The sequence below is a fragment of the Streptomyces sp. NPDC001530 genome (genome assembly GCF_042894545.1).
Classification (GTDB): Bacteria; Actinomycetota; Actinomycetes; order Streptomycetales; family Streptomycetaceae; genus Streptomyces.
The window spans coordinates 153,460-206,706 of the sequence record NZ_JBIAVS010000010.1 but is presented as its reverse complement, the minus strand read 5'-3'; the positions used below and the strand labels follow the sequence as shown (position 1 = coordinate 206,706).

Genomic DNA, 53,247 nt, shown 5'->3' with positions numbered 1-53,247 from the left:
GCGTCGATACCGTCGATGAGCCCGGAGACGATGTCTTTCAGCTCGTCGTGCATGTCGTAGATGCGCCGAGGGGAGTGCGGCGGGCCGAAGGGCCGGTTCGTCATACGCCGCAGCCGGTCGTGCTCCGGAGGGTCGAGCCGCAGGAAGCTCGGCGGCAGCGCCGTCTCCTCCTGTTGCTCGGCGGCCAGCGGATCGGCCGCCGACGACTTGAGATTGCGGGCGTCGGAGGTGACCCGCGGATCGTGCAGAAGGCTCTGGATGTCGTGGTACTTGCTGATGACGTACGGCCCGTCGGCCTCGTGGTAAACCGGCGTCTTGCGGAGCTCCTCGTACAGCGGATACGGATTGGCACGGTTGGCGTGGTCGAGAATCTGTCGCAGGATGGCTTGCGTCATGGGGCGTCCTCGTGAGCGTGGGATCAGTGCCTGGCGGGGGTGAACGTCATCCGCCGGTCGGCCGGCGAATATCCGCTGAGGGTGACGGTCGGGCCATGCGTGGGCACTGACGGGTCGGGGAAGTCCGCGTCCATCGGGTGCTGTCCGTCGGGGCGGCGGTCCACGGTGGGATAGGGCGGGGGGAACGGCGCCGTGGTCTCGATCTGCTGCTGGTAGAACTGCAGCCACTTCGACTGGTCGAAGGTGACGGCGCCGATGACGCGCCCCTGATACCCGTACACGCCGGTGAATCTGTGCTCGCCGAGGGCGCCCTGGGCGATGAGGATCTCCGTCCCCATCGACGGCACCCCGACGGACTTGATGTTCACACCGAACTGGGAGGACCAGAACGCGGGCACCCAGATGTGCGGGCGGCGGTCCGCGCTCTCACTCATCATGTTGTGCGCCGCGATCTCGGCCTGGGCGACGGCGTTGCCCCAGTGCTCCAGGGACAGGAACTGGTATCCGAACAGCGGATGCGGGGAGCGCGCGACGTCGCCGGCCACGAAGATGTCGTCGGTCACGATGCCCCGGATGTCGAAGGCCCGGCAGCCGGCGTCACAGGCGATGCCACGGGGTCCCGCGCCGAGTCCGGATCCGGAGAGCCATTCGGTGTTGCGCGTGGCACCGAGGGAGACGACCACCACGTCGGCCTCGACGGTGTTCCCGTCGGAGAGATGGGCCGCGCGGACGTGATGGGCGGAGTCGCCCTCCAGACTGGTCACCATGACGCCGCAGCGCAGGTCGACGCCGTGCTCGCGGTGCAGCTCGGCCGCGACCTCGCCGATGACTCCGCCGAGTGCTCCGACCAGGGGGGCGGCGCCCCGTTCGGCCACGGTGACCGCGATCCCGCGTTCCCTGCAGGCGGAGGCGATCTCCGAGCCGGTGAACCCGGCGCCGATCACCAGCACGCGGCGGGGCCCCTGCGCGAGCGAGCGCTCCAGCGCGTCAGCGTCGTCGCGGGTCCGCAGGACGAACACGCCGTCGAGCTCCGCCTCGTCCTCACGCGGCCACGGTCTCGCCCGTACGCCGGTGGCGATGAGCAGCCGGTCGTACTCCACCTCGTCGCCGTCGGCCAGCCGTACCCGCCTGGCCGCCATGTCGAGGCCGGTGGCCGGGACCCCGAGGCGCCACTGCGCGTCGATCGCCCGGCGCCGGGGAAGGAGGGTGCGGTCCACCGTCGTTTTGCCCAGCAGGACCTGCTTGGACAGCGGGGGGCGGTCGTAGGGTTCGTACGGCTCGTCGCCGATCATCGTGAGTGAGCCGGTGAACCCCTCCTCGCGCAAGGTCTCCGCGCCCCGCAGCCCCGCCAGTGAGGCGCCGACGACGACGATGCGTCCTTCGCGCTTGAGCCAGTCCAGGGATCCGTCACCGCTCACCGCGCGCCTCCCGGTTGGGGCCGGGGGCCGGGGGCCACGGCCACGGCGTCCGCGTCCACCAGGATGGCCTGGACGGGGCACGCGGCGACGGCTCGCTCCACTTCCTCGCGCCGTTCGTCCTCGGCCTGCGGGTCGTAGAGCAGAGCCTCCTCACCGTGCATCGCGAAAACGTCGGGAGCGAGGAACGCGCATTGCGCGTATCCCTGGCAGCGGTTGAGATCGACGACAAGTCTCACCGAGGATCAGCCTTTCCGTAGCCCCTTCTTGCCCCCTCTTGCTCAGCATGCACGCGAGGGCGCGAAGCCGCTCGCCGGGGACTGGCGCGGAGGATGTGCACGCTGACGACCAGCGCCCAGGCCGGGAAGACCAGCTCGGACCAGGGCACTCCGGACCCCACGACGAGCAGGACGAGGCCCGCGAGGTACCCGAAGACGGCAAGCGGCCGTGGGAAGACGCCCAGGCGGTGCCCGATGGTCGAGGTCGTGAGGACGAACACGGCCGCCATACGGAGCGCGTACGTCGTCATCAACGTGTACGCGAAGTGGCGGCCGAAGCCCGAGGGCTGAGTCTCGCTCAGCACGGTGCCCGCCGCGGCGCCGGCCCCGAACAGGGTGGCGACGAAGACCAGGCCACTGCCCAGGAACACGGTGGCGATGAATCTGTCCTCGGCGTCGCCGACCATTGCGCGCAGGGAACCCATGAACCACAGGAAGAAGATCCCCGCGAACGGGAGCATCTCCACGGCCACCCGCACGGCCCACCGCTCGTCCGGATCGACCGCCGCGTCGGCGGGGTTCCCCGAGGGCACCGCGATCCGTACCAGCACGATGGCCGCCGCCGTCAGTACCGCGAACACCGCCCCTGCCAGACCGGCGGCCCGCGGCGTCCGCAGCCTCTCGTCGTTCGGCTCCATCGACGCTCGCCTTCTCTTCCGAGTCCCCTCTCGGTCCAGCAAGCAGGCAGGGGCGCGCCCACGCCATCGGGGACACCCGCGAGAGTGACGGCGGGGCGGGCCCCGGCATCACCCCCGCCGCTGAGTCCGCCGCGCTACGAGGCGTCCGCGATCTCCGCCAGGATGTCGCCGTGGCACAGCTCGGGCGCGCACCAGCACGCCAGCGTCTTGCCGCGCAGGGCGGGCACCTGGGCGAGGAGCTCGGGGCGTTCGAGGAGATACGCCCGGTACTTCTCCATGACCTCGGCGCGGGTGCCGTCGCGCTTCTTGGTGGGGGTGTCGGGCGCGAACGGGTTGTACAGCGAGTGCTGGGGGAGGTCCCAATGGCCGATGGTCCAGCGGCGGCCGATGTAGACGAGGTCCGCGGGGGCGTGTTCGAGCCGGGGACCGAAGTCGTGGATGCGGCCCTTGAGGTTGATCACCCTGGTGGGCATGGGGCTCCCTTCGGTGCCGTATGTCTCGTGTCTCGGTCCCCCGGTGTCCATCCCCCGGTGTTTACCCCACGGGCCCCTCGTACGGCAGCAGCTCCGGCCGCTTGGCCGGGCGACCGTCACCCGATGAGCGTCCCGTCAGGCGCCGTCCGATCCACGGCAGCAGGTGCTGCTGGGCGAACCGGACGTCGGCGGTGCGGCGGGCGACCCAGCCGGGCGGCGCCGTGGGCGGCATCGGCGTCCGCCACTCCGTGTCCTCCGGCTCGTGCCCGAGCGTCTGCCACACCGCCTCGGCGACGCGACGGTGCCCCTCCGCCGTCAGGTGCAGCCGGTCCACGTCCCACAGGCGGGGGTCGGCGAGCGAGGGCGCCCCGTACAGATCGACCACGAGCGCGCCGTGCCGCTTCGCGAGGTCGTCGACGACGGCGAAGAGCTCCTCCATGCGGGGCCGGAAGCGTTCGAGCACCGGGCCGTTGCGGCCCGGGCTGCGCATCAGGACGAGCCGCTCGCACGCCGGGGCCAGCCGCTCCACGGCCTCCTCCAGGAGACCGCGGACGCGTCCCATGTCGACCTTGGGCCGCAAGGTGTCGTTGAGCCCACCGACCAGCGTGATCACGTCGGGCCGCATCGCGGCCGCCACGTCCACCTGCTCGTCGACGATCTGCCCGATCAGCTTGCCGCGCACCGCGAGGTTGGCGTACCGGAACCCGGGCGTCCGCGCCGCCATCCGGGCCGCGAGGAGATCGGCCCAGCCGCGGTACGAGCCGTCGGGCAACAGGTCCGACATGCCCTCGGTGAAGGAGTCGCCGACCGCGACAAGACTGGTGTAGGTGGCGTTCGTCTGCATGGCGGAAGAGATGGTAACCCGCGGACATACTCAGCGGTCGGTCGGGTCACCGGTCGGTCCGGCTATCGGTCAGCCGGTCGGCGACGGGTCCGGCTACCGGGCAGCGGTCGGTCGGGCCACGGGGCTCCCCGCGGCCACGACACAGCCCCGTCACGCCGGCTGCCCGAACAACTCCCGCAGCACGTCCTCCATCGTCACCAGCCCCGCGAGCCGCCCGTCGCTGCCCATGACCGCCGCGAGATGCGTACGACTGCGCCGCATCGCCGTGAGGACGTCGTCCAGTGGAGTGCTCTCCCGGACCCGGGCGATGGTCCGCATGTCCTGCACCTGGAACGGCACGTCGCGTGGCATCGCGTCCAGCGCGTCCTTGACGTGCAGATAGCCGACGATCCGGCGGCCCTCGTCGACGACGGGGAAGCGGGAGAAGCCGGACTCGGCGGACAGCCCTTCCAGTTCCTCCGGAGTGACGCCCACGCGCGCGTAGACGATGCGTTCCAGGGGGAGGACGACGTCCCGCACGGGCCGTCGGCCCAGCTCCAGCGCGTCGTGCAGCCGCTCCCGCGCGCGGTCGTCGATGAGCCCGGCGGCGGTGGAATCCTTGACCAGCCGGGCCAGCTCGTCGTCCGTGAAGGTCGCGGCGACCTCGCCCTTCGCATCGACCCTGAGCAGCTTGAGCAGCCCGTTGGCGAACGCGTTGACGGTGAAGATCACCGGGCGCAGCGTGCGTGAGAGCGCGACCAGCGGCGGGCCGAGCAGCAGCGCGCTGGGCACCGGCTCCGCGAGCGCGATGTTCTTCGGCACCATCTCGCCGAGCAGCATGTGCAGATACGTCGCCAGGGCGAGCGCGATGACGAACGAGACCGCGTGGCCCGCGCTCTGCGAGACGCCCACCGCGTGGAACACCGGCTCCAGCAGGTGCGCGATCGCGGGCTCGGCCACGATGCCGAGGACCAGCGTGCACAGGGTGATGCCCAACTGCGCGGCCGCCAGCAGCGCGGACACGTGCTCCAGGCCCCACAGCACACTGCGCGCCCGCCGGTCGCCCTGCTCGGCGTGCGGCTCGATCTGGCTGCGGCGCACCGAGATCAGCGCGAACTCGGCGCCCACGAAGAAGGCGTTCACCACCAGCGTCGCGAGGCCGATCAGGAGTTGTACGACGGTCATCGCTCCCCCTCCTCATCGTCGCGCGGCGCGTGCAGCAGCACCCGGGCGGCCCGCCGCCCCGAGGCGTCCACCACCTCGAGCCTCCACCCGGCGACCTGGACGGTGTCCTCGACGGCGGGAATGCGGCCGAGCGCGGTCGCGATGAAACCGGCCAGCGTCTCGTACGGACCGTCGGGGATCCGCAGTCCGACGCGTGCCAAGTGGTCGGTGCGGGCGGATCCGTCGGCCGAGTAGAGCGCCCGGCCCGCGTCGTCGGTGCCTGCCGGAGCCAGGTCGGGCGTCTCGTGCGGGTCGTGCTCGTCCCGCACCTCGCCGACGACCTCCTCGACGATGTCCTCCAGGGTGGCGACCCCGGCCGTACCGCCGTACTCGTCGATGACCACGGCCATGGTGCGCTTGCCGGCCAGCCGGTCCATCAACCGGTCGACCGTCAGGGACTCCGGGACGAGCAGCGGCTCGCGCATGATCTGGGGGACGGGGGTCTGCATGCGGCGTTCGGCGGGCACGGTCAGTACGTCCTTGATGTGCGCGATGCCGACGACCGAGTCGAGGTTGCCGCGGTAGACGGGGAAGCGGGAGAGGCCGGTCGCCCGTGTCGCGTTCGCCACGTCCTCGCAGGTCGTCTGGGCGTCCAGCGCGATGACCTGCACGCGCGGGGTCATCACGTTCTCCGCGGTCAGGTCGGCCAGGTTCAGTGTGCGCACGAACAGCTCGGCGGTGTCCGCCTCCAGGGCGCCCTCCTTGGCGGAGTGCCGGGCGAGGGCCACCAGTTCCTGGGGGCCGCGCGCGGAGGCCAGCTCCTCGGCGGGTTCGAGGCCGAAGCGTCGTACGACCCGGTTGGCCGTGTTGTTCAGGTGCGTGATGAACGGGCGGAACGCGGCGCTGAACCAGCGCTGCGGCGTCGCCACCCGCTTGGCGATGGCGAGCGGCGAGGAGATCGCCCAGTTCTTGGGCACGAGCTCGCCGACGACCATCAGGAAGATCGTCGACAGCGCCGTACCGATGACCAGGGCCACCGACTTCGACGCGGAGGGAGAGACGCCGATCGACTCCAGCGGACCCGCGATCAGCTCGGCGATCGACGACTCGGAGAGCATGCCGACGACCAGGTTGGTGACGGTGATGCCGAGCTGGGCGCCGGACAGCTGGAAGGTCAGATTCCGTACGGCCTTGAGGGCGCCGGACGCACCGCGCTCACCGCGCTCGACGGCACGCTCCAGCTCGCTGCGCTCGACCGTGGTCAGGGAGAACTCCGCCGCGACGAAGGCGCCACAGGCCAGCGAGAGCAGAACCGCCACCAGGAGGAGGAGCACTTCGGTCATCGGGTCACCTCCGTCCCATGGTCCGCCTGGGGCGGGGTGATCGCGCGATGTCGGGTACTGGGAGGCTCGCCCATGGGCGGACGCTCACACCTTTCATTGGAAGATCGAGTGACCCTCCAATGGTAAAGGATCGGCAAAAGGCTCTCGTCGGGCTCGTGAGCGGCCGTCGTCTCTAGTCGGAGAGCGGCTTCACCCAGCGGCGCCACTGCTCCTCGGGTGCGTACCCCGCGGCCCGCCAGGCATGCTGGGCGGTCTCGTTCCGCTGGAGCACCATGGCGTCTCCGCGCCGCCCGCCGAGCCGTACGAACCGCTCCTCGGCGGCGGCGAGCAGCGCCGAGCCGATCCCCAGCCGCCGCCGCTCGGGATGCACCGCGAGGCGGTACAGATGGCAGCGCCAGCCGTCGAAGCCGGCGATGACCGTGCCGACCAGCTCTCCGTCATTCCCCCGAGCTCTCGACTCCGCTTGAGCGGGGGAGACCCCCAACGCGAGGATCAGCGCCTCGGGATCGCGGCTGACCAGCCGCTCCACGCCGTCCCGGTCGTCACTGATGCTCGTGCCCTCGGCGGCCACCTTCCAGAAGGCCAGCACGGTGTCGAGGTCGTCGGGCGTCGCGGTTCGTATGCGCAGCTCGGTCATGCTCTGATCCCATCACGGCGGGTCGCCCGCGCCACGGGAATTCCACGATCCGGACGTCACTCGCCGCGCAGCGCCTCGACGACGGGAGCGAACGCCTCCATGTTCGGCTCCAGCACGGTCAGATACGAGAATCCGTACCGCTCCCGCTGGGCCCGCACCCGCTCGATGATCTGCTCCAACGTCCCCACCAGCACGATCGGCAGCTCCAGGACCTGTTGCGCGGTCAGGTGAGGAATGCGGGACAGCCAGGGCTCAATCGCGACATCGCGGTCGTCGGTGACGGTGACGATCTGGATGAGCAGATTGAGCTCGGCGGGCTCCTTGCGCCCGGCGGCGGACTCCCGGTACAGGGCGACGCGTTCGTCGAGTTCCTCGGCTGTGAGCGGCACCAGCGTGCCGCCTTCCGCGGTGCGCGCGCCGGTGAAGGCCGCGATGTCCGCGTGCTCGGCGGTGAGCCGCAGCATCCGGTCGCCGTTGGCGCCGATCAGCAGCGGCACCCGAGGCTTCTGCGCCGGCTGCGGCTGGTGCTCGTCCGAGCTGAGCAGCCGGTCCAACTCCTCGACCGTGCGCAGGAGATGGTCGACACGCTCACGCGGCGAACCCCAGGGCAGGCCCGCGGTCTCGTGCTCCGCCGGTACGTAGCCGGTGCCGAGGCCGAGTTCGAGGCGCCCGCCCGTCAGCGCGTCCGTGGTGGCCACCTCGCGGGCCAGCAGTGCTGGGTTCCAGAAGCCCGCGTTGAGCACGAACGTGCCGAGGCGGGGCCGCTCGGTCGCCTCGGCGGCGGCGACCAGGGAGGGGAAGGGGGCGGGCATGCCGAGGTGGTCGGCCACCGTGATGACGTCGTAGCCGAGTTCCTCGGCCCGGCGGCACTTCGCACGCCACTCGTCGACGGGCGCGGGGGTGAGCATGTTGACGCCGAAACGGAAGGGACGTAAGGGCTGCGGCATGAACTCTCCTCAGTAACTCTCTTCAGTCACATGCGACCTGTGCTCAAGGGGCGTCAAGGGGCGGACCGGACGCAGACCGGCGCGGACCGGACGCGGACCAAACGCGAGTACTTCACTCGTGCGCGATCGCGGCCAGCACGTTCATACGCGACGCGCGCAACGCCGGCAGCAGTGCCGCCACGATGCCCACGATCGCCGAACCGACCACGACCGCGATGATCGTCGTCCAGGGGATGGCGAGCGCCTTCATGCCCTGCAGCGCGAGCACTTGCTGCACACAGATACCCCAGACGATGCCGAGCGCCAGGCCGAGGACCGCTCCGAACACGGCGATCACCACCGACTCCAGGCGGATCATCCGGCGCAGCTGGCGCCGGGCGAGCCCGATGGCGCGCAGCAGTCCGATCTCGCGGGTGCGCTCCACGACCGACAGGGCAAGGGTGTTGACGACTCCGAGCACCGCGATGACGATCGCGAGGCCGAGCAGCGCGTACACGAGGTAGAGCAGCACGGCGATCTGATCGTGGATCAGCTTCTTGTAGTCGGCCTGGTCGAGGACCTTGGCCTGCGGGTACGGGTCAAGGGTCTTCTCCAGCCGTGAGCGCAGCTGGTCTGCGCTGGTACCCGAGGCCGCGTTCACGTACAGGGCGGAGTCCTGTCCACCGGGCACGTACTTCTCGATCGTGCCGAAGCCGAAGTAGAGCCCGCCCTGCATTCCGAAGCCCTCGGCGGCGTCCTGGTCGGTGAGCGCCGCCACCGTCAGCTCGGTCTTCCGTTTGGCGGGGAATTCGACCGGGATCACGCTGCCGACGCGCACGTCGTGCTTCCTCGCGAACTTCACGTCCATGGCGATGTGCCCGTCGCCGAGCGCCGCCGCCGTGTCCCCTTGCGCGTAGGTGACGTGGGCGACGTCGTCGAGCCGCGGATCGTAGGCCGCCGCGGTCGTCTCGATCCGCTTGCCGTCCGGGAGCCGTACCGCGACGGGTGTGAACCGCTGCCGGACCACGAGTCCGGCGACCTCCGTGCCGCGCACCTTGTCGGTGAGGTCCTGCGGGAACGGCACGAAGTTGTTGTTCTGGATCACGAAGTCGGCGCCCAGCGTCTTGTCGATCTGGTGGTCGAAGGACTTGGTCATCGAGGCGCTGGCCACGGACATCCCGCCGACCAGGGCGAGGCCCACCATCAGCGCGGCCGCGGTGGCGCCCGTGCGTCGCGGGTTGCGCAGCGCGTTGCGCTGGCTCATCCGGCCGACGGAGCCGAAGAGCGCGGGGAACGCCCCGCCCAGGACCCGGATCACCGGCCGCACCAGCAGCGGACCCGCGATCACCGTCGCGATGAGCGTCAGGACGACTCCAAGTCCCAGCAGGGAGGCGGCCGTCGAGGTCTTCGACGACGCGGCACACCCCGCGAGCGCGCCGGCACCGGCCACGCCGACGACCGCGCCCACCACGGCGCGCACCCGCAACGGCCGTCCCACACCGGCGACTTCGGCGTCGGCGAGGGCCGCCATGGGGGAGACGCCGGCCGCGCGCCTGGCCGGGAGATACGCGGCCACGAAGGTGACGCCGACTCCGACGACGTACGCCGAGACGGGTGTCGCCCAGCCGATCACCATCTCGGTGGACTTGAGGTTCATGCCGAACGCGGTCATGAGCTTGATCAGGCCCAGCGCGAGCCCGATGCCGGCGGCGAGTCCGAGGGTCGAGCCGACCAGGCCGAGCAGCAGCGCCTCGGTGAGCACGGACCGGCGCACCTGGCGGCGGTCGGCGCCGAGCGCACGCAACAGGCCCAGTTCTCGGGTGCGTTGGGCGATGAGCATCGAGAAGGTGTTGACGATCAGGAAGACACCCACGAGCACGGCGATTCCGGCGAAGCCGAGCATCACGTACTTGATCACGTCGAGGAATCCACCGAGCTGTTCGGCGGAGGACTTGGCCTGCTCCTTGGCGGTCTTCAAGTCGTAGGTTTTCGTGCCGAGTTCGGCGGCGATCCGCTGCTTGAGCAGGTCGTCGCTGACCCCGTGCGCCGCGTCCACCGAGATGCTCGTGGCGGCATTGGGGCTGCCGAGCAGTTTGGTCTGCGCCGTCGGGGTGTCGAGGAAGATCAGCGCGGCGCCGGGGTTGGTGGTGGTGAAAGTGGCGATGCCGACGATCCGCACCTTGAACGGGCCGGGCTGCGCCTGCACCGTCAGGGTGTCGCCGATGCGGACGTGCTTCTTCTTGGCGGTGTCCGCGTCCAGCAGCGCCTCGCTGTCCCCCTGCGGCTCGTGGCCGGAGGTCAGCTTCACCGGACTGCGCTTGGTGACCTCCCAGTTGGTGACGATGGTGGGGGCGCCCGTCGTCGGCCCGACCGACTCGTGCTTGCTGTCCACGACCGTGGCGTTCTCCACCGCCGCATCCACATGGGTGGCGGCGACGCCGTCGACCTTCGTCAGCCGGTCCGCGAGCGAGGCGGGCACGGTCTGGGTGGCCCCGGTCGGGATCTGCGAGGTGAGGTCGTTCTTCGGCTCCACGGTCACATCGGCCGAGGTGGAGGCGAAGAGCCGGTCGAAGGTCCGGGTCACCGTGTCCGAGAAGATGAGGCTGCCCGCGACGAACGCCACCGACAGCACGACGGCCAGCGCCGAGAGCAGCAGCCGCCCCTTGTGCGCGAGAAAGCTCCGCAGAGTCGCCTTGAGCACGCCCGCCTCAGTCCTTGTCGAGGGTTACGTCGCCGGAGTCGCCGTCGGGAGTCGCGGCGCCGGGAACGGCATCAAGGCGTACGTCACCGGAGGCACCCGCGGAGGGCACGCCGTCGGGCCCGCCGCCCCCACCGTCGAAGGTCACCCGGATCGTGTCAAATCGCTTCATGCGTTCCAGTACGGCCTCTGCCGTGGGCCGCTCCATCTCGTCCACGATCCGCCCGTCCCCGAGGAAGAGCACCAGGTCGGAGTGGGCGGCCGCGCCAGGGTCGTGCGTGACCATCACGACGGTCTGGCCGAGTTCGTCGACCGCCTCGCGCAGAAAGCCGAGGACTTCGAGCCCGGCGCGGGAGTCGAGGTTGCCGGTCGGCTCGTCCGCGAAGATCAGCTCGGGGCGCGAGGCGAGCGCCCGGGCGCAGGCGACGCGCTGCTGCTGGCCGCCGGACAGCTGGGCGGGGCGGTGCCCCAGCCGGTCACGCAGACCGAGCGTGTCGATGACCTGGTCCAGCCACTTCCGGTCGGGTTTGTGGCCCGCGATGTCCATGGGCAGCGTGATGTTCTCGGCCGCGTTCAGCGTCGGGATCAGGTTGAACGACTGGAACATGAAGCCGATGCGGTCCCGTCGCAGCCGGGTCAGCTCGCGGTCCTTCAGCCCCGTGATCTCGGTGTCGCCCAGCCACACCTGTCCGGCGGAAACGGTGTCGAGCCCCGCCAGGCAGTGCATGAGGGTGGACTTACCGGAACCCGACGGGCCCATGACGGCGGTGAAGCGGCCGCGCGCGATGTCCACGTCGACCGAGTCGAGGGCGAGCACCGTCGTCTCGCCCGAGCCGTACGCCTTCGTCAGGCCGCGGGCGCGGGCGGCGATCCCGTCCGCCTCCGCGCGTCCGGTGGCGCGCTCCGCAGCAGGTGTGGACAAGTCCGCCTCCTAGGTGATGGACGTCCCGACTCCGTCGTCCCGGCCGAGCCTAATGTGATCCGAGGCACACTCGGTATCCCCCAGAGGTCCCGCGCGTCCTCCGCCCCAGGTTGTGCCCCTGATACCCGTGTAAGGGGCACTCTCCGCCGGCGCTCTCCACCCTCGGCTCCACCCTCGGCTCCACCCTCGGCTCCACCCTCGGCTCCACCCGAGGCCCTCTTGCCGGTGCTAGCAATCCGGCGCTAGCTTCAAAGCATGGCGAAGACTCAGTTGAACGTACGGGTGGACGAGGGCACGGCCCGCGCCGCCCGAGAGCGGGCCCTGGAGCGCGGGATGAGCGTGAACCGCTACATCGAAGAGCTGGTCAGACAGGACACCGGGGAAGTGGGCCACACCTTCGTGGAGGCCGCCGCCGATTTCATGAAGCAGTACGAGTCCGTCTTCGCCGAGGAATTCGGCGCGGACCGAGAAGGCACGCGCGAAGGTCGTCGTTGATCCCTTGAGCAGTCTCAGAGTCGACCTTGCCTGGCTCCTCATGATCGCCGAACAGAAGACGCCCGGAGACCCCCAGGTCACCGACTGGGGAGCCCTCGTCGCCGCCGTCAGTCGGCACGAGGCGGAGATATTCGGCATTCCCGTCTACGACAGCCCGCACACCCGCGCCGCCGCGCTGCTCCAGCTCCTGCTGCACATCCCGGCGCTCGAACGCTCCAACGCGATGTTCGCCTCGGCCGTCGCGTACGCCTATCTCGTCGCCAGCGGCCTCAAGGTCGTCACCTCACCCGAGCAGGTGCGCGAACTGGCCCGCCTGGTGAAGGGAGGCGACGCGACCGTGCACGAGATCGCGCAGCAGCTGCGCCAATGGAGCCTATGAGGCTTCTGGTTCCGCGAGCCCGGGGCGCCACGCGGTGCCCAGTACGCAGTACGAGGTGGGCAGCCGCGGCCCCTTTTCGGGCATCAACATCCGCCGGTACGGGCCGAGTTCGAACCCGGCGTCACGCAGCGCGGCGATCGGGTCGCGGGCCAGATGGCAGCCGCCGTTGAGGCGCGGCCACACCGTGCGGTCCAGGCCGCGCTGGGCGTACGTCATCGCGCGCCCGCCGCCCTTGCCGTGCTCGAAGAACCGCAGGGTGCCGCCAGGCCGTAGCACGCGCTTCAGTTCGGCGAGGGCGCGCGGCACATCGCGGACGCTGCACAGCACCAGCGAGACCACGGCCGCGTCGAACGCCTCGCTCTTGACGGGCAGGGCCTCCGCCGTACCCGGCACCACGTCGACGGGGACTTCGGCGCGCACGGCCGCCTCCACGGCCAACTGCCGCAGCAGCCGCTCGGGTTCGATGGCGACGACCTCCGAGACGGCGCTCGGATAGTGCGCGAAGTTCAGACCGTTGCCCGCGCCGATCTCGATGACCCGCCCGGACAGCCCGGCGAGCAGCCGCTCGCGTACTCCGCCCATGCCCAACCGCGTCTCGGCGGTCACGCTGATCCGGGCGTAGTAGCGGGCGAACAGCGGATGGTGCACGGGGTCCCGTGTCACCTTGCTGGAGCCGGCCGACCTGAGCGGCATGAGCGGCATGACGGACCTCCCGGGAGGACGTGCCTTACCGTGATTGTCCCCCCAGGACGCCCGCTACACGCGCAGCGCGCGGGCGTCAGGCGATGAAGTCGCGCACCCGTTCGCAGACGCCGTGGTCGTTGTTCATGTTGGTGCGCGAGACGCAGCCGACCTCCACATGGGCGGCGCCGTCCAGGAGGGTGGAGGCGGCATCATGCGCGGTGCCGACGACCTTGTGGGTTTGGTGACTGCGGGTGTTCGTGGCTGGTCGGGCCCACGCGGCGGAGCCGCATAGTGTCACAGCCCCGCGCCCCTTACGGGGCGCAGGTCCGGCGCTTCCTACGGGGCGTGGGCAAAAGCGAAGGCGCTCACGTTCCAGTTTCCGCCCAGTCGGGGTGCCAGCCAACTCGGCGCTCCCGCACGGAAGTCGGCAGGCGCGCAGGCACCCGCGCCTGACGGCAGCGCGCCGAGCAGAGGGGCATCAGCCACCTTCGGCAGGTCCGCGAGGTTGCAACGGGACGCCAGGTCCGCCTCGCTGGGCCAGCTGCCGATGACCAGCCCCGTCAAGCGCAGCCCCCGATGCCGCAGTTCACGAGCCGTCAGCTCCGTTGTGTTGAGCGTGCCCAGCCCGGCCGAAGCGACCACCAGTACCGGTGCGTCAAGGAGCCGCGCCACGTCCGCCAGCGTGCCGCCCTCGTCGTCGAAGCGTACGAGGAGGCCGCCCGCGCCCTCGACCAGCACGAGGTCGTGCTCGGTGGCCAGCTTGGCCGCAGCGTCCGCGACCTCGTGCGGCCGGACCGGCGCGAGCCCGGCGCGTCGCGCGGCCGTCGCGGGTGCCAACGGCTCGGGATAGCGGGCGAGTTCGAGCGTGGTGACGGTGCCCGCGAGCCGGGCCACCTCGTCGGCGTCGCCGCGCTCGTCCGGACGTACACCTGTCTGCGCGGGCTTGAGCACGGCCACGGACCGCCCGGCCGCGACGGCCGCGGCGGCCACGGCCGCGGTGGTGACCGTCTTGCCGACCTCCGTGCCCGTCCCCGTGATCACCAGTACCGGCATGTCATCCTTCCCGTGCCGCCGCGCACACCGCGCGCGCGATGCGTGCCACGTCCGCGTCGCCCGTGACGTACGGCGGCATCGTGTAGACGAGGTCGCGGAACGGCCGCAGCCACACGCCCTCGCGCACGGCGGCCGCCGTCGCCGCCTTCATGTCCACCTCGTGGTCGAGCTGGACGACGCCGATCGCGCCGAGCACGCGTACGTCCCGGACGCCCGGCAGCTCCGAAGCCGCGGCCAGCCCGTCCCGCAGCCCCGTCTCGATGCGCTTGACCTCGGTCTGCCAGTCCTGCCCGAGCAGCAGGTCGATCGAGGCGCACGCCACGGCGGCCGCCAGCGGATTGCCCATGAAGGTCGGCCCGTGCGCGAGCACCGGGACCTCGCCGCGCGAGATGCCGTCGGCCACCCGCGGGGTGCACAGTGTCGCCGCCATCGTCATATAGCCGCCGGTCAGCGCCTTGCCCACGCACATCACGTCCGGCGTGACGCCCGCGTGCTCCGCCGCGAACAGCGCGCCCGTACGGCCGAAGCCGGTCGCGATCTCGTCGAAGACGAGCAGCACGTCGTGCGCGTCGCACGCCTCGCGCAGCACCCGCAGATACGCGGGGGAGTGGAACCGCATCCCGCCCGCGCCCTGCACCACCGGCTCCACGATCACCGCGGCCAACTCGTCGGCGTGCCGCTCGATCAGCTGGCGCAGGTGATCGGCGTACGACTCCTCGTACGCGACCGGCGGCGCGTCGGCGAACACCTGGCGCTGGAGCACGCCCTGCCACAGCTCGTGCATCCCGCCCTCGGGGTCGCACACCGACATCGGCTGCCAGGTGTCCCCGTGATAGCCGCCGCGCCAGGTCAGCAGCCGCTGCTTGCCGGGGCGGCCGAGCGAGCGCCAGTGCTGCAGACACATCTTGACAGCGACCTCGACCGCGACCGAACCGGAGTCGGCGAGGAAGACGTGCTCCAGGCCCTCGGGCGAGATGTCGACAAGGAGCTTCGCGAGCCGTACGGCGGGCTCGTGGGTGAGCCCGCCGAACATGACGTGGCTCATGCGCTCCAGCTGGTCGCGGGCCGCGTCGTTGAGCACCGGGTGGTTGTAGCCGTGGATGGCCGACCACCAGGACGACATGCCGTCGATGACGTCGTCGTGGGTTCCATCGGCCGTGCGCAGGTTCAGACGGACGCCGCTCGCCGACTCCACGACCAGCGGTTCCTGGCGGCCGGGCATCGGCCCGTACGGATGCCAGACGTGACGCCGGTCGAGGTCCAGCAGCTCCTCGACGGACAGATCAGGCATTGGGCGCGAGATCCGTTCCGGCACCTCGACGGCGAACCGCGACGAGGTCCGTACGGGCCTCGGGGATGCTCTCTTCGGCCTCTTCGGCGGACGAGCCGCACGGGGCGCACCCGGCCTCCGCATGCGAGCCGCACCCGGCGTCCGCATGCGAGCCGCACCCGGCACTCTCGTGCGAGCCGCAGCCCCCACCCGCCGCAACCCGGTGCTCGGGCAGCGTCACCTCGCCCGCGCCCTCCACCTCGAAGCCGGCGTCCGCGATCATCTCCAGGTCCGCCTTGCCGGCCTGGCCCTCACTGGTGAGGTAGTCGCCGAGGAAGATCGAGTTGGCCAGGTGCAGCGCGAGGGGCTGCATGGTGCGCAGATGGACCTCGCGGCCGCCGGCGATGCGGACCTCGGCATCGGGACAGACGAAGCGGACCATCGCCAGGATCCGCAGACAGCGCTGCGGCGTGAGGTTCCACTCCTTGGCGAGCGGGGTGCCCTCGAAGGGGATCAGGAAGTTCACCGGAATGGAGTCGGGGTCGAGCTCGCGCAGTGCGTAGACGACGTCGACGAGGTCCTCGTCGGACTCGCCCATGCCGGCGATCAGACCCGAGCAGGCGGACAGGCCCGCCGCGTGCGCCTTCTGGACCGTGTCCACCCGGTCGGCGTACGTGTGCGTGGTCGTGATGTCCCCGTACGTCCCCTCGGACGTGTTCAGGTTGTGGTTGTACGCGTCCGCGCCCGCCTCACGCAGCCGCTCGGCCTGGCCGTCGGAGAGCAGGCCGAGGCAGGCGCACACCTCGACGTTCTCGTTCTGGTCTTTGATCGCCTTGATGGTGTCCGAGACCCGGTCCACGTCACGGTCCGTCGGACCGCGGCCGCTGGCCACCAGGCAGACCCGCTTGGCGCCCCCGGCGAGCCCGGCCGCCGCGGCCTGCGAGGCCTCGTCGGGCTTGAGCCAGGTGTACTTCAGGATGTCGGCCTTGGAGCCGAGCCGCTGCGAGCAGTACGAGCAGTCCTCGGGACACAGGCCCGACTTGAGGTTGACGAGGTAGTTGAGTTTCACCCGTCGGCCGAACCAGTGCCGGCGTACCTTGCCGGCCGCGGCCACCACGTCGAGCACGTCGTCGTCGGAGGTGGCCAGCACGGCCAGAGCTTCGTCCCGGGTCGGCAGCTCGCGCCGAAGCCCCTTGTCCACCAGCGTGTTCAGCAGGTCCATGAGGTCCGATCCTGGCCTATGCGACCGCTCTCGGCCAAGGAGAGTTTGCACAACAGAGACGGTTCGACGTGTGGGTATTGCCACATCCTGGGCGGCTGGCCCGGCCGCTAGGGTCTGTGCACTGCCTACAAAACACCCGCACTACAACACACCCGCCACTACGGCACACCCGCCACTACGGCCCGGAGGACACATGGCGTTCGGCTGGATCGACGAGCAGGCGCGGGCGCGCCGCCGGGCCGGACTCGTCCGCACCCTGCGTCCGCGTCCCGCCGACTCGCCGCTCCTCGATCTCGCGAGCAACGACTACCTCGGTCTCGCCCGCCATCCGGAGATCACTGGGGCCGCGGCGGACGCGGCGCGACGGTGGGGTGGCGGCGCGACCGGTTCCCGGCTCGTCACTGGCACCACGGAACTGCACGGCGAGCTGGAACGCGAGCTGGCCGACTTCTGTGGCTTCGAGTCCGCGCTCGTCTTCTCCTCCGGATACGCGGCCAATCTCGCCGCCGTCACCGCGCTCGCGCCGCACGGCTCGCTCGTCGTCTCGGACGCGGGCAACCACGCCTCGCTGATCGACGGCTGCCGGCTGGCCCGCGGCACCACGCAGGTCGTCGGGCACGCCGACCCCGACGCCGTGCGCAAGGCGCTCGGCACCCATCAGGGACCCGCCGTCGCCGTCTCCGACACGGTCTTCTCGGTGGACGGGGACGCGGCGCCGCTGTCCGAAATCGCCCTCGCCTGCCGGGAGTACGGCGCAGGACTGATCGTCGACGACGCCCACGGGCTCGGCGTCCTGGGCGACGGTGGCAGGGGCGCTCCGCACGCGGCGGGGCTCGCGGGCGACGCGGACGTCGTCGTGACCGTCACACTCTCGAAGTCGTTCGGCAGCCAGGGCGGCGCCGTCCTCGGCCCCGCCCCGGTCATCGACCACCTGGTCAACGCGGCGCGCACGTTCATCTTCGACACCGGTCTCGCGCCCGCGGCGGCGGGCGCGGCCCTCGCGGCGCTCAGGCTGCTGCGCCGCGAGCCGGAGCGTGCCGGACGGGCGCGCGCGGTGGCGACGGCACTGCACACCCGCCTGACGGCCGAGGGGCTGGAGGCGGTACGGCCGGACGCCGCCGTCGTATCCGTGCGCGCGCCCTCCCCCGAACGGGCCGTGCGGTGGGCGGCCGACTGCCGTGAGGCGGGACTCGCCGTCGGCTGCTTCCGTCCCCCGTCCGTGCCCGACGGCATCTCACGGCTGAGGCTGACCGCCCGCGCGGACCTCACCGAGGAGCAGATCGAGCACGCCGTAGGTGTGATCGGTCGGACGCGGTGAAGGGGTAGCGGTTCGGCGGTCAGCTCAGTGCGGCGATGAATCCCTCCCAGGCGGCAGGAGCGAAGAGCAGGGCGGGGCCTGCCATGTTCTTGGAATCACGCACGGCCACCAGTCCGGACCAGGGTCCCGGGCCGGGGCGCGCCGTCTCGACGCAGTTGTTCATTCCCGTACTGCGGCTGCTGCGCAGCCATCGCACATCGTGCAGTGAGGTACTGGAAGGTACGTTCCGAGCCAGTGCTGACATGGTGCCTCCTTACGCGCCGTCAGCTATCCCGGCGATGTAGTCCAACGAGGCCTCGGGCGAAAGGGCGTGGAACTGAAGGGCGTTGAAGGCCTCGCTGTAGGCCTGAAGGTCTTCTTTCCGTTCGAGGTAGAGGCTACTCGTCAAGTGGTCGAGAACAACCACATCCAGATCAGTTGTGTTCGGAAATGAAAAGATAACGAAAGGCCCGGTGACTCCGATGTGTGCTCCGGCGGCGAACGGCAGGACTTGAAGCCGCACTTGAGGCAGGGTGGCGGCCTCCCGTAGCCGGTTCAGCTGACGTGCCATGACCTCCGGTCCGCCGACCTCCCGTCGTAACACCGCCTCGTCCAGGACCGCGCTCAGTTCCAGCGGGGGATGCGAACGCAGCACGTCCTGGCGGGCGAGGCGCACTTCGACGAGCGCGTCGAGCTTGCCGTCCTCCAGCCCGTCCACGGCGGCCCGCGTCACCGCACGGGCGTACTCGGGCGTCTGCAGCAGCCCTGGCACGACGGAGGTCTCCAGCGTCCGCATCCCACTGGCCTGCGACTCCAGGCTGATGAAGTCGCGGTACGTCGGAGGCAGCACCCCGCGATAGGCGTGCCACCAATGGTGCCGTCCGTTGCCTTCGGAGCCCGCCAACACGACCAGGAGATCTCGTAATTCGGGATCCTCCACGGCATACGCGTCCAGCAGTCGTGCTACGTCCGCCGGCTTCACCCCGCTCGTGCCGGTCTCGATCCGGCTCACTTTCGACTGATGCCAGCCCAGCAGGCGGGCCGCCTCACCACTCGTGAGGCCCGCATCGGCGCGCAGCGCGCGCAGTTCGGCACCGAGTTTGCGGCGGCGCACCGCGGGACCGTGCTGCATGGCCGTACTCCTTACTCCTTCCGAGCCGCCCAAATACGGTCTGCCGTCGCAGAGTTCACCGCTTCGAGCGACAGATATATGCATAACTTGGTGGATCGCACCCGTGACCGGCCCGGTAATGGCAGTCTGGCGCGAAGCACCAGTCCGGGACCGTACTCGAACCATCCGCTCCGTGTCGGACTCCGGTCCCGTGGGAAAGGGACGACGTCGCCATGGCAGACCACCAGGAAGCATCCGTCACTCTGCCGAGCGATCCCGCCTCGGTCTCCGCGGCCCGGAAATTCGTCGTCGACGTGCTGGCCGAATGGGGCCTGCCGTGCGACTCCGAAGTCGCGGACTCCGTACGCCTGATCGTGTCCGAACTAGCCACCAACGCCGTCCAGCACACGTTCGGGCAGTCGCCCACCTTTACGGTGGACGTACGGCTCGACCGAGACGAACAGCTGCGTCTCGGCGTCACCGACAGCCACCCGCGCTTTCCGAAACGGCTGCCCGCGGCCGTCCAACAGGACAACGGCCGCGGCATGGTGATCATCCGCTGGCTGACCGCCGAGTGCGGCGGCAGACTCACCGTCCGGCCCACCCGGGAGGGCGGCAAGACGGTCTCCATCGAACTGCCGTGGACGGCACCGGTCCAGCCGGTGGTGGCGGCCGGGGGGCCGCAAGAGCCGTAGGGAAGCGAGCCGTTCGGTTCTGCGGACCACAAGAGTCCCGCGACGCGGCCTAGTTGTGCTGCGCGGCCCGTCCGAAGGCGCCGCGCAGCAGGGCCCGGAAGACATCGGCCGCGGGGGCCGCCTCGTCGCTCCGGTGGACGACCGAGATCGTACGGCGCAGATCTCCCGGTTCCAGTAGCCGCGTCCCCACCGGCGTCGCCGCCGTCGCGGCCACCATCTCCGGTACGACCGCGACCCCGAGCCCGGCGCTGACCAGCGCGCACACCAGGGCGTACCCCGGGGTCTCGACCAGCACCGATGGGGTGGCCCCGGCCCGGGCGAGCGCGGCCTCCACGCCCTGCCGGGGCGGATGGTCCGGGGCCATGCTGATCAGCGGCTGCCCGGCGAGCTCGGTCAGCGGCAGCCGCGCCGAGCCGCCCGCGAGGACATGCCCGGGAGCGGTCACCAGCACCAACTCCTCGACCAGGACCGGCTCCACGCTCACGGACGACGGGAGCGGTACGGGCGCCGCGGGCTCGTAGGTGTGCGTCAGGGCCAGGTCCACCTCACCCGCCGCGACCGCCGAAATGCCCTCCGGAGGCTCGTAGTTGGCAACCGCGAGCTCCACGTCCGGGTGGGCCCGGCGAAAGGCGCTGAGGACGGGCGGCAGCAGATGGATGCCCGCCGTCTGGAAGGTTCCGAGCCGTAGCGTGCCGCCCGACAGGCCGGCCAGGCGCGCCAGTTCGTGCCGGGCCCGCTCCATCTCGTCGAGGACCCGGCGGGCCCGCGTCACGAGCAGCTCGCCCGCGTCCGTCAGCCGCGCCCCGCGATACGACCGCACCAGCAGGGTCGCGCCCGCCTCCCGCTCCAGCTTCGCCAGCTGCTGGGAGAGCGCGGGCGGGGTGTAGCCGAGTCGCTCGGCGGCGCGGGTGATCGACCCCGCCTCGGCGACCGCCACCAGCGCCGCGAGCCGCGTCGGGTCGTACATCGTGCCTCTCCTGGGTCTGCGGGGCCCTGAGGGTCCCTGGGGCCCTCAGGGTCTAAACCATTGCTTTAGACCCACCCAGAATATTCGACATACCCGCTACAGGCCCTTTACGGGCAGCCTGGTGCTCATGGACGCACAGCTCATCGCCTTCACGGGGGTCGCCGCGGGCATGGTCGCCATGCCGGGCGCGGACTTCACCGTCGTCGTACGCAACGCCCTGGTCTCGCGCCGGGCCGGAGTCGCGTGCGCGCTCGGCATCACCGGCGGGCTGCTCCTGCACACGGCGCTCGCCGTCGCCGGGGTCGCCGCGGTCCTCACCGCCGTACCCGCGCTGTTCCCGGCGCTGCAGCTGCTCGGCGGCGCCTATGTGCTGTACCTCGGCGTACGGACGCTGCGGTCGCTCGGACGGCCGCGCGAGGCGGTGGCCGACGTGGCGGGGTCCGGCGCGCGCCCGTTGCGACAGGGCTTCGTCACCAACGCGCTCAATCCGAAGGCGCCGATCACCTTCCTCAGCCTGCTGCCGCAGTTCGTGCCGGCGGGCAGCCCCGCGATGCCGCGGACCCTGCTGCTGGCGCTGATCGTGGTCGTCCTCGCCCTGGTGTGGTTCCCCGCGGTGGCGCTGCTGGTGGACCGGCTCGGCCGGTGGCTGCGCAGGCCGCGTGCCGCCCGGGCCGTGGAGGCGGTCACCGGCGGTGCGCTCACGGTTCTCGGCCTGGTGCTTCTGCTCGAGCCTCTGCGGATCTGACGTGATCCACCAGCCGGGGCAGGACGCTCCACAGCGCGAGACAGACGGCCAGCGTGCTCGCTCCCGCCGCGATTCCGGCGCCGCGCCCCAGCGTCACGTCCACGACGAGGAGTACCGATCCGCTGAACGCCAGCATCAGCACGTACAGACCGATGTGGGCCAGCCGGGAGGACACCCGCACGATGACGGGCTTCACGTTCTGCTGGAACAGCGCGCGGTGCAGCGCGGCCGGGGCCGTGAACAGGGCCGCGGCCAGCATCGAGAGCAGCAGCGTGATGACGTAGGTGGCGCGCTGCACGGAGTCGAGGGACGGGAAGCGCTGCGTGAAGGCCAGGGTCAGCAGGAAGGCGAAGAGGATCTGCACCCCGGTCTGGGTGACGCGCAGCTCCTGGAGCAGTTCCGCGAAATTGCGGTCGGCGCGTTCGAGGGGCGTCTCGTGGCGTGCCGCGAGGGGAGGTTGCTCGGCCATGGTGCACGAGTAACCGGTTCCGCCCGCTTTCACGCCCCGAGGGGGTGACGGCGGCGTGCGCCGTCACCCCCTCGGGCAGGTCAGCTGACCCGGCCGTACCAGACGCTCTTCGTCCAGATCTTCTGGAGCTTCACGACCTCCCCGGTCTTCGGGGAGTGCCAGATCTTTCCCTTCCCGGCGTAGATGCCGACGTGGTACACGTTCCGGCCCGAGTGGAAGAACACGAGGTCTCCGGCCTTGCGGTGCGAGGCGGAGATGTGGTGCGTCTTGTTGTACTGCGCCGCGGCCGTACGAGGCAGTTTCTTGCCCGCCTTCTTGTACGAGTAGAGCGTGAGTCCGGAGCAGTCGAAGCGGCGTGGCCCCGTGGCGCCCCACTGGTACGGGGAGCCCTTCTTGGAGGCCGCGACCTGAAGTGCCTTCGTCGCGAGAGTGGCCGCCTCGGCGTCGGTTGCGACGCCCGGGACCACGAGGGTGCCGCCCACGGCGGCGATGGTGAGGGCCGAGGCCGTACCGGCCCTGGTCCACAGCGACGGGACACGATTGAGCGCAGTCATGCGCAACCCTTCGTCAGCCGCCTGTGAAGGATGACCTGTCGGATTCGGGCTGGCGAAGTAGCCCGGCCGCGTACTGCGGCTTCACCCCAAGGACCGCCCGGATCTCTCCGGCGGCCCGTCGTGCTGGGTCCTCCACTCCTGCCGATCCACATCTGTCGACCGGACATCCGGGCGGCGGCAGGACTCGGCGTCCGCCCGGACCGCCCCGCCGCTGCGGCGGGGGCTTGTCGTCGGAAGGGATCTTCACGCATGTGGGTCGGAAAATCCGAGCGGAATCGGTGGTTTGTGGGGTTACTCACCACTCACCCGTTCGGGTGGACACCCCTCCGTTCGAGGGGGTGTTGAGGGTGCCGACGACGCTCGTACCAGCATCGGAACACTTGATTCCGCCTCTGCGCTACGCGCGTTGCGCAACTTATCCGCGCTCTCGAAAGGACCCGCGACTACTCCATCAGGGGGTACGCCATCTGGTCCGTTTGAAACCCGGGCCGGACACTTCGCCGGTTCGGCGGCGTGCCGCGGCCCGGGTGTCCGTGCGTCAACTGTCGGAGGCGGGCGGCAGGGTGACCCGGGCCGCCCGCCGCTCGCCGTCGAGGACGCGCAGGGCCTGGGCCAGAGTCGGGGCGTGCACCTCGCTCTCGCCCCGCTGGTGCATCAGCGCGAGGGCGTCACGCAGCGCCGTCGCCTTGCCGACCAGCGCCTGAGCGGCCCTCAGACCGCGATAGGTGTCCCCGGGGCGGGCCGGGTTGATGCGGCCGAGCAGATCGACCACGTCGAGGTAACGGTCGATCAACTCGGCCTCGGCGCGCGTGAGCGCGGGCAGTGGCGGCAGATCGGGGATCATCGGGCGGTCACCTCGCGCCGGGCGCGGTGCGCGAGGCCTTGCGGCTCGGGATGATCCGGTCGATCAGTCCGTACGCCAGCGCCCCCGGCGCGTCCAGGATCTTGTCCCGCTCGATGTCCGCGGCGACTTGCTCCGGGCTCTGCCCCGTGTGCCGTGCGAGCATCTCCTCCAGCAGCCTGCGGGTGCGCGTCAACTCCTCTGCCTGGATGGCCAGATCGCTCGCCTGACCCTGGATCGGTTCGGGGATCGACGGTTGGTGGATGAGTACGCGCGCACCCGGCAGCGCGAACCGCTTGCCCGGGGTGCCCCCGGCCAGCAGGACGGCCGCGGCGGACGCCGCCTGTCCCAGGCAGACGGTCTCCACGTCACAGGTGACGAACTGCATCGTGTCGTAGACCGCCGACATCGCGCTGAAGGAGCCGCCGGGGGAGTTGATGTACAGCGAGATGTCCCGGTCCGGTGCCAGGTACTCGAGGTGCATGAACTGCGCCATCACATCGTTCGCCGACGTGTCGTCGATCGGCGTCCCGAGGAACACGATCCGCTCGTCGAGCAGCTTCGAGTACGGATCCAGGGTCCGGTGCCCCGTGCTGGTCCGTTCGGTGAACTCGGGCAGGACATAGCGGGCGGACGGGCTGTCCATGGCACGCGCCTCCTCTGATCGACATCTGTAAAAAATGTACAGGACGTACGCAGTGAGGGGAGGGGGGCATGCTGAGAGCGAAAAACCGGCACGCACGGCGTGCCGGAATGCGATGATCTTCCGCTCCGCCGGGGTGTCGGGGGCCCGGTCTAAGCTGGACGACATGGCCTACGAGATTCCGGTGACGCAAGCCAGGGCTGAGCTCGCCGATCTGATCAACCGCGTCGTGTACGGCGGTGAGCGCGTCGTCGTCACGCGGCACGGGAAGCCCCTCGTCGCCCTGGTCTCCGCCGTAGACCTGGAGCGTCTCGAAGAACTCCAGGACCCCGCGGACGAGCAGGTGGTCAGCTCCCTCTCCAGCGTCCGCGAGGTCGCGTCCGCGCCGCGCGAGCGACAGCGGTTCGGCATCGCCGCGGAGCACCGGGGGCCCAACGCCTCGTAGCTACAAGGCGGTTCGCGCGGGAACGAAGGCGCGCGGGAATGTGGACAGGCCGACACACGCGGACGCGCAGAGACGCGGGTGCGCAGGTGCGCGGACGGGTAGAGACGCGGGCGCGCTGAGACGCAGGCGCGCTGACGCGCTGAGACGCAGGCGCGCTGACGCGCTGAGGCGCAGGCACGTAGGTGCGCGGACGGGCAGAGATGCGGATACGTACCGGCGCGGAAAACAGGAAGACCGTGCACCCCCGTCCGCTACTGCGGGGGCGCACGATCGGCTCCGTGGGCGGTCAGCTCACCAGTGCGGGCTCCCGCTCCGCGGCCGTCTCCGTGGTCGTCCCGCGTCGCTTGAGCGCGCTGCCCAGCAGGACCGCGCCCAGGCCGAGCACGGACCACCAGGCCAGGGTCAGCGCCGGTCCGGTCGCGGCGGCGCCGTCGAAGAACGACACCGAGCGCAGCAGGGTCGCGCCCGCGCCCGGCGGCAGCCACTGGCCGATCGTCCCGACCGGCTCGGGCAGCAGCTGCGGAGCCGAGGACGCTCCGGAGAACGGGTTGCCGAGCAGCATGACCACGAACCCGCCGAGCCCGATGCCGGCAGGGCCGAACAGCGCCGCGAGCCCGGCGACGGCGGCGCCCACGGCCAGCGTCGAGAGCCCGAGCGCGGCGGCCTCCGCCCACCAGTCGCCGGTGAAGACCCCCAGCCAGCTGTCCGCGAGCGCGGCCGCGACCACGCCGACCAGGGCCGCGGCGCCGACCAGTGCGGTGACGGCGCGCGCGCCGCGCAGCCCGAGCAGGGTCACGACGGCTCCCGCGGCGATACCGACCAGCGCGAGCGGCAGCACGCTCGAGCTCAGGGCCGCGCCGCGCGGATCCTTCGCGGAGGCGGGCACGACATCGATGGTCGTCACCTTCGTGCCCGCGGGGGCCTGCTCGGCCACGCTCTGCTGGAGCAGCTGGGCGACGACCGGGCTTGCCGCCGAGGCGGTCAGCAGTTTGGGTCCCTGCGCGGTGGCGACGACCGCGCCGTATACGGTCCGGTCCTCGATGGCGTCCCGGGCGGCGGCCTCGTCGGCGTAGCGGTGGATCTCGAAGGCGCCCTGGTGCTGCGACAGTTGCTTCTCCAACTGGGCCGTCGCAGTCACGGACCCCGCTACGCCGAGCGGCAGATCGCGAGGTGCCGTGCGGGCGGCGGGCCAGGCGAAGGCCCAGAGGGCCACTGCCACCAGTGTCGGGATGAGCACGATCACGGCGACCATACGGCGGCCGTGCGGCAGTGGGGGTGTGGCCGTGTCGGCGGGCGTAGCGGAGGTGGCGGACATGATCTCCCTCGCTTCGATGCTGCGATCCAAGATGTCGATGCCTCGGTCCAAGATGCTTCGATCTAAAAAGAAGGATCGTTCGTTTTAGCTGTTGCCCACACTGTCCTGCGGCCCCGCCGCCTTGTCAAGAAGGAATGTTCGTTTTACTTTTGGGCCATGGCCCGCGTATCCCAGGAACACCTCGACGCCCGCCGCCGTCAGATCCTTGAAGGCGCGGCCCTCTGCTTCGCCCGCAACGGATTCCACGCCACGTCGATGCAGGACGTGCTCAAGGAGGTCGACCTCTCCGCGGGTGCCGTCTACCGCTACTACAGCGGCAAGGAGGAGCTGATCGGCGCGATCGTCGTCGAAGTGCTGGAGACGGTGCGCGACACCTACGAGCGCGCGGCCCTGGAGAGCCCGCCGCCGCTGCCGGACGTGCTGATCCCCAGGGCGCTGGCGCAGCTGCGGGAGGTGAAGCCAGGAAGGCTGGACAACGGCGAGTGGGTGTTCCCCCGGCTGATGATCCAGGTGTGGTCCGAGACCCTGCGCAATGACCAGCTGTCGGCCCTGATGACCGCCGGGTACGACAAGGTGCGCGTCGCCTGGGCGAAGGTCGTCGAGGGCTACAAGGCCGCGGGGCTGATGCACGAGGATGCGGACGCCGACGCCATGGCGCGGACGATGATCGCGCTCGCGCAGGGGTTCGCGGCGCAGATGGCGGTCTTCGGCGCCGCGTCGCCGGAGATCCTCCGGGACGGTCTACGGGCCTTGATGAGCATGGGGGAGTCCCCCGCGCGGCCGTGAGGTGATCACAGGCCGGTTAACGTCCTTGAAACTCCGGCCAACTACCGTGCGCATCCATGCCACCAGGGGTTTTGGTGGCTGCGGCCACCGGACCCCGCACGGTCCGGAGCGAGGACTGTGAGGTGGGACGCCGTGCAACTGACCCCGCACGAGCAAGAGAGGCTGCTGATTCATGTGGCCGCCGACGTGGCCGAGAAGCGGCGGGCCCGCGGACTGAAACTGAACCACCCCGAGGCCGTCGCCCTCATCACGTCGCACATCCTCGAAGGCGCACGTGACGGCCGGACCGTCGCCGAACTGATGTCCTCCGGACGCAAGATCCTCACCCGCGACGACGTCATGGAGGGCATCCCCGAGATGATCCACGACGTCCAGGTCGAGGCCACCTTCCCGGACGGCACCAAGCTCGTCACCGTCCACGACCCGATCGTCTGACGGGGGAGCGAGCGCCATGATTCCCGGAGAGATCCTGTTCGCCGACGGACCCGTCGCCTTCAACGAAGGCCGCGAGGTCACCCGGCTGACCGTCCTCAACGCCGCCGACCGGCCCGTCCAGGTCGGCTCCCACTACCACTTCGCCGAGGCCAACCCCGGTCTGGACTTCGACCGCGCCGCCGCGCGCGGCAAGCGGCTCAACGTCGCCGCCGGCACCGCCGTGCGCTTCGAGCCCGGGATCCCCGTCGACGTCGAACTCGTTCCGCTCGCCGGCGCCCGTGTGGTGCCCGGACTGCGCGGTGAGACCGGAGGTGCCCTCGATGCCTGAGATCTCGCGTGCCGCGTACGCCGATCTGTTCGGCCCCACCGCCGGCGACCGCATTCGGCTCGCCGACACCGATCTGCTCGTCGAGATCGAGGAGGACCGCTCCGGCGGCCCCGGACTTGCCGGCGACGAGGCGGTGTTCGGCGGTGGCAAGGTCATCCGCGAGTCCATGGGGCAGGCGCGTGCTACGCGCGCAGACGGCACTCCGGACACGGTCATCACGGGTGTGGTGATCATCGATCACTGGGGGATCGTCAAGGCCGACGTCGGCATCCGCGACGGCCGGATCACCGGCATCGGCAAGGCGGGCAACCCGGACACGATGGACGGGGTGCATCCGGATCTGGTGATCGGTCCGGAGACCGAGATCATCGCGGGCAACGGCCGGATTCTGACCGCGGGTGCCATCGACGCGCATGTGCACCTGATCTGTCCGCAGATCGCGGACGAGGCGCTGGCCGCCGGGATCACGACGTTGGTGGGCGGCGGTACGGGGCCCGCGGAGGGCTCCAAGGCGACGACGGTCACTCCCGGGCCCTGGCACCTGGCCCGGATGCTGGAGGCGATGGAGCAGTACCCCCTCAACTTCGGGCTGCTCGGCAAGGGCAACACCGTCTCGCATGACGCGATGCTGTCGCAGATCCGGGGTGGCGCGCTCGGTCTCAAGATCCACGAGGACTGGGGGTCCACGCCCGCCGCCATCGACGCCGCGCTGACCGTCGCCGACCGGACGGGCATCCAGGTCGCCGTCCACACGGACACGCTGAACGAGGCCGGGTTCGTCGGCGACACACTCGCCGCCATCGCCGGACGCGGCATTCACGCGTACCACACCGAGGGCGCGGGCGGCGGGCACGCGCCGGACATCATGACCGTGGTCTCCGAGCCGCACGTGCTGCCGAGCTCCACCAACCCGACCCGGCCCTACACCGTCAACACCGCCGAGGAACACCTCGACATGCTGATGGTGTGCCACCACCTGAACCCGGCCGTTCCCGAGGACCTGGCCTTCGCGGAGTCCCGGATCCGGCCCTCCACGATCGGGGCCGAGGACATCCTGCACGACCTCGGCGCCATCTCGATCATCTCGTCCGACTCCCAGGCCATGGGCCGCGTCGGCGAGGTCATCATGCGGACCTGGCAGACGGCGCATGTGATGAAGCGGCGTCGGGGCGCCCTGCCGGGCGACGGCCGCGCGGACAACCATCGCGTACGTCGCTATGTCGCCAAGTACACGATCAACCCCGCGCTCGCGCAGGGCCTCGCCCGCGAAGTCGGCTCCGTCGAGTCGGGCAAGCTCGCCGACCTCGTGCTGTGGGAGCCCGCGTTCTTCGGCGTCAAGCCGCACCTCGTCATCAAGGGCGGACAGATCGCGTACGCGCAGATGGGCGACGCCAACGCGTCGATTCCGACGCCGCAGCCGATCCTGCCCCGGCCGATGTACGGAGCGATCGGGCGGGCCCCGGCCGCCAACTCGTTCAACTTCGTCGCCCCGCTCGCCATCGAGGACGGGCTGCCGGAACGGCTCTCGCTCGGGAAGCGGTTCATGGCGATCGAGTCGACGCGTGGGGTGACCAAGGCCGACATGCGCGAGAACGACGCCCGGCCGCGCGTGCAGATCGACCCCGACAGCTTCGCCGTGCACATCGACGGGGAGCTCGTCGAGGCGACGCCTGCCGCCGAACTGCCCATGGCCCAGCGCTACTTCCTCTTCTGATGTCCCGCGCGGCACTACTCGTCCTGGCCGACGGCCGCTTTCCCGCCGGGGGGCATGCCCACTCCGGCGGGGCGGAGGCGGCCGTCAAGGCCGGGCGTATCACCGGGGCGGCGAGTCTGGAGTCCTTCTGCCGGGGGCGGTTGCACACGACCGGGCTCGTGTCGGCCGCGCTGGCCGCGGCGGGTGCGCTCGGGGTCGATCCGGTGGCGCTGGACGCGGCGGCGGACGCTCGTACGCCGTCGCCGGCGCTGCGGGTCGCCGCGCGCAGGCTCGGGCGGCAGTTGATGCGGGCGGCTCGGGCGACGTGGCCGTCGCCCGAACTCGACGCGCTGGCACGGGAGTTCCCCAAGGGGGCGCATCAGCCCGTCGTTCTCGGGCTGGCTGCCCGGGCTGCCGGGCTTGGGCCCGACGATGCCGCGTACTGCTCCGCGTACGAGGCGGTCAGTGGGCCGGCGACGGCCACCGTCCGGCTGCTGAGCCTTGACCCGTTCGACGCGACGGCGGTTCTGGCGCGACTCGCACCGGAGCTGGATCTGGTGGCCCACTCTGCGGCCGACGCCGCCCGCAGAGTGGTCGACGGCGGGATCGATGTCTTGCCTGCCGCTTCTGCTCCGCTGCTGGAGATCAGTGCGGAGGCGCATGCAGCTTGGCCTGTACGTCTGTTCGCGTCGTAGGGAAGTCTTTCGCCCCCGCCGCCCCTACTCATTCCCGTCCCCTGGGGGCTCCGCCCCCAGACCCCCGTATCGGCCTTGACGGCCTCGTCCTCAAACGCCGGACGGGCTGAGTACTTACCCCGGGCCGAAAATTGGAGCCGCAAAGATGCACCTTGACCACTCCCACGACGGACCCGCCGCCGTCAGCGCCGATGCCCACCGTCCCGACGGCAGCCGGCGTGCCCTCCGGATCGGGCTCGGCGGACCTGTCGGATCCGGCAAGACCGCGACCGTCGCCGCCCTCTGCCGTGCTCTGCGCGACGAGCTGTCCCTCGCTGTCGTCACCAACGACATCTACACCCGTGAGGACGCCGAGTTCCTGCTGCGCGAGGCCGTGCTGCCGCCCGAACGGATCACCGCCGTCGAGACGGGGGCCTGCCCGCACACCGCCATCCGGGACGACATCTCCGCCAACCTCGAAGCGGTGGAGGATCTGGAGGACGAGGTCGGGCCGCTGGATCTGATTCTGGTGGAGTCCGGGGGCGACAACCTCACCGCGACGTTCTCCAAGGGGCTGGTCGACGCGCAGATATTCGTCATCGATGTGGCGGGCGGGGACGACATTCCGCGCAAGGGCGGGCCCGGTGTCACGACGGCTGATCTGCTCGTCGTGAACAAGACCGACCTGGCGCCGTACGTCGGGTCCGATCTGGGGCGGATGGCGGCTGATGCCAAGGCACAGCGGGCCGAGCTGCCCGTCGTCTTCCAGTCGCTCCGGAGCGAGGGCGGGGTCGCGGCCGTCGCCGAGTGGGTGCGGGAGCGGCTTGCCGCGTGGACGGCATGACGACAGCGGGAGTGCGGGCCACCGCGCGGATTTCGGCACGGGACGACGGGCGGGGCGGGACCTCGCTGCCCGTTCTGGAGGGGGACGGGCCGCTCGCGCTGCGCCGCACCCGGGGCAGTGGCTCCGAGGCGCGCGTCATGCTGGTCGGCGCGATGAGCGGTCCGCTCGGCGGCGATCACTTCACCGTCGAGGCGGAGGTGGGTGAGGGCGCGCGCCTGCGGGTCGGGTCGGCCGCCGCCACCATCGCACTGCCGGGGCAGAACAAGGGGGAGGCACGCTACGACGTGCGGCTCCACGTCGCCGACGGGGGCGAACTGCGCTGGCTGCCCGAGCAGTTGATCTCCGCGGGCGGTAGTGAACTGCACGTCTCTTCGCGCATTGAACTCGATGAAGGCGCTCGGCTCGTCTTCCGGGAGGAGCAGGTACTCGGGCGGGTCGGCGAGGAACCAGGGCGGCTCACCAGCCGTCTTACCGTGCGGCTGGACGGACGGCCGCTGCTGGACCAGGAGTTGGCGTGCGGGCCGGGTGCGCCCGGCGGATGGGACGGGCCCGCCGTCCTCGCAGGACATCGGGCGTTGGGGCAACTCGTCGTCGTGCGGCCTGAGTTCGGGAAAGAGGCGCCCGCGGCGCGACTGCTGGGGGAGCACGCGGCGCTCGTGCCGCTCGCCGGGCCGGCCGTGCTGGTGACCGCCCTCGCGCCCGACGCGCTGCTGCTGCGGCGCCTGTTGGACGAGGCGCTGCGGACGCTCGGCTGAAGGTGAGCGGCTGAGGGAGAGACATCTCCGCTCAACGGAACTGCGTACACCGGTTATCGGAATAGTAAAGAAGGCCGGTCGCATCTGTTCTCAGGTACCTCGCAACCGAAAGGATCCCCGTACCGATCACAACGACGTACGGGGAGGTCCCACTTGAGGGCTAAGAGACCGACGAGACGGGTGACAGCGCTCGGTTCGGCCGGAGCGCTCGTCACGGCGACCCTGATAGCCGGAGCCGTGGCGGCTCCGTCGGCCACCGCCGACTCGCGCCACGGTCAGGACCGGGAGCAGCGCGGAGCGGCGATCGCCGCGGAACGGGCCGCCAAGGCCGGGATCGACTGGCAGGACTGTCCCGCCGACTGGGGCTTCGAGAAGCCGATCCAGTGCGGCTGGGTCTCCGTCCCGCTCGACTACGCCCACCCGAACGGCAAGCAGATCAAGCTGGCCGTGGACCGCATCGGGAACACGGGCACCAAGGAGGAGCGTCAGGGCGCGCTCGTCTACAACCCGGGCGGCCCCGGTGGTTCGGGCATGCGCTTCCCGCGCCGTGTCACCACCAAGAACGCGATCTGGGCCAACACCGCCAAGGCGTACGACTTCGTGGGCTTCGACCCGCGCGGTGTCGGCCACTCGGCGCCCATCTCCTGCATTGACCCCCAGGAGTTCGTGAAGGCGCCCAAGGCCGACCCCGTCCCGGACACGGAGGCGGACAAGCTCGCCCAGCGCAAGCTGGCCGCCGAGTACGCGGACGGCTGCGCCGAGCGCAGCGGCGACATGCTGCCGCACATGACCACGCCCAACACCGCGCGCGACCTCGACGTCATCCGGGCCGCCCTCGGTGAGAAGAAGCTCAACTACCTGGGTGTCTCGTACGGCACGTACCTCGGCGCCGTCTACGGCACCCTCTTCCCGGGCCACGTCCGCCGCATGGTCGTGGACAGTGTCGTCAACCCGTCGCGGAAGAACATCTGGTACCAGGCCAACCTGGAGCAGGACATCGCCTTCGAGGGCCGCTGGAAGGACTGGGAGGACTGGGTCGCCAAGAACGACGCCGCCTTCCACCTCGGCGACACCCGCGCCAAGGTGCAGGAGCAGTGGCTGAAGCTCCGGGCCACCGCCAAGGCGAACCCGCTCGGTGGCGTCGTCGGCCCCGCCGAGCTGATCTCCTTCTTCCAGAGCGCCCCGTACTACGACTCCTCGTGGGTGCCGGTCGCGACGGTGTTCAGCAAGTACGTCGCCGGTGACACCCAGGCGCTCGTCGACGCCGCCTCCCCCGACATGTCCGACACCGCGGGCAACATCGCCTCGGAGAACGGCAACGCCGTCTACACGGCCGTCGAGTGCACCGACGCCAAGTGGCCCACGAGCTGGAAGAGGTGGGACCGGGACAACACGCGGCTCCACAAGGACTACCCGTTCATGACCTGGGCCAACGCGTGGATGAACCTGCCGTGCGCCACGTGGCCGGTCAAGCAGCAGACCCCGGTGGATGTGAAGACCGGCAAGGGCCTGCCGGCCGTTCTGATCGTGCAGTCCACGCGTGACGCCGCCACCCCGTACCCCGGCGCCGTCGAACTGCACCAGCGCTTCAAGGGCTCCCGCCTGATCACCGAACAGGACGCGGGCTCGCACGGTGTGACCGGTCTGGTCAACCCGTGCATCAATGAGCGGGTGGACACCTACCTGCTCACCGGCAAGACGGACGCGGCCGATGTGACGTGCACGCCGCACGCCACGCCGAAGCCGTAGTCAGCTGCGCGTGAGGGGGGCGGCCGGATCTCCGGCCGCCCCTCGATCGTCACGAGTGGCCCAGGCTCCGGCCGTCCCCTCGTTCATGACGTCATGACGCCAACCAGGCGTCCTCCGCCGCGTAGTCGAACAGCTCGCCGTACGCCTCGGCCATCTTGGGATACGCCTCGCGCCAGCCCTGCCCGGCGAGTTGGCGCTCGATCCAGGCGACCGTCTCCGGGAGCGTCTCGGCGTACCGGACCACCGGGCGGTAGCCCAACTCCCGTTCGGCGGCCGTCATGTCGCAGATGACCGGCAGCGGAACCGACCACGGTGTGTCGCCCACCGTGGGGGCCGGGGGAGCCCCGTCCACCAGGACGTCCTCCGTCTCGACCCCCATCACCGCGTCGATCGCCGCGGCGATCTCCGCCACCGTGGGCGCGTCCGGGTCGCAGGCATTGAGGACGCGCGAGCCCGGCCGCGCGGCCGCCAGACGGATCAGCTCGGCGATGTTGTGGACACTCGCCGGATGGAAGCGGCTCGTGCCGCCGAAGGCGAGGATCCGCCTGCGGCGGCCGTCGAGATTGCGCTTGACGACATACAGCTCGCGGGGCGAACGACAGTACGGGCCGTGGATGGCACCCGCGCGCAGCAGCGTCGTCGGCAACTGGTCACCCACGGCGAGGAGTTCGCGCTCGAGGGCCACCTTACCGGTGCTGTACGTGGCGTCACCGGGCCGCACGGTGCGCTGACTCTCCGGGATGGGCACCGGATACTCCGGGAAACCGTCCGGCTCCGACTGCGTGTCGAAGCCGCGCCCCTTGTCGTCCTCGTACACCGACACACTGGAGATCACCACGGCCGATCCGACGCGATCGGCCAGACTCGTCAACTGGCGCCCGTGTTCCGCCCCGTACGCGACGATGTCGACCACCACGTCGCAGCCGTCCCCGACCACCGCGGCCAGCGCGGTGTCGTCCGCACGGTCGAGTCGCACCGCGCGCACGTCCCCCGGCCAGCTCTCGTCCCGCCCCCCGCCCAGCGAGGCGGCCGTCACCGCCCATCCGTCCCGCGCCAGCACGTCCACGGCCGCGCGTCCGATCTGTCCCGTCGCTCCGATCACTACAGCATGTCTCATACGTAAAAAATGTACAGGACGTACGCTCATTTCGCGGCGGCTTGATCCATCACGTCGGGGCGCTTGGGTCAACTCAGCGGCATCCGTGGGAACTTACGGGCGTCGGCCGCGCGCTCGGCCTCTTCGGCCTTGACGACGGCCGCGTACCGGTCGACGTACTCCTGCTCGGAGAGGGTGAGGATGGCGTACATGATCTCGTCCGTGATGGCGCGCAGGATCGCCTTCTCGTTCTCCATCCCGGCGTATCGCGAGAAGTCGAGGGGCTTGCCGAAGCGGATCACTACGGGATGGATGTTCGGGATGATCTTGCCGGGCGGCTGCGCCTCGAAGGTGCCGATCATCGCGCAGGGAATGACGGGGACTTGGGCCTTGAGGGCCATCACCGCGACGCCGACCTTGCCCTTGTACAAGCGGCCGTCGTGCGAGCGGGTGCCCTCCGGGTAGATGCCGAGCAGCTCGTTCTTGCGCAGTACGCCGAGCCCCTCCCGGATTGCCGCCTGCCCCGCCTCCTTCCCGGACCGGTCCACCGGAATCTGCCCCGCACTGCGGAAGAATGCGGCCGTCAGCCGGCCTCTGATACCCGGCCCCGTGAAGTACTCGGCCTTGGCGAGGAAGGTGATCCGCCGTTTGAGGATCGCGGGCATCAGGAAGTGGTCCGAGAAGGACAGATGGTTGCCGGCGACGATGGCCGCGCCGGACGACGGAATGTGCTCAAGGCCCTCGATCCGCGGGCGGAAGACCAGCCTCAAGAGCGGACCCAGAAGGACGTATTTGAGCACGTAGTAGAACACGGGGGTCGCTCCTCACTCTGGCGGATCGGCTCGACCGCCACGTTCTAGCAGGTCAACGGGTGTGCGGTGGGTGTCAGTGTATGTGCAGGTGTGGTCGGCTGGAACCGTGTCCGATCGGACTGATGCCGTCCTTTGCCGACTTTTCTGACGGTCCGCCAGGGCGGTGATAGGGGTCGTTCTCGTGCGGGCGGTGGTGACCGCCGGACCAGGCTGCTGCTCCTGGCCGACGCACATCAAGCTGATGGCGCAGCCTGGCGCAATCACCATTGATGACTGGCAAACATGTGGCTCTTGAATCCCCGTCGTTCTCGTGATGCGCTCGCGCGTTTCCGAGGTCCGATGAAGCTCCGAGGAATCCCGGGTGCTCTGATCGTGGCTCGTGGCTGCGTTACAGCCCCCCGGAGGGGTACATGGTTTTCAGGGGGCTGAGTGCCCTGGAGGCCGCTATGATCATTCTGGGGATCATCCTGCTTGTTATTGGATTCCTCACGGGAATCGGCATCCTATGGACGATAGGAATCGTCCTGTTGGTCATTGGACTCGTCCTCTGGATTCTCGGCGGGGTCGGACACGCTGTGGGTGGCCGTCGTCACTACTGGTGAGGTCGTTTCCCGATGCGCGGGCCGGGCGGCAGCGGCGTTCTCGGACGACACCTGACGGGGAAGAACCACACTCGGGCCGACAGGGCTGGGTACCCGTTCGCAAAGCACCTGGGTGTAGGGACGGGATCACCCCGCCGGAGGTCCGGCGGGGTGATCAGGGACACCGAGGCGGCTCAAGACGCCCGGGACGAGTAATCCGTCATCGCGGCGCACCCCAAGGGGTGCGCCGCTCAGTGCCTCGGTGGCGCGGCAATACCTCCGGAACCGAAGTGCATACCCTCACCTGGGTACGGCGGTGCATACAGTCAGTCCAGCTACGCGCCCGTTGAGTGGCCCAGTACGGGCTCTTCGGGCCGGTCGATCTCCTCGACAGGCGGGAGCAACAACTCCTCGTACCGCCCCAGTGCCAGCACAACGCCGAGCATCAGCAGTGGCATGATCACAGCAAGCACCGCCATGGCCTGTCCTTCCCCAGGTGGTAGCGCGGGGGGTGTCGGCCGGGTCTCCCCGGGGCGGGCGGACAAACCTCCGGGTCATCGACGCACCGTCATCGTCCGCCGCGGGCGAGCGGCGCGGCCCTCCCCGCCCCGGGCGAGCAGGGCCGCCCGCCTGGCGAAGGCCGTGGCCTGGCCCACGCCGCCGCCGGCTCCGGTCACGACGAAATGGCTCACTACGCACGGTGATGTGGGGCTTCGGGGTCGTCCGGACGCGCCGGGCCCATGCCCGGCACCCCGGGTGCGCCAGGCGCGACCGGCGGCACCGGCGGATACGTTCCTCCCATGCCCTCTGGAGTGGCGCCGCCGACGGCACCCGCCGCAGGCTCGTGCGTGTGCCGAGACGCGGACGGACGAGCCGCACCGCGCAGGGCGTAGGCCACTGCACCGAGCACCGCGGCGGTGATCAGTGCGGCGGCCCAGTTGGGCAGGCTCAGCGCGAGCGCCAAGCCAAGGGCGAGCGCCAGCGCGGCGCCCGCGTACAGGGCGACGGCACCGGACGCTGCGTACAGCGTCGCCGTGCGGCGCTGCTTACGGGTCTGCTCGCGCAGTTCGTCGCGCACGGTCTCGCGGGCCACCTGCGCCAGCTCGTCGACCAGGTTCTTGTCCAGATGCTCCAGGTGATCCAAGCGTTCCATGGCGCTCGGGTACCCAGGCGCCGGTGCCCGTAAAGCCGCGCGTAACGCCGTGTGCTGCGGGTGCTGATCTGCTCGACGAGGTGGCGGCCACCAAGGGCGACGAACGGAGGCGCTTGCAGGACCTCGTCCGTCTCCTCGCGGTGCACGAGACCGCCGAGGAGAGGTCGGCCGTCATCGACCGCACGCGTGACGTCGTGCGGAAGGCTTTGGCCTGAGCATGACACCTGGGCGGACCGGGTCACGGGAGACGGAAACGATCTCGTACCCGGCCCCGCCTCAAGTACCAGCCCGTTCGGACGCGCAGCAATGTCGCGTGCCACGGCCGCAGGTGATGGTGGGAGGGGACCCGCGAAGGCGAGCGATGAGCGGGGTTGGGGTGCCCGCCCGGCCGACTGACGGCAAGAGAGGACCGGAAGGCATGGGTGAGTCCGTGCAGAGGGAGCCTTCCGTGAGTCCGAGGGGCGAACGCTTCGCCGACGCGGTCGATGCCAGACTGCCGACCACGGACGGTGGCGGAAAACTGCTCCGCAAGGCCTTCCCCGACCACTGGTCGTTCCTCCTGGGCGAGTTGGCGCTCTACAGCCTGATCGTCCTGGTGCTGACCGGGGTGTGGCTGACGCTCTGGTTCAAGCCGGAGATGCGCGAGGTGACGTACACCGGGCGGTATCTGCCGCTGCGCGGCGTGCTCATGTCGGAGGCGTTCGACTCCACCCTGCACATCAGCTTCGACGTGCGTGGCGGGCTGCTCATGCGGCAGATGCACCACTGGGCGGCACTGGTCTTCGTCGGCGCGATCGGTCTGCATCTGCTGCGGATCTTCTTCACGGGGGCCTTCCGAAGGCCCCGCGAGATGAACTGGGTCATCGGCCTCACCCTGTTCGTCCTGGCACTCGCGGAGGGATTCGCCGGCTACTCGCTCCCCGACGACCTGCTCTCCGGGACAGGACTTCGTATCGCGCAGGGCATCATGATGTCGATCCCCGTCGTGGGCACCTACGTGAGCATGTTCGCGTTCGGATCCGAGTTCCCGGGCGAGGACATCGTCACCCGCCTGTACAGCATGCACATCCTGCTGCTGCCCGGTGCGCTGATCGCCCTGGTCACCGTGCATCTGATTCTGGTCTTCTATCTGAAGCACACCCAGTGGCGCGGACCGGGCCGATCGAACGCGAACGTCCGCGGCAAGCCCCTCTTCCCCCAGTTCATGGCATCCTCGAGCGGTCTGTTCTTCACCGTCTTCGGTGTCATGGCGCTGCTCGGCGGTCTCGCCCAGATCAACCCGGTGTGGACGTACGGGCCCTACCGCCCGGACCTGGTGTCGACCGGTGCGCAACCCGACTGGTACGTGGGGTTCCTGGAGGGCGCGCTGCGGCTCGTGCCGCCGTGGGAGACGAACCTCGCCGGCCACACCATCATGTGGAACGTTCTGCTGCCGGCCGTGGTCCTGCCCGGGCTGCTCTTCCTCGTTCTGTACCTCTACCCGTTCGTCGAGCAGCGGCTGACGGGCGAAGCGCGGGAGGAGCGGCACCTGTGCGACCGGCCGCGCGAACGGCCCGTGCGGACGGGCCTCGGCGTCGCCGGCATCACGTTCTACGGTGTGCTGCTGCTGGCCGGCGGCAATGACGTGGTGGCCCTGACGTTCCGGATCTCCGTCAACACCTTGACCTGGGTGCTGCGCATCTCCCTCGTGGTGGCGCCCGTCCTCGCGTTCCTGCTGACCCGGTGGCTGTGCCAGGCCCTCCTGCGCGCGGAGCGGGAACGCCTGGCGCAGGGCGAGGAGACGGGCGACGTACGGCAGACCGTGGAGGGGGGCTACGAAAGTGACCACCGGCCCGTCGAGGAGTTCCGGCCGGGAGCGCCCCGCCCGCCGCTCACCCCTGCTGACGACTATCCCGGTCCACGTACTGGAACGTCATCCCCAGAACACCACGCGCCAGCACACCGAAACCAATGAGGAAGAGCCACAGCCCGTAGACCACTCCGAGGGCGGCGACGGCGAAGCCCAGTGCGGTGACGATGGGCCACGAACTCTTGGCGGGGAAGAACTCCAAGGGCCCCGCGCCGTCCGCCACCTCGGCCGCGGTACGGTCCTGGGGGCGCAGCCCCCTGCGCCGGTAGTTCATCGCGCAGAAGAACGACACCAGGGCGGCCATCGCGAAGGCGACGATCAGGGCAGCCGTACCGGTCGGATCGCCGGACCAGGCGGCATAGAGGGCGGCGGTGCCCGCGAAGAACCCCGCAACGCCGCCGAAGAGCAGCGCTTCGACCTTCACAGCAGACCCTCCTCCTTCGCCTGCCTGGTGATGCGGGGGTGGTGCAGATCGAAGGCGGGGGCCTCGGACCGCACCCGCGGCAACGCCTGGAAGTTGTGGCGCGGGGGCGGGCAGGACGTCGCCCATTCCAATCCGCGCCCGTAACCCCAGGGATCGTCCGCGGTGACATGTTGTCCGTGCCGGGCCGTATGCCACACGTTGTACAGGAACGGCAGCGTCGAGACACCGAGCAGGAACGCTCCGATGGACGACAGGGTGTTGAGGAGTGTGAAGCCGTCCGCCGGCAGGTAGTCGGCGTACCGGCGCGGCATCCCTTCCTCGCCGAGCCAGTGCTGCACCAGGAAAGTGAGCTGAAACGCCGGGAACAGCAGCCAGAAATGCAGCTTTCCGAGACGCTCGTCGAGCATTTTTCCGGTGAACTTGGGCCACCAGAAGTAGAAACCACCGAACATCGCGAAAACCACGGTGCCGAACAGCACATAGTGCAGATGCGCCACGATGAAATACGAGTCGGTGAGGTGGAAGTCGAGCGGCGGGGAGGCGATGAGCACCCCGCTCAGCCCGCCCAGCAGGAACGACACCAAAAACCCCATCGCCCACAGCATCGGTGTCTCGAACGACAGGGACCCCCTGTACATCGTCCCGATCCAGGCGAAGAACTTGATCCCGGTGGGTACGGCGATCAGGAACGACAGCACGGAGAAGAAGGGGAGGAGCACCGCGCCCGTGGCGAACATGTGGTGGGCCCACACGACGGCGGACAGCATGGTGATCGAGATCGTCGCGCCGATCATCGGCAGATATCCGAACAACGGCTTGCGTGAGAACACCGGAATGATCTCCGAGACAATCCCGAAGAACGGCAGGGCGACGATGTAGACCTCCGGATGCCCGAAGAACCAGAACAGGTGCTGCCACAGAATGGCGCCGCCGTTGGCGGCGTCGAAGACATGCGCCCCGAACTTCCGGTCCGCCTCGAGGACCAGCAGGTCCGCGGTGAGTACGGGGAAGGCCGGTAGCACCAGAATCGACGTGAACAGCACGTTCCAGGTGAACATCGGCATCCGGAACATGGTCATTCCAGGGGCGCGCAGGCACAGGATCGTCGTGATGAAATTGACGGCGCCGAGTGTCGTCGAGACGCCTGTCACCACCAGTCCCATCACCCAGAGATCGCCCCCCGCACCGGGGGAGTGGTACGCGCTGTTCAGCGGCGCGTAGGCGAACCAGCCGAACGCGGCGGCGCCGCCGGGCACCACGAAACCCGCGACCACCATCAGGCCGCCGAAGAGATACATCCAGTACGACAGGGCGTTGAGCCGGGGAAAGGCCACATCCGGCGCGCCGATCTGCAAGGGCATCACGGCGTTCGCGAAACCGGCGAACATGGGCGTCGCGAAGAGCAGCATCATGATGGTGCCGTGGATGGTGAAGAGCTGGTTGTAGGTGTACTCGTTCATGAACTGCAGTCCGGGGCGGGTGAGTTCGGCCCGCATGGCGAGCGCGAGCAGGCCCGCGAGAAGGAAGAAGCAGAAGGCCGTGACCATGTACAGGCTGCCGATCACCTTGTGATCGGTCGTCGTCGTCCAGCGCAGCAGCACCTGACCCAGCGAGGGCCGGGAGGCGGCCTGCGGGGTGTCGGCGCCGCGTTCTGACAGCTCGGTCATCGTCCTCCTCCGCGGACTGCCTGCCCCGGGCCGACGGTGTACGGAACGGGTACGGGCAGGGCGGGGGAAAGCCTCTCGCGAGCGCCCCCCGCCGCCGGGCGGGAATCCGGGCCCCCGCGACGCGGATACGCCCTCGACTCACGCGACGGCCCCGTTCCGCACATGACGCCACCGGCCGAGTACGGATCGTGATCGTCGGTGGCGACGGTACCGGCGTCACCACGCAAGTCGCCCACGCCACGCCCTACCGTCTGCCGTCGGGGGACCACCCTGGCGGGTCGGGGCCCGGGCGATTCGAGCCCCCGTCGGCAATGACCGTCGGCTACCGGGGAGCTCGGACGGCAAACAGACGGATATCACCGGCCGGGACACCGACCTGCCCATCCCCGACTTCGACGGGCTGCCCCTGGGCGAGTCGGAACACCGCATTCGAGCACTCGACGAGTCCGCGCTGAGGGATCTGCTGGAACACGAGCGTCAGCACGGGCAGCGCACGCCCGTCGTGGAAATGCTCACCTCGCGGCTTCACCAGCTCGCGGCGGGCGCCGAGCCCACCGGCGGCGACCCGACCGCCACCGCTCCGCGACCAGGACCGCCGCCGGGCGGCTCCCGACTCTCGATTCCGTACACGAGACCCGTCAGATGGGGGAGCCGGACGCGGTGCTCCGGGCCGGGACGAGAGCGACCCGGACGCTCAGATCTCGTCCTCCATTCGGATCACGGACTTGAGGTCCTCGTGTGCCTTCCCAGGCTCACCTGTCTGCGCTTCGAGCAGGGCGGCGGCGAGGGCGTCGAGCTTGCGCTGGATCGCTCTCTCGGCCCGTAGTTCCGAGTTCTTCAGCAAGGCAAGAAGCAGCAGTGTCACCGCTGTCATGGCATCGCCCGCGAAGAGGACCCACTTCAATTTCAGTCCGGCGAGCTCTACGGCGACGGTCAGCGCAACCAGCCCGAGGCAGAACGCGAAGAACGCAGGTGAGCTGGTCAGCTTCGAAGTGGACTCCGCAAGCTGTTCGAACCTTCCGCGTTTGTCTCCGCCGCGGTCGGCGGGGTGCTGAAGAGTCATGGGGCCCGCTCCTGCACTGCTGGTGAGGTCTTGCGGTGTTGGGGGCAATCGGGCCACAGACCGGGCGACAGAGGAAAACCCCAGAGGCCAGTTCCAGCAGGCGATATGTCCGTACGGCCTTCACGCTGTGAGAGTGCACAGCAACCCTTCCCCCTTCGGCCCTGCGGAGGGTAACCGCGGCCTGACCCAGGCGGAGCTGCTCGCGCGCCAGTTGCACACCGCCCTGGCAGCGGCCGGGCACACCGTGGCGGTGGCCGAGTCGCTCACAGCGGGCCTGCTCGGCGCCACACTGGCGGACGCGCCCGGGGCATCGAAGACCTTCCTTGGCGGGGTGATCGCACGCCACCGAGATCAAGGCGTCGGTGCTGGGCGTGGAGCCTGGGTTGCTGGCCTCGCACGGCGCCGTCCACCGTGATGTCGCCGCCCAGATGGCGCAGGGGGTACGGCAGCTCATGGACGCCTCGTACGGCCTGGCCACGACGGGAGTCGCCGGTCCGGAGCCTCAGGACGGCCAGGAGATCGGAACGCTGTTCGTCGCCGTCTGCGGACCGTGGGGCACGGTCGTCGACGAGCCGCACACCGATGATGCCGACGTCGGAGGAGCGATCCGGCAGACTGCCGTGATCGCGGCCCTGGAACTGCTCCGCGATCATCTGCGCCCGCCGCAATGACACAGATGGCGCCAGTCACCGGGGCGAGCCGGGCGGGTCGTACGCCCAGGGTCAGTGCCCGGTCCGCTTGCGGAGCTGGTGGGCCGCCTTTTCGGTCATCTCGTGCGCCCTCGCGCGCAGCTGTTCTCCACGGCCGGACCGTTGCATGGATTTGTCACCCAGGGCCTTGCCGAGGGTCTCCTTCATCTTGCCCCTGATCCGGTGCACCTTCGCATGGCCCTTGGCCATCACAATCGCCGTCCTCTCGAAGACGTCGGGGAACGCGGCGCGTCCAGAACCGACACGTCCCTCTTCACCGTGCGCCCGTCCGCGCGGCACGGCAACCGGCACGGCCATCTGGAGCGATTGCGGACGCAGGGTGGTCAGCAGAGGTGAAACACGCGTTCAGTCCGCGTCCTGGCACACAGGGCGAGCACGTGCCGGCCATCCTGCTGGGTGAGGGGGTTCCCGCGACTGCGGGGACCCCCTCACCACCCGTGCTCAGGTGCGGTCGCGCTTGGCGGAGCGCCCAGCTTCCTTGATGCGCTCCTGGGTCTTGCCGCTGACCTTCTTGGCTTCGCCGCGTGCCTGTTCGAGCTTGCCCTCGATCTCGGTCTCGCGGTCGCCCGTGACCTTCCCGGTCATCTCCTTGGCCTTGCCCTTCGCCTTGTCCATGCCGCCTTTGCCGGCCATGGCTCCTCCTCTGGGGTGAGGTCGTTTGCCCGCCCAACGTAAAGGGAAGCCGGAGGCGTCGCCCGCCGGAGCGTCACGTTGCGTAGTCAGGCTGCCGCGCCGGCCTCGGTATCTCGGCCGCCAGGATTGCTCCGCCCCGGCCGTGGTGACGCCCGTACGCAAGGACATCACCACGGCGCTCTGGTTACTGCGGCTTCCCGACCGGTGTCAGACCCCTTGCGTCAGGACCTTCTCCAACGCCCCTAGTGCCGACCGGAGTTCCTCGCCTGTGATGGTCAGCGGTGGGGCCAGCCGGATCGTCGAGCCGTGGGTGTCCTTGACCAGGATCCCTTCGCGCATCAGGCCCTCGCTGATCTCGCGGCCCGTGCCGATGGCGGGGTCGATGTCGACGCCCGCCCACAGTCCGCGCGAGCGGAAGCCCTCGACGCCGTTGCCCACGAGTGCGGACAGGCCGCCTCGCAGGACCACGCCCAACTCGGCTGCCCTGCGCTGGTATTCACCGGTCTCCAGCAGCCCGACGACGGCCGAACCGACCGCTGCGGCGAGCGGATTGCCGCCGAAGGTCGAGCCGTGCTCGCCGGGCCGCAACACCCCGAGCACGTCTCGGCGGCCGACCACGGCCGAGACCGGCACGATGCCGCCGCCGAGCGCCTTGCCGAGCAGCAGCAGGTCCGGGACGACGTCCTCGTGATCGACGGCGAGCGTGGTGCCCGTGCGGCCGAGGCCCGACTGGATCTCGTCCGCGATGAACAGACAGCCCGTGCGGCGGGTCAGTTCGCGTACGCCGGTGAGGTAGCCGTCGTCCGGGATCATCACGCCGGCCTCGCCCTGGATGGGCTCGATCAGCACGGCCGCGGTCGTCTCGTCGACCGCCGCTTCGAGCGCGGCGAGGTCGTTGTACGGGACGACGCGGAAGCCGGGGGTGAAGGGGCCGAAGCCGGTGCGGGCCGTCTCGTCCGTGGAGAAGCTGACGATGGTGGTCGTACGGCCGTGGAAGTTGTCGGCGGCCACGACGATGGTCGCCTGATCCGGGGCGACGCCCTTCACCTCGTACGCCCATTTGCGGGCCACCTTGATGGCGCTCTCCACGGCCTCCGCGCCCGTGTTCATGGGAAGGACCATGTCCTGTCCGGTCAACTCGGCCAGGGATTCGGCGAATTGGGCCAGCTGGTCGTTGTGGAAGGCGCGCGAGGTGAGCGTCAGCCGGTCGAGCTGGTGGTGTGCCGCCTCGATCAGCACCGGGTTGCGGTGGCCGAAGTTGAGCGCCGAGTAACCCGCGAGCATGTCCAGATAGCGGCGGCCCTCGACATCCTCGACCCAGGTGCCCTCGGCGCGGGCGACGACCACGGGCAGTGGGTGGTAGTTGTGCGCGAGGACGGGCTCCTCGGCACGGATGAGGTCGGCGGAGGTGCGCGTACGGGCAGGAATACGGGTGGGTGCCGTCATGAACGGATCTCCTGAGTGCAGCACTTGATGCCGCCGCCGGCCTTGTGGAACTCCGAGAGGTCGACGGGGACGGGGACGTAGCCGTGGCGTACGAGCTGGTCGGCGAGGGCTTCGGCGCGCGGTGCGATGAAGACGTGGCGGCCGTCGGAGACGGAGTTGAGGCCGAAGGCCATGGCGTCCTCGCGGGTGGCGATCACCGCGTCCGGGAACAGCCGCGCGAGCACTTCGCGGCTGCCCGGCGAGAACGCGTCCGGGTAGTACGCGATGTTTGCTTCGTGCCCGTCGTCCAGGACGAAGAGTGCCGTGTCCAGGTGGTAGAACCGCGGGTCCACCAGTTGGAGGCTGATCACCGGGACGCCGAAGAACTCCTGCACCTCGCGATGGGCCTCGGGAGTCGTACGGAATCCGGTGCCCGCCAGGACGTAGCGGCCCGTCGGGACCAGGTCGCCCTCGCCCTCGCACACCGACTCGGGGCGGTAGACGTCGAAACCGGCCGCTTTGAACCACGTCTCGTACGCGGTGGACTCGGGACGGCGCTGCGGAGCGTGGAAGAGCGAGCCGAAGACACGGCCCGCCAGGACGAGCGCGGAGTTCGCCGCGAACACCATGTCGGGGAGGCCGGCGACGGGCTCGACGGAGTCGACGGTGTGACCGTGGTCGCGGTAGGCGCGGATCAGCGCCTGCCACTGGCCGCGGGCCAGATCGATGTCCACGGGGGTGTCGGGATGCATCCAGGGATTGATCGCGTACTGCACGGCGAAGTGTCTGGGTTCGCAGACGAGGAAGCGCCGGGGGCGCGGCACACGGCTGTCGGGCACAGAGAGATACCTCCGCTTCCTGCGGTGTCGACTGGGGGTGCCTCCACGGTAGGAAACGGGGGATACGGGCGACAAGCGACGAGAGCTGCGCGTATACGCAGTATTGCTGCGTGCCGGACTGGGTCAGCGCACGTTTCCTGCGTCGTCCGGGGCGGCGTGGGTGGCGCCGGCTTCCGGTGCCTCGGGCAGCAGGTGGGACAGCACCATGTAGCTGATCGTCTTCCGGATGAACGGCTCGACGCGGATCCGCTCCAGCACCTCCTCGAAGTGCTCCACGTCGGTCGCCCGTACGTGCAGCAGCGCGTCCGCGCCGCCGGTCACGGTCATGGCCGCCGTGATCTCCGGATGGTTGCGGACCACTTCCGCGAGCCGCCGGGGCGGCGCCGCACCCTCGCAGTACACCTCCACGTACGCCTCCGTACGCCAGCCGAGCGCCGCGGGCTTCACCGTGGCCGTGAACCCGGTGATCACGCCGGTCTCGCGCAGCCGGTCGACGCGGCGTTTGACCGCGGTGGCCGACAACCCGATCGTCGCGCCGATCTCCGCGAAACTCGTCCTGGCATTGGCCATCAGGGCCGTGATGATCTTGCGGTCGAGGTCGTCGAACATCGCGGGCTTGCTGTTCATGGCGGCACTGTATCCAGCGCGCCGCCCACGCTCCGTCCGGCGCAGCATCCCTGTCGCATCCAGCGGCAACGTCCACGCCCCGCACATGTCCAGGCGTACGAATCGCTCTTACACTCCACTCTCATGCTGCGCGCGCTCGCCGTCGACGACGAACAACCGTCCCTCGAGGAACTCCTCTATCTGCTGAACGCCGATCCCCGGGTCAGCAGCGCCGAGGGCGCGAGCGACGCGACCGAGGCGCTGCGCCGGATCAACCGGGCCCTGGAGTCCGGACCCGACGGGCCCGAGGCGATCGACGTCGTCTTTCTCGACATCCACATGCCGGGGCTGGACGGGCTCGACCTGGCCCGGCTGCTCACCGGGTTCGCCAAGCCGCCGCTGGTCGTCTTCGTCACCGCCCACGAGGGCTTCGCCGTGCAGGCCTTCGACCTCAAGGCCGTCGACTACGTCCTCAAGCCCGTCCGCAGGGAGCGGCTCGCCGAGGCCGTCCGGCGGGCCGTCCAACTCCGGGACACCGCACCGCTCATCCCCGTGCACGAGCCGGACCCGGACCATATATCCGTCGAACTCGGCGGGGTGACCCGCTTCGTGGCCGTCGAGGACATCACCCACGTCGAGGCCCAAGGCGACTACGCCCGCCTGCACACCGCCCAGGGCAGTCACCTCGTACGCATCCCGCTGTCCACCCTCGAAGAACGCTGGCGCTCCCGCGGCTTCGTCCGCATCCACCGCCGCCACCTGGTCGCGCTGCGCCACATCGGCGAGCTGCGCCTGGACGCGGGCACGGTGAGCGTCCTCGTCGCCACCGTCGAACTCCAGGTCAGCCGCCGGCACGCGCGCGAGCTGCGCGACCTGCTGCTGCGCCGGACCACGAGCTGAGGAGGTCGGCGTGCCACAGGACCCTGCCGAACGCCGGGTGGTCGTCACCGGAGTGCCCCGGCGCACCCGCCGGACCTCCGGCTACTACCGGCCCAGGACCGAGATCGACGAACAGACCACGCTCGGCCACACCTATGTGCGGTCCCTGATGCGCAGTCAACTACGGGCAGCGCTCGTGGTGTTCGCCGTCCTGGTGCTGCTCGTCGGCCCGCTGCCCCTCGTCTTCGCCGCGATGCCGGACGGCACGAGCCTGGAGTGGGCGGTGCTCGGATTCTGCGTGTACCCGCCGCTGGTGCTGCTCGCCCGCTGGTACGTACGCCGGGCGGAGCGCAACGAGAAGGACTTCGTGCGGCTGGTCGAGGACCGATGAGGGGCACGGCGTGAGGTACTGCGCGACGGATTTGGAACAGTGCGAAGGCGCGAGGGGCTTCGACCGGTGTGCAGGTGCGACAGGCTTCGACCGCTGTGAGGGTGTGAGGGGCTTCGACCGCTGTGAAGGTGAGAGGGGCTTCGCTCGATGAACGAGAACTACGCCGTCCCGGCGGTCGCCCTCGTCGTCGTCGCGACCGTCCTGGTCGGCGCCTTCGGCCTGCGCATCTCCCGGACCACCTCCGACTTCTACGTCGCCTCGCGCACCGTGGGGCCCCGGCTCAACGCGGCCGCGATCAGCGGCGAGTACCTCTCCGCCGCCTCCTTCCTCGGCATCGCGGGCCTCGTGCTGGTCCAGGGCCCCGACATGCTCTGGTACCCCGTCGGGTACACGGCGGGCTACCTCGTCCTGCTCCTCTTCGTCGCGGCCCCGCTGCGCCGCTCCGGCGCCTACACTCTGCCCGACTTCGCGGAGGCGCGGCTCGGCTCACACGCCGTGCGGCGCCTCGCCGGTGCCTTCGTCGTCGGGGTCGGCTGGCTGTATCTGCTGCCCCAGCTGCAGGGCGCGGGGCTGACGTTGACGGTGCTGACCGACGCGCCCGACTGGTTCGGCGGGGTGCTCGTCGCCGTCGTCGTGGTCGCCACCGTCGCTGCGGGCGGCATGCGCAGCATCACCTTCGTCCAGGCCTTCCAGTACTGGCTCAAGCTCACCGCCCTGCTGGTCCCCGTGCTCTTCCTGGTCCTCGCCTGGCAGGCCCACGGGGCACCCCGCGACGCCTTCGACGAACCGGCGACCTTTCGCGAACAGCGCGTCGTGCGCGTCGACGACACCCTCGACCTGAAACTCTCCCGGCCGCTGGGCGTCACGACCACCGGCACCGTCGACGGCCGCCGCTACGACGACGAGCGCGTCCGACTCCCCACCGGCGTCCACCACATCGAGCGCGGCACCCGGCTGACCTTCACCAAGGGCGATCCGGTCCCGGTGGCCGACCGTGGCAGCAACGGCGGCATGTCGACGTCGCTCGCGGCCGGGCGCGAGGAACGCCCGCTGTACGCCACGTACGGACTGATCCTCGCCACCTTCCTCGGCACGATGGGACTGCCGCACGTGGTCGTCCGCTTCTACACCAGCCCGCACGGCGTCGCCGCCCGCCGCACCACGGTCGCCGTGCTCGGACTGATCGGCGCGTTCTATCTCCTCCCGCCCGTCTACGGGGCGTTGGGCCGGCTGTACGCCCCTGAGCTCAGCCTCACCGGGGACGCGGACGCCGCCGTACTGCTGCTGCCCGACCGGATGATCGGCGGGCTCGGCGCGGATCTCCTGGGCGCGCTGGTGGCGGGCGGGGCCTTCGCCGCGTTCCTGTCGACAGCGTCCGGGCTGACCATGGCGGTGGCGGGCGTGCTCACGCAGGACGTCCTGCCCTCCCGCGGGGTACGGCACTTCCGGCTCGGCACGGTGCTCGCGATGGCGGTGCCGCTCGCGGCGAGCGTGCTGGTGGGCGGGTTGCCGGTCGCCGACGCGGTGGGGCTCGCGTTCGCCGTGTCCGCGTCCTCCTTCTGCCCCTTGCTGGTGCTCGGCATCTGGTGGCGCCGGCTGACCCCGCCGGGCGCGGCCGCCGGGATGCTCGTCGGGGGCGGCTCCGCACTGGTCGCGGTCGGCGCGACCATGGCCGGCTACCCCGGCACGGGCTCCCTGCACGCGCTCCTCGCCTGGCCCGCCCTGTGGTCGGTGCCCCTCGGATTCGTGACGATGACGCTGGTGTCGCTGGCCACACCGGGCCGGGTACCGACCGGGACGGCGGCCATCCTGGCACGCTTCCATCTCCCAGAGGAACTGGCCGGCGACCAGTCACGCGCCGCGATGAACGCGAGGGAGGTCGAGGCGTGAGGGGGAGGGACGAGGGGCTGGGCGGGACGGGGACCGGCGGGGGCCGAGGCGTGAGGGGGACCGGCGGGGGGCGGCGGGCGCGGGGGATTGGCGAGGGGCGAGGCGTGTGTGGTGTCTCGAGGGAGGTGGCGGTATGAGTGGATTCCTTGCCGGGCTCTGTGTTGCCGTGCTGCCGCTGCTCGCGGCCGGTTTCTGGCTCGGCCGGCGCACCGCGCGGCCCGAGAGCCTCGGCGGCCTCGGCACCCCCGTCGAGCACGCCACCTTCCAGACGCTGCACACCGCCTCGCTCGCCGCACCCCCGCTGCGCGCGGGCCTCACGGAGGAGACGGCCGGCCGGTCCGCACGCCGGCTGCGCACGCTGCTCGGCACGGACGCGCTGTGCCTCACGGACCAGGAGACGGTCCTCGCCTGGGACGGTGTCGGCGCACACCATCGCACGGAGATCATGGAACGGCTCGGCGGCCCGTTGGAGACCGGCCGCGGCGAGGCCTTCCGGCTGACGTGCGACGTACCGGACTGCCCGCTGCGCTGGGCCGTCGTCGCCCCGCTCACCGTCGACGAACGGGTGCACGGGGCGCTCGTCGCCTGCGCGCCCCGCGAGTCCGCCGTCCTCGTACGGGCCGCGGGCGAGGTCGCCCGCTGGGTCTCGGTCCAGCTGGAACTCGCCGACCTCGACCAGTCCCGTACGCGTCTGATCGAGGCCGAGATCAAGGCACTTCGCGCCCAGATATCACCGCACTTCATCTTCAACTCGCTCGCGGTGATCGCCTCGTTCGTCCGCACCGATCCCGAGCGCGCCCGTGAACTGCTCCTGGAATTCGCCGACTTCACCCGCTACTCGTTCCGCCGGCACGGCGACTTCACCACGCTCGCTGACGAACTGCACGCCATCGACCACTACTTGGCCCTGGTCAGGGCCCGCTTCGGGGAGCGCCTGTCGGTCACCCTGCAGATCGCGCCCGAGGTGCTGCCGGTCGCGCTGCCCTTCCTCTGTCTCCAGCCCCTGGTGGAGAACGCCGTCAAACACGGCCTGGAGGGCAAGACCGACAAGAGCCACATCAGCATCACCGCGCAGGACGCGGGCGCCGAGGCACTGGTCGTCATCGAGGACAACGGCGCCGGAATGGACCCCGACCGGCTGCGCCGCATCCTGGCCGGGGAGGTCAGCCCCTCCGGCGGCATCGGACTCTCCAATGTCGACGAACGACTGCGTCAGGTGTACGGGGACGACTACGGCCTCGTCATCGAGACCGCCCTGGGGGCGGGCATGAAGATCACCGCCCGGCTGCCCAAGTACCAGCCGGGCGTGCACTCGGCGGGACGGCTGCCCAGGGAGTGAGGGGCGCCCACGGATCGGGCGTCAGGTACTGCGCGACGCCACCATGCCGAGTGTGATCAGGCCGAGGACGACCCAGCCGAACCACAGCCAGCCGTTGCTGCCGAGCGCCACCGTGTAGGCCGTCACCACGACGAGCCCACCCATGGTGATCACGCCCATCGTCTTCGTCGAACCGGGCATCGCAGCACCCTCCTTTAGGCGGGTCCGCGACGCGGGCCGTGGCCTTGGGCCTATTTTCACCCGGAGGGAGGAGGTTCGCCAGGGCCGGGCGTTCTACTCGTTGCTCTCCGGCGGGCGTTGCCCCTGTTCCAGACTGCAGACCACCAGGTAGTGCCCCTTGGCCCACAGACCTTTGCTGCGCAGGCCATGACTCCAGTAGGTGTGGGGGCTGACTTTGTAGCGCTCCGGTGGGGCGTCGACCGCGCACTGGTCGTTCGCCTGGGCCTCGGCGTCCTTGCCGGGCACGTAGGGCTTGACTTGGGTGATCTGGACGATCTGTCCCACATGCGCCTTGTCACAGGCGACCAGCTCGAAGTGCGTGCTGACGCGTGCGTCACCGCCCACGTGACCGAGGCAGTCGTCCCGCTGCATCTGGGTCGCGTCCTCGAAGGTCATCCCGTACGGGCGGAGGTTCCCGAGCGGGCCGTACACCGGCCCCCACTTACCGGCCAGCAGACACGCGACGGTGCCGCCGGTCGCGTCGAAGCCCTCACGGGTGGGCACGACGGCCATGCTCTTCACGTTGAACGCGAGTTTGTCCGCGGTGTCCTTGGTCCGCTCCTGACACTGGTGCGCACCGTCGCGGCGGGCGGCCTCGTACGAGGGAGCCTTGTAGACGTTCATCACCTGCGCGTCGGGGCGGCCGTCCTTGCACGTGGGATCCAGTTGCAGACGCGGGACTTGGGCAGCGGTCCACAGGGGCGGATCGCCCAGGACGCAGTCGCCCTGACGGAGCGGTTCGGAGAGCCCCACTTCGGCGCCGTACGGCAGCTCGGCCCTGTGCGCCATCGCGTACCAGACCCCGCCGGCCGTCAGCCCCAGCGCGAGGAGCACCGCGGCCACCGCCTGCAGGGCACGCGGGCGCTTGCGCCGCCGCCGGCCGGGACCGGTACCGGGGACCGGGGTGGCGGGCCCCGCGTACCAGGGCGGGCCGAAACCCTGGCCGGGCTGCGGCGTGCTCGGCGCCGACCGGCCGAATTCCTGCCGCGGCTGCGGGGTGTAGGCGCTCGATGCGTGGGCGGTGGGTGCGTATGGGCCCTGCCCCTGGGCGGTGGGTGCGTACGGGCCCGGTGCTTGGGCGGTGGGTGTGTACGCGGCCGGCGCGGCGAAGCCCTGGTCCTGGGCCGGGATGCCGGAACCCGTTGCCGTGGGTGTGTACGCGGCCGGCGCGGCAAGGCCCTGGTCTCCCACCAGGTTGCCGGAACCCGCTCCGTCGGAGGTGACGAGCCCCGCCCAGGGCGGCTGCGAGCCCGTGTCGACACGGGTCGGCGGATGCGGCTCGGGCGTGATGATCCGCGCCAGCGCCGCCGCCGCGTCCTCCGCGGTGATCCGCTGAGCGGGATCCTTGACCAGCAGCGCTTCGACGACCGGCCACAGCGCCCCGGCCCGCCGTGGCGGCGGTGGCTCCTCCAGGACCACGGCGGTGATGGCCGCGAGATCGGTGTCGCGGTCGAACGGCCCATGGCCCTCCACACCGAAGTACAGGGTGCAGCCCAGCGAGAACAGGTCGGCCGCCGCGGTCGGCGGCCCGCCCGTGGCTCGCTCCGGCGCCAGATAGCCGGCCGTGCCCACCAGGATGGACGTCCGAGTCCAGCGGGTCTCGGGGGAGTCCGGCTGGACGGAGATGCCGTAGTCGGTGAGCAGGATCCGGGCGCCCGGCGTGCCCGTGCGGTCCGGGGCGAGCAGGATGTTGGCGGGTTTGACGTCCCGGTGCATGATGCCGCGCTCGTGCCCGGCGGTCAGCGCGTCCAGCACCGCGAGGCCGATGCGGGCGCACTCGGCGGGGGCCAGCGGACCGCGCCGGGCGAGCCAGGCGCGCAGATCCGCCGCGCCCGCCACGTACTCCATCACGATCCACGGCAGGCCCTCGTGCTCCAGGACGTCGTGCACGGTCACCACATGCGGGTGGCCCCGCAGCACCGCCGCGTGCCGCGCCTCGGCACGGGCGCGCGCGATGCGGGACTCGTGGTCCTCACCGCCCTCCGGCATGGTGCGGAACCTGATCTCCTTGAGCGCGACATCGCAGTCGAGCCGCTGATCGTGGGCGAGCCAGACATGACCCATCCCACCCGAGCCGACCTGGTCCAGGAGCAGATACCGGCCGGCGATGATCCGGCCCACTCCCGACTGCGGTGATCCTGGTGCCATCCGGTTGCTCCCCGGGTTCTGCGCTGGTTCGTACGCGGATCAGGACGTGCCTCCGGTGAGCCCACCGGAGTCGGTCGCGTCGGTCGCGGAGGAGGGGGCATCGGGCGCGGAGTCGCCGGCGCCGGGATCGACCGAGGAGGATTCGCTCGACCCCGGTGGGTCGCCGGCCGTCGGCTCGGTGGAGGTCGGGCCGGTCGAGACGGACTCCGAGGGGGTGGCCGCGTCGCTCGTCGGCGTGTCGGGCGGAGTAGTGGACACGGGTGGAGAGTCCGTCCCGCCGGTTGAGGGTGTTGTGCCGCCGGTTGAGTCCGTCCCGCCGGTTGAGGGTGTTGTGCCGCCGGTTGAGTCCGTCCCGCCGGTTG

At 70.3% G+C, this 53,247-nt stretch carries 62 protein-coding genes, 1 pseudogene and 1 riboswitch (1 of these 64 only partly in view); of the genes and pseudogenes, 24 read left to right on the top strand and 39 right to left on the bottom strand.

Features of this window, described 5'->3' with window-relative positions; genetic code table 11:
* The 12 genes from ACFY0T_RS21965 to ACFY0T_RS21910 form a co-directional block, all read right to left on the bottom strand.
* Positions 1–395: the 5' portion of a cytochrome P450 gene (locus ACFY0T_RS21965; protein WP_388872975.1), read on the bottom strand. It extends 841 nt beyond the left edge of the window; only the first 395 of its 1,236 coding nucleotides appear in the window; the start codon lies at positions 393–395; the stop codon falls past the left edge of the window.
* A 23-nt stretch (positions 396–418) separates the two neighbouring features.
* Positions 419–1,813: an NAD(P)/FAD-dependent oxidoreductase gene (locus tag ACFY0T_RS21960; protein ID WP_388872972.1), complete on the bottom strand. Its 1,395-nt coding sequence runs from the start codon at positions 1,811–1,813 to the stop codon at positions 419–421.
* Complete coding sequence (locus ACFY0T_RS21955) at positions 1,810–2,049, bottom strand: ferredoxin (protein WP_388872969.1); 240 nt, start codon at positions 2,047–2,049, stop codon at positions 1,810–1,812. Before ACFY0T_RS21955 ends, ACFY0T_RS21960 begins: the two co-directional genes overlap by 4 nt.
* Positions 2,046–2,726 carry a hypothetical protein gene (locus tag ACFY0T_RS21950; protein ID WP_388872967.1) on the bottom strand — a complete coding sequence of 227 codons (681 nt, stop codon included), beginning with the start codon at positions 2,724–2,726 and terminating at the stop codon, positions 2,046–2,048. The genes ACFY0T_RS21955 and ACFY0T_RS21950 overlap by 4 nt, the downstream gene beginning before the upstream one ends.
* Positions 2,727–2,860: 134 nt before the next feature.
* Positions 2,861–3,199, bottom strand: coding sequence for a DUF4326 domain-containing protein (locus ACFY0T_RS21945; RefSeq protein WP_388872964.1), 339 nt, complete (start codon positions 3,197–3,199; stop codon positions 2,861–2,863).
* A 61-nt stretch (positions 3,200–3,260) separates the two neighbouring features.
* Positions 3,261–4,043: an SGNH/GDSL hydrolase family protein gene (locus ACFY0T_RS21940; RefSeq protein ID WP_388872961.1), complete on the bottom strand. Its 783-nt coding sequence runs from the start codon at positions 4,041–4,043 to the stop codon at positions 3,261–3,263.
* 150 nt (positions 4,044–4,193) lie between these two features.
* On the bottom strand, positions 4,194–5,207 hold the full coding sequence (locus tag ACFY0T_RS21935) for a hemolysin family protein (RefSeq protein ID WP_388872958.1): 1,014 nt from the start codon (positions 5,205–5,207) through the stop codon (positions 4,194–4,196).
* On the bottom strand, positions 5,204–6,529 hold the full coding sequence (locus tag ACFY0T_RS21930; protein WP_388872955.1) for a hemolysin family protein: 1,326 nt from the start codon (positions 6,527–6,529) through the stop codon (positions 5,204–5,206). The genes ACFY0T_RS21935 and ACFY0T_RS21930 overlap by 4 nt, the downstream gene beginning before the upstream one ends.
* A gap of 172 nt (positions 6,530–6,701) precedes the next feature.
* The gene (locus tag ACFY0T_RS21925) at positions 6,702–7,166 is read right to left on the bottom strand and encodes a GNAT family N-acetyltransferase (RefSeq protein WP_388872952.1); all 465 of its coding nucleotides are present in this window, start codon (positions 7,164–7,166) and stop codon (positions 6,702–6,704) included.
* 56 nt (positions 7,167–7,222) lie between these two features.
* Positions 7,223–8,113 (bottom strand): LLM class F420-dependent oxidoreductase, encoded by an 891-nt coding sequence (locus ACFY0T_RS21920; RefSeq protein WP_388872949.1) that lies wholly within the window; start codon positions 8,111–8,113, stop codon positions 7,223–7,225.
* Positions 8,114–8,225: 112 nt separating this feature from the next.
* Positions 8,226–10,793: an FtsX-like permease family protein gene (locus ACFY0T_RS21915; protein ID WP_388872946.1), complete on the bottom strand. Its 2,568-nt coding sequence runs from the start codon at positions 10,791–10,793 to the stop codon at positions 8,226–8,228.
* A gap of 7 nt (positions 10,794–10,800) precedes the next feature.
* Positions 10,801–11,712, bottom strand: a complete 912-nt coding sequence (locus ACFY0T_RS21910) for an ABC transporter ATP-binding protein (RefSeq protein WP_388872943.1) — start codon at positions 11,710–11,712, stop codon at positions 10,801–10,803.
* 255 nt (positions 11,713–11,967) lie between these two features.
* On the opposite strand from ACFY0T_RS21910, the gene ACFY0T_RS21905 reads away from it, so the two are divergent.
* Together ACFY0T_RS21905 and ACFY0T_RS21900 are read left to right on the top strand one after the other, a co-directional pair.
* Entirely contained in the window at positions 11,968–12,207 is a 240-nt protein-coding gene (locus ACFY0T_RS21905) for a toxin-antitoxin system antitoxin component (RefSeq protein WP_028800409.1), read from the top strand.
* A 4-nt stretch (positions 12,208–12,211) separates the two neighbouring features.
* Positions 12,212–12,586, top strand: a complete 375-nt coding sequence (locus ACFY0T_RS21900; protein ID WP_388872940.1) for a fic family toxin-antitoxin system, toxin component — start codon at positions 12,212–12,214, stop codon at positions 12,584–12,586.
* On the opposite strand, the gene ACFY0T_RS21895 is transcribed toward ACFY0T_RS21900, so the two are convergent.
* From ACFY0T_RS21895 to bioB, 5 genes are all read right to left on the bottom strand, one after another.
* Positions 12,581–13,279: a class I SAM-dependent methyltransferase gene (locus ACFY0T_RS21895; protein WP_388873431.1), complete on the bottom strand. Its 699-nt coding sequence runs from the start codon at positions 13,277–13,279 to the stop codon at positions 12,581–12,583. The genes ACFY0T_RS21900 and ACFY0T_RS21895 overlap by 6 nt on opposite strands.
* 85 nt (positions 13,280–13,364) lie before the next feature.
* On the bottom strand, positions 13,365–13,568 hold the full coding sequence (locus tag ACFY0T_RS21890) for a hypothetical protein (protein ID WP_388872937.1): 204 nt from the start codon (positions 13,566–13,568) through the stop codon (positions 13,365–13,367).
* A gap of 38 nt (positions 13,569–13,606) precedes the next feature.
* Positions 13,607–14,323 (bottom strand): dethiobiotin synthase, encoded by a 717-nt coding sequence (bioD, locus tag ACFY0T_RS21885; RefSeq protein ID WP_388872934.1) that lies wholly within the window; start codon positions 14,321–14,323, stop codon positions 13,607–13,609.
* A 1-nt stretch (position 14,324) separates the two neighbouring features.
* Entirely contained in the window at positions 14,325–15,614 is a 1,290-nt protein-coding gene (locus ACFY0T_RS21880) for an adenosylmethionine--8-amino-7-oxononanoate transaminase (RefSeq protein WP_388872932.1), read from the bottom strand.
* Entirely contained in the window at positions 15,607–16,815 is a 1,209-nt protein-coding gene (gene bioB / locus ACFY0T_RS21875) for a biotin synthase BioB (RefSeq protein WP_388872929.1), read from the bottom strand. The genes ACFY0T_RS21880 and bioB overlap by 8 nt, the downstream gene beginning before the upstream one ends.
* A 193-nt stretch (positions 16,816–17,008) precedes the next feature.
* On the opposite strand from bioB, the gene ACFY0T_RS21870 reads away from it, so the two are divergent.
* Entirely contained in the window at positions 17,009–18,133 is a 1,125-nt protein-coding gene (locus ACFY0T_RS21870) for an 8-amino-7-oxononanoate synthase (RefSeq protein WP_388872927.1), read from the top strand.
* 19 nt (positions 18,134–18,152) lie between these two features.
* Here ACFY0T_RS21870 and ACFY0T_RS21865 read toward each other — a convergent pair whose 3' ends face one another.
* The gene (locus tag ACFY0T_RS21865; protein ID WP_388872924.1) at positions 18,153–18,377 is read right to left on the bottom strand and encodes a DUF397 domain-containing protein; all 225 of its coding nucleotides are present in this window, start codon (positions 18,375–18,377) and stop codon (positions 18,153–18,155) included.
* Between the two features lie 9 nt (positions 18,378–18,386).
* Positions 18,387–19,244, bottom strand: coding sequence for a helix-turn-helix domain-containing protein (locus ACFY0T_RS21860; RefSeq protein ID WP_388872921.1), 858 nt, complete (start codon positions 19,242–19,244; stop codon positions 18,387–18,389).
* 212 nt (positions 19,245–19,456) lie between these two features.
* Here ACFY0T_RS21860 and ACFY0T_RS21855 point away from each other — a divergent pair, with 212 nt between their 5' ends.
* Complete coding sequence (locus ACFY0T_RS21855; RefSeq protein ID WP_388872918.1) at positions 19,457–19,918, top strand: ATP-binding protein; 462 nt, start codon at positions 19,457–19,459, stop codon at positions 19,916–19,918.
* Positions 19,919–19,967: 49 nt separating this feature from the next.
* Here ACFY0T_RS21855 and ACFY0T_RS21850 read toward each other — a convergent pair whose 3' ends face one another.
* The gene (locus tag ACFY0T_RS21850; RefSeq protein WP_388872915.1) at positions 19,968–20,885 is read right to left on the bottom strand and encodes a LysR family transcriptional regulator; all 918 of its coding nucleotides are present in this window, start codon (positions 20,883–20,885) and stop codon (positions 19,968–19,970) included.
* 127 nt (positions 20,886–21,012) lie between these two features.
* Between ACFY0T_RS21850 and ACFY0T_RS21845 the strand changes: the two genes are divergently transcribed.
* The gene (locus ACFY0T_RS21845) at positions 21,013–21,630 is read left to right on the top strand and encodes a LysE family translocator (RefSeq protein ID WP_388872912.1); all 618 of its coding nucleotides are present in this window, start codon (positions 21,013–21,015) and stop codon (positions 21,628–21,630) included.
* On the opposite strand, the gene ACFY0T_RS21840 is transcribed toward ACFY0T_RS21845, so the two are convergent.
* From ACFY0T_RS21840 to ACFY0T_RS21825, 4 genes are all read right to left on the bottom strand, one after another.
* Positions 21,584–22,099, bottom strand: coding sequence for a DUF6328 family protein (locus tag ACFY0T_RS21840; RefSeq protein WP_388872910.1), 516 nt, complete (start codon positions 22,097–22,099; stop codon positions 21,584–21,586). The genes ACFY0T_RS21845 and ACFY0T_RS21840 overlap by 47 nt on opposite strands.
* Before the next feature lie 80 nt (positions 22,100–22,179).
* Positions 22,180–22,653, bottom strand: a complete 474-nt coding sequence (locus ACFY0T_RS21835; RefSeq protein ID WP_388872907.1) for a C40 family peptidase — start codon at positions 22,651–22,653, stop codon at positions 22,180–22,182.
* 2 nt (positions 22,654–22,655) lie between these two features.
* Positions 22,656–22,821: riboswitch (cyclic di-AMP (ydaO/yuaA leader) on the bottom strand.
* A gap of 370 nt (positions 22,822–23,191) precedes the next feature.
* Positions 23,192–23,497 carry a hypothetical protein gene (locus ACFY0T_RS21830; protein WP_388872904.1) on the bottom strand — a complete coding sequence of 102 codons (306 nt, stop codon included), beginning with the start codon at positions 23,495–23,497 and terminating at the stop codon, positions 23,192–23,194.
* Positions 23,498–23,504: 7 nt separating this feature from the next.
* Positions 23,505–24,140: an ATP-dependent Clp protease proteolytic subunit gene (locus tag ACFY0T_RS21825; protein ID WP_388872901.1), complete on the bottom strand. Its 636-nt coding sequence runs from the start codon at positions 24,138–24,140 to the stop codon at positions 23,505–23,507.
* A 163-nt stretch (positions 24,141–24,303) separates the two neighbouring features.
* Between ACFY0T_RS21825 and ACFY0T_RS21820 the strand changes: the two genes are divergently transcribed.
* Positions 24,304–24,582 (top strand): type II toxin-antitoxin system Phd/YefM family antitoxin, encoded by a 279-nt coding sequence (locus ACFY0T_RS21820; RefSeq protein WP_388872897.1) that lies wholly within the window; start codon positions 24,304–24,306, stop codon positions 24,580–24,582.
* 286 nt (positions 24,583–24,868) lie between these two features.
* Here ACFY0T_RS21820 and ACFY0T_RS21815 read toward each other — a convergent pair whose 3' ends face one another.
* The gene (locus tag ACFY0T_RS21815; protein ID WP_388872894.1) at positions 24,869–25,897 is read right to left on the bottom strand and encodes an ABC transporter permease; all 1,029 of its coding nucleotides are present in this window, start codon (positions 25,895–25,897) and stop codon (positions 24,869–24,871) included.
* A 156-nt stretch (positions 25,898–26,053) separates the two neighbouring features.
* On the opposite strand from ACFY0T_RS21815, the gene ACFY0T_RS21810 reads away from it, so the two are divergent.
* From ACFY0T_RS21810 to ACFY0T_RS21775, 8 genes are all read left to right on the top strand, one after another.
* The gene (locus ACFY0T_RS21810) at positions 26,054–26,683 is read left to right on the top strand and encodes a TetR/AcrR family transcriptional regulator (RefSeq protein WP_388872891.1); all 630 of its coding nucleotides are present in this window, start codon (positions 26,054–26,056) and stop codon (positions 26,681–26,683) included.
* A 132-nt stretch (positions 26,684–26,815) separates the two neighbouring features.
* Entirely contained in the window at positions 26,816–27,118 is a 303-nt protein-coding gene (locus ACFY0T_RS21805; RefSeq protein WP_054229180.1) for an urease subunit gamma, read from the top strand.
* A 16-nt stretch (positions 27,119–27,134) separates the two neighbouring features.
* Positions 27,135–27,446, top strand: coding sequence for an urease subunit beta (locus tag ACFY0T_RS21800; protein WP_266580711.1), 312 nt, complete (start codon positions 27,135–27,137; stop codon positions 27,444–27,446).
* Positions 27,439–29,160: an urease subunit alpha gene (locus ACFY0T_RS21795; RefSeq protein ID WP_388872888.1), complete on the top strand. Its 1,722-nt coding sequence runs from the start codon at positions 27,439–27,441 to the stop codon at positions 29,158–29,160. Before ACFY0T_RS21800 ends, ACFY0T_RS21795 begins: the two co-directional genes overlap by 8 nt.
* Positions 29,160–29,834, top strand: a complete 675-nt coding sequence (locus ACFY0T_RS21790; protein ID WP_388872885.1) for an urease accessory protein UreF — start codon at positions 29,160–29,162, stop codon at positions 29,832–29,834. The genes ACFY0T_RS21795 and ACFY0T_RS21790 overlap by 1 nt, the downstream gene beginning before the upstream one ends.
* A gap of 145 nt (positions 29,835–29,979) precedes the next feature.
* On the top strand, positions 29,980–30,657 hold the full coding sequence (gene ureG, locus ACFY0T_RS21785; protein ID WP_388872882.1) for an urease accessory protein UreG: 678 nt from the start codon (positions 29,980–29,982) through the stop codon (positions 30,655–30,657).
* Positions 30,654–31,412 carry an urease accessory protein UreD gene (locus ACFY0T_RS21780; RefSeq protein WP_388872879.1) on the top strand — a complete coding sequence of 253 codons (759 nt, stop codon included), beginning with the start codon at positions 30,654–30,656 and terminating at the stop codon, positions 31,410–31,412. The genes ureG and ACFY0T_RS21780 overlap by 4 nt, the downstream gene beginning before the upstream one ends.
* 153 nt (positions 31,413–31,565) lie before the next feature.
* Positions 31,566–33,161 carry an alpha/beta hydrolase gene (locus tag ACFY0T_RS21775; protein WP_388872876.1) on the top strand — a complete coding sequence of 532 codons (1,596 nt, stop codon included), beginning with the start codon at positions 31,566–31,568 and terminating at the stop codon, positions 33,159–33,161.
* A gap of 91 nt (positions 33,162–33,252) precedes the next feature.
* On the opposite strand, the gene ACFY0T_RS21770 is transcribed toward ACFY0T_RS21775, so the two are convergent.
* On the bottom strand, positions 33,253–34,278 hold the full coding sequence (locus ACFY0T_RS21770) for an NAD-dependent epimerase/dehydratase family protein (protein WP_388872873.1): 1,026 nt from the start codon (positions 34,276–34,278) through the stop codon (positions 33,253–33,255).
* 68 nt (positions 34,279–34,346) lie between these two features.
* Positions 34,347–35,069, bottom strand: coding sequence for a lysophospholipid acyltransferase family protein (locus ACFY0T_RS21765; protein ID WP_388872870.1), 723 nt, complete (start codon positions 35,067–35,069; stop codon positions 34,347–34,349).
* A gap of 446 nt (positions 35,070–35,515) precedes the next feature.
* On the opposite strand from ACFY0T_RS21765, the gene ACFY0T_RS21760 reads away from it, so the two are divergent.
* Positions 35,516–35,671: a DUF6131 family protein gene (locus ACFY0T_RS21760; RefSeq protein WP_388872867.1), complete on the top strand. Its 156-nt coding sequence runs from the start codon at positions 35,516–35,518 to the stop codon at positions 35,669–35,671.
* Positions 35,672–35,985: 314 nt separating this feature from the next.
* On the opposite strand, the gene ACFY0T_RS21755 is transcribed toward ACFY0T_RS21760, so the two are convergent.
* A complete protein-coding gene (locus ACFY0T_RS21755; RefSeq protein WP_388872864.1) occupies positions 35,986–36,129 on the bottom strand; it encodes a hypothetical protein in 144 nt (47 codons plus the stop codon).
* Between the two features lie 212 nt (positions 36,130–36,341).
* Positions 36,342–36,803 (bottom strand): phage holin family protein, encoded by a 462-nt coding sequence (locus ACFY0T_RS21750; RefSeq protein WP_388872862.1) that lies wholly within the window; start codon positions 36,801–36,803, stop codon positions 36,342–36,344.
* A 23-nt stretch (positions 36,804–36,826) separates the two neighbouring features.
* On the opposite strand from ACFY0T_RS21750, the gene ACFY0T_RS21745 reads away from it, so the two are divergent.
* Positions 36,827–37,018, top strand: a complete 192-nt coding sequence (locus tag ACFY0T_RS21745; RefSeq protein WP_388872859.1) for a hypothetical protein — start codon at positions 36,827–36,829, stop codon at positions 37,016–37,018.
* Positions 37,019–37,221: 203 nt separating this feature from the next.
* Positions 37,222–38,757, top strand: a complete 1,536-nt coding sequence (locus ACFY0T_RS21740) for a cytochrome bc complex cytochrome b subunit (protein WP_388872857.1) — start codon at positions 37,222–37,224, stop codon at positions 38,755–38,757.
* Here the strand turns inward: ACFY0T_RS21740 and ACFY0T_RS21735 are convergent.
* The 3 genes from ACFY0T_RS21735 to ACFY0T_RS21725 form a co-directional block, all read right to left on the bottom strand.
* Positions 38,675–39,076 carry a cytochrome c oxidase subunit 4 gene (locus ACFY0T_RS21735; protein WP_388872854.1) on the bottom strand — a complete coding sequence of 134 codons (402 nt, stop codon included), beginning with the start codon at positions 39,074–39,076 and terminating at the stop codon, positions 38,675–38,677. The two genes, ACFY0T_RS21740 and ACFY0T_RS21735, sit on opposite strands and share 83 nt — an antisense overlap.
* Positions 39,073–40,743, bottom strand: coding sequence for a cytochrome c oxidase subunit I (gene ctaD, locus ACFY0T_RS21730; protein WP_388872851.1), 1,671 nt, complete (start codon positions 40,741–40,743; stop codon positions 39,073–39,075). Before ctaD ends, ACFY0T_RS21735 begins: the two co-directional genes overlap by 4 nt.
* Positions 40,744–41,437: 694 nt before the next feature.
* A complete protein-coding gene (locus ACFY0T_RS21725) occupies positions 41,438–41,806 on the bottom strand; it encodes a low affinity iron permease family protein (RefSeq protein WP_388872848.1) in 369 nt (122 codons plus the stop codon).
* Between ACFY0T_RS21725 and ACFY0T_RS21720 the strand changes: the two genes are divergently transcribed.
* Both ACFY0T_RS21720 and ACFY0T_RS21715 read left to right on the top strand, forming a co-directional pair.
* Complete coding sequence (locus ACFY0T_RS21720) at positions 41,805–42,221, top strand: CinA family protein (protein ID WP_388872845.1); 417 nt, start codon at positions 41,805–41,807, stop codon at positions 42,219–42,221. The two genes, ACFY0T_RS21725 and ACFY0T_RS21720, sit on opposite strands and share 2 nt — an antisense overlap.
* Positions 42,178–42,477, top strand: coding sequence for a CinA family protein (locus tag ACFY0T_RS21715; protein WP_388872842.1), 300 nt, complete (start codon positions 42,178–42,180; stop codon positions 42,475–42,477). Before ACFY0T_RS21720 ends, ACFY0T_RS21715 begins: the two co-directional genes overlap by 44 nt.
* A gap of 51 nt (positions 42,478–42,528) precedes the next feature.
* On the opposite strand, the gene ACFY0T_RS21710 is transcribed toward ACFY0T_RS21715, so the two are convergent.
* The 5 genes from ACFY0T_RS21710 to ACFY0T_RS21690 all read right to left on the bottom strand — a co-directional run bounded on the left by ACFY0T_RS21710 (position 42,529) and on the right by ACFY0T_RS21690 (position 46,040).
* The gene (locus ACFY0T_RS21710) at positions 42,529–42,813 is read right to left on the bottom strand and encodes a CsbD family protein (RefSeq protein ID WP_388872840.1); all 285 of its coding nucleotides are present in this window, start codon (positions 42,811–42,813) and stop codon (positions 42,529–42,531) included.
* A 144-nt stretch (positions 42,814–42,957) separates the two neighbouring features.
* A complete protein-coding gene (locus tag ACFY0T_RS21705; RefSeq protein ID WP_388872837.1) occupies positions 42,958–43,149 on the bottom strand; it encodes a CsbD family protein in 192 nt (63 codons plus the stop codon).
* Positions 43,150–43,356: 207 nt separating this feature from the next.
* The gene (gene rocD / locus ACFY0T_RS21700) at positions 43,357–44,595 is read right to left on the bottom strand and encodes an ornithine--oxo-acid transaminase (protein ID WP_388872834.1); all 1,239 of its coding nucleotides are present in this window, start codon (positions 44,593–44,595) and stop codon (positions 43,357–43,359) included.
* Positions 44,592–45,413 (bottom strand): dimethylargininase, encoded by an 822-nt coding sequence (ddaH, locus tag ACFY0T_RS21695; protein WP_388872831.1) that lies wholly within the window; start codon positions 45,411–45,413, stop codon positions 44,592–44,594. Before ddaH ends, rocD begins: the two co-directional genes overlap by 4 nt.
* Positions 45,414–45,536: 123 nt before the next feature.
* Positions 45,537–46,040 carry an Lrp/AsnC family transcriptional regulator gene (locus ACFY0T_RS21690; RefSeq protein ID WP_388872828.1) on the bottom strand — a complete coding sequence of 168 codons (504 nt, stop codon included), beginning with the start codon at positions 46,038–46,040 and terminating at the stop codon, positions 45,537–45,539.
* A gap of 123 nt (positions 46,041–46,163) precedes the next feature.
* On the opposite strand from ACFY0T_RS21690, the gene ACFY0T_RS21685 reads away from it, so the two are divergent.
* From ACFY0T_RS21685 to ACFY0T_RS21670, 4 genes are all read left to right on the top strand, one after another.
* Positions 46,164–46,919, top strand: a complete 756-nt coding sequence (locus ACFY0T_RS21685; RefSeq protein ID WP_388872826.1) for a LytR/AlgR family response regulator transcription factor — start codon at positions 46,164–46,166, stop codon at positions 46,917–46,919.
* Positions 46,920–46,929: 10 nt separating this feature from the next.
* A complete protein-coding gene (locus ACFY0T_RS21680) occupies positions 46,930–47,289 on the top strand; it encodes a hypothetical protein (RefSeq protein WP_388872823.1) in 360 nt (119 codons plus the stop codon).
* A 147-nt stretch (positions 47,290–47,436) separates the two neighbouring features.
* A complete protein-coding gene (locus tag ACFY0T_RS21675) occupies positions 47,437–49,179 on the top strand; it encodes a cation acetate symporter (RefSeq protein ID WP_388872820.1) in 1,743 nt (580 codons plus the stop codon).
* A gap of 133 nt (positions 49,180–49,312) precedes the next feature.
* Positions 49,313–50,518 carry a sensor histidine kinase gene (locus tag ACFY0T_RS21670; protein WP_388872817.1) on the top strand — a complete coding sequence of 402 codons (1,206 nt, stop codon included), beginning with the start codon at positions 49,313–49,315 and terminating at the stop codon, positions 50,516–50,518.
* Positions 50,519–50,539: 21 nt separating this feature from the next.
* Here ACFY0T_RS21670 and ACFY0T_RS21665 read toward each other — a convergent pair whose 3' ends face one another.
* Both ACFY0T_RS21665 and ACFY0T_RS21660 read right to left on the bottom strand, forming a co-directional pair.
* Positions 50,540–50,698: a hypothetical protein gene (locus ACFY0T_RS21665; RefSeq protein ID WP_388872814.1), complete on the bottom strand. Its 159-nt coding sequence runs from the start codon at positions 50,696–50,698 to the stop codon at positions 50,540–50,542.
* A 93-nt stretch (positions 50,699–50,791) separates the two neighbouring features.
* Positions 50,792–52,885: a protein kinase gene (locus ACFY0T_RS21660; RefSeq protein ID WP_388872811.1), complete on the bottom strand. Its 2,094-nt coding sequence runs from the start codon at positions 52,883–52,885 to the stop codon at positions 50,792–50,794.
* 55 nt (positions 52,886–52,940) lie between these two features.
* Between ACFY0T_RS21660 and ACFY0T_RS21655 the strand changes: the two are divergent.
* A pseudogene (locus ACFY0T_RS21655) lies at positions 52,941–53,247 on the top strand (hypothetical protein); the annotation flags it as partial.

What these genes read in the sequence shown, in the direction of transcription:
- ACFY0T_RS21950 (WP_388872967.1), bottom strand. Translation starts at nt 2,726, where the DNA reads ATGGAGCCGAACGACGAGAGGCTGCGGACGCCGCGGGCCGCCGGTCTG.
- ACFY0T_RS21945 (WP_388872964.1), bottom strand. Translation starts at nt 3,199, where the DNA reads ATGCCCACCAGGGTGATCAACCTCAAGGGCCGCATCCACGACTTCGGT.
- ACFY0T_RS21940 (WP_388872961.1), bottom strand. Translation starts at nt 4,043, where the DNA reads ATGCAGACGAACGCCACCTACACCAGTCTTGTCGCGGTCGGCGACTCC.
- ACFY0T_RS21935 (WP_388872958.1), bottom strand. Translation starts at nt 5,207, where the DNA reads ATGACCGTCGTACAACTCCTGATCGGCCTCGCGACGCTGGTGGTGAAC.
- ACFY0T_RS21930 (WP_388872955.1), bottom strand. Translation starts at nt 6,529, where the DNA reads ATGACCGAAGTGCTCCTCCTCCTGGTGGCGGTTCTGCTCTCGCTGGCC.
- ACFY0T_RS21925 (WP_388872952.1), bottom strand. Translation starts at nt 7,166, where the DNA reads ATGACCGAGCTGCGCATACGAACCGCGACGCCCGACGACCTCGACACC.
- ACFY0T_RS21920 (WP_388872949.1), bottom strand. Translation starts at nt 8,113, where the DNA reads ATGCCGCAGCCCTTACGTCCCTTCCGTTTCGGCGTCAACATGCTCACC.
- ACFY0T_RS21905 (WP_028800409.1), top strand. Translation starts at nt 11,968, where the DNA reads ATGGCGAAGACTCAGTTGAACGTACGGGTGGACGAGGGCACGGCCCGC.
- ACFY0T_RS21895 (WP_388873431.1), bottom strand. Translation starts at nt 13,279, where the DNA reads ATGCCGCTCAGGTCGGCCGGCTCCAGCAAGGTGACACGGGACCCCGTG.
- bioD (WP_388872934.1), bottom strand. Translation starts at nt 14,323, where the DNA reads ATGCCGGTACTGGTGATCACGGGGACGGGCACGGAGGTCGGCAAGACG.
- ACFY0T_RS21880 (WP_388872932.1), bottom strand. Translation starts at nt 15,614, where the DNA reads ATGCCTGATCTGTCCGTCGAGGAGCTGCTGGACCTCGACCGGCGTCAC.
- bioB (WP_388872929.1), bottom strand. Translation starts at nt 16,815, where the DNA reads ATGGACCTGCTGAACACGCTGGTGGACAAGGGGCTTCGGCGCGAGCTG.
- ACFY0T_RS21870 (WP_388872927.1), top strand. Translation starts at nt 17,009, where the DNA reads ATGGCGTTCGGCTGGATCGACGAGCAGGCGCGGGCGCGCCGCCGGGCC.
- ACFY0T_RS21865 (WP_388872924.1), bottom strand. Translation starts at nt 18,377, where the DNA reads ATGTCAGCACTGGCTCGGAACGTACCTTCCAGTACCTCACTGCACGAT.
- ACFY0T_RS21860 (WP_388872921.1), bottom strand. Translation starts at nt 19,244, where the DNA reads ATGCAGCACGGTCCCGCGGTGCGCCGCCGCAAACTCGGTGCCGAACTG.
- ACFY0T_RS21855 (WP_388872918.1), top strand. Translation starts at nt 19,457, where the DNA reads ATGGCAGACCACCAGGAAGCATCCGTCACTCTGCCGAGCGATCCCGCC.
- ACFY0T_RS21850 (WP_388872915.1), bottom strand. Translation starts at nt 20,885, where the DNA reads ATGTACGACCCGACGCGGCTCGCGGCGCTGGTGGCGGTCGCCGAGGCG.
- ACFY0T_RS21845 (WP_388872912.1), top strand. Translation starts at nt 21,013, where the DNA reads ATGGACGCACAGCTCATCGCCTTCACGGGGGTCGCCGCGGGCATGGTC.
- ACFY0T_RS21840 (WP_388872910.1), bottom strand. Translation starts at nt 22,099, where the DNA reads ATGGCCGAGCAACCTCCCCTCGCGGCACGCCACGAGACGCCCCTCGAA.
- ACFY0T_RS21835 (WP_388872907.1), bottom strand. Translation starts at nt 22,653, where the DNA reads ATGACTGCGCTCAATCGTGTCCCGTCGCTGTGGACCAGGGCCGGTACG.
- ACFY0T_RS21830 (WP_388872904.1), bottom strand. Translation starts at nt 23,497, where the DNA reads ATGATCCCCGATCTGCCGCCACTGCCCGCGCTCACGCGCGCCGAGGCC.
- ACFY0T_RS21825 (WP_388872901.1), bottom strand. Translation starts at nt 24,140, where the DNA reads ATGGACAGCCCGTCCGCCCGCTATGTCCTGCCCGAGTTCACCGAACGG.
- ACFY0T_RS21820 (WP_388872897.1), top strand. Translation starts at nt 24,304, where the DNA reads ATGGCCTACGAGATTCCGGTGACGCAAGCCAGGGCTGAGCTCGCCGAT.
- ACFY0T_RS21815 (WP_388872894.1), bottom strand. Translation starts at nt 25,897, where the DNA reads ATGTCCGCCACCTCCGCTACGCCCGCCGACACGGCCACACCCCCACTG.
- ACFY0T_RS21810 (WP_388872891.1), top strand. Translation starts at nt 26,054, where the DNA reads ATGGCCCGCGTATCCCAGGAACACCTCGACGCCCGCCGCCGTCAGATC.
- ACFY0T_RS21800 (WP_266580711.1), top strand. Translation starts at nt 27,135, where the DNA reads ATGATTCCCGGAGAGATCCTGTTCGCCGACGGACCCGTCGCCTTCAAC.
- ACFY0T_RS21795 (WP_388872888.1), top strand. Translation starts at nt 27,439, where the DNA reads ATGCCTGAGATCTCGCGTGCCGCGTACGCCGATCTGTTCGGCCCCACC.
- ACFY0T_RS21790 (WP_388872885.1), top strand. Translation starts at nt 29,160, where the DNA reads ATGTCCCGCGCGGCACTACTCGTCCTGGCCGACGGCCGCTTTCCCGCC.
- ureG (WP_388872882.1), top strand. Translation starts at nt 29,980, where the DNA reads ATGCACCTTGACCACTCCCACGACGGACCCGCCGCCGTCAGCGCCGAT.
- ACFY0T_RS21780 (WP_388872879.1), top strand. Translation starts at nt 30,654, where the DNA reads ATGACGACAGCGGGAGTGCGGGCCACCGCGCGGATTTCGGCACGGGAC.
- ACFY0T_RS21770 (WP_388872873.1), bottom strand. Translation starts at nt 34,278, where the DNA reads ATGAGACATGCTGTAGTGATCGGAGCGACGGGACAGATCGGACGCGCG.
- ACFY0T_RS21760 (WP_388872867.1), top strand. Translation starts at nt 35,516, where the DNA reads ATGATCATTCTGGGGATCATCCTGCTTGTTATTGGATTCCTCACGGGA.
- ACFY0T_RS21755 (WP_388872864.1), bottom strand. Translation starts at nt 36,129, where the DNA reads ATGGCGGTGCTTGCTGTGATCATGCCACTGCTGATGCTCGGCGTTGTG.
- ACFY0T_RS21750 (WP_388872862.1), bottom strand. Translation starts at nt 36,803, where the DNA reads ATGGAACGCTTGGATCACCTGGAGCATCTGGACAAGAACCTGGTCGAC.
- ACFY0T_RS21740 (WP_388872857.1), top strand. Translation starts at nt 37,222, where the DNA reads ATGGGTGAGTCCGTGCAGAGGGAGCCTTCCGTGAGTCCGAGGGGCGAA.
- ctaD (WP_388872851.1), bottom strand. Translation starts at nt 40,743, where the DNA reads ATGACCGAGCTGTCAGAACGCGGCGCCGACACCCCGCAGGCCGCCTCC.
- ACFY0T_RS21720 (WP_388872845.1), top strand. Translation starts at nt 41,805, where the DNA reads ATGGGGCCCGCTCCTGCACTGCTGGTGAGGTCTTGCGGTGTTGGGGGC.
- ACFY0T_RS21725 (WP_388872848.1), bottom strand. Translation starts at nt 41,806, where the DNA reads ATGACTCTTCAGCACCCCGCCGACCGCGGCGGAGACAAACGCGGAAGG.
- ACFY0T_RS21710 (WP_388872840.1), bottom strand. Translation starts at nt 42,813, where the DNA reads ATGGCCGTGCCGGTTGCCGTGCCGCGCGGACGGGCGCACGGTGAAGAG.
- ACFY0T_RS21705 (WP_388872837.1), bottom strand. Translation starts at nt 43,149, where the DNA reads ATGGCCGGCAAAGGCGGCATGGACAAGGCGAAGGGCAAGGCCAAGGAG.
- rocD (WP_388872834.1), bottom strand. Translation starts at nt 44,595, where the DNA reads ATGACGGCACCCACCCGTATTCCTGCCCGTACGCGCACCTCCGCCGAC.
- ACFY0T_RS21690 (WP_388872828.1), bottom strand. Translation starts at nt 46,040, where the DNA reads ATGAACAGCAAGCCCGCGATGTTCGACGACCTCGACCGCAAGATCATC.
- ACFY0T_RS21685 (WP_388872826.1), top strand. Translation starts at nt 46,164, where the DNA reads ATGCTGCGCGCGCTCGCCGTCGACGACGAACAACCGTCCCTCGAGGAA.
- ACFY0T_RS21675 (WP_388872820.1), top strand. Translation starts at nt 47,437, where the DNA reads ATGAACGAGAACTACGCCGTCCCGGCGGTCGCCCTCGTCGTCGTCGCG.
- ACFY0T_RS21670 (WP_388872817.1), top strand. Translation starts at nt 49,313, where the DNA reads ATGAGTGGATTCCTTGCCGGGCTCTGTGTTGCCGTGCTGCCGCTGCTC.
- ACFY0T_RS21665 (WP_388872814.1), bottom strand. Translation starts at nt 50,698, where the DNA reads ATGCCCGGTTCGACGAAGACGATGGGCGTGATCACCATGGGTGGGCTC.
- ACFY0T_RS21660 (WP_388872811.1), bottom strand. Translation starts at nt 52,885, where the DNA reads ATGGCACCAGGATCACCGCAGTCGGGAGTGGGCCGGATCATCGCCGGC.